A 43,037-nucleotide genomic window follows, 5' to 3' on the forward strand; every position below is an offset into this window, starting at 1 on the left:
AGCGGCAGCGCGTCGCCATGGGCCGCGCCATCGTGCGCAATCCCAAGGCGTTCCTATTCGACGAGCCGCTGTCCAACCTCGACGCAAAGCTGCGCGGGCAGGTGCGCGCCGAGATCAAGGCGCTGTCACAGGAGCTGAAGACCACCATGGTCTTCGTGACCCACGACCAGATCGAGGCCATGACCATGGCCGACCGGATCGTGGTGCTCCAGAGCGGCACCATCCTGCAATACGACACGCCGGAGACGGTTTACGAGCGGCCGGCCAACCAGTTCGTCGCCGGCTTCATTGGTTCGCCCGCCATGAACTTCTTCCCGGTCGAGTGGCGCGACGAGCGTGCGATCCTTTCGCAGGGTGCGACAGCGGTGCCGCTGGACGGCGAGACCGCAGGCCGCCTGCGTCAGCCCGGCAATGCCGTGCTCGGCATTCGCCCTGAGCATTTCGCCGTCGTGACCGACGCCGATGGCATCGCCATCAACGTCAAGCTGGTCGAGCCGCTGGGCTCGGATACGCTGCTCCACTTCGATCTCGCCAACGTCTCCGCCATCGCGCGGGTCGACCCGTCGCTGCGGCCGAAGATCGGCGATCGGCTCAGCCTCCGTCCGCAGCCGGGCAAGACGCATTTGTTCGATGCCGCCAACGGACAGGTTTTGCGGTGAGCGCGTCGGTCAACATCGGCAATCTCTCGGCGCTGGCGGACGTCGCGTCCAAAGCCAAGCCTGTGCACGTGATCTGTCTCGGGCTGTCGGCGCTTGACCTGGTCTGGCGCGTCGACCGGCCGTTCGCGGGCGGAAGCGAGAAGATCAAGGCCGTCGAGTACGGCACGCTCGGCGGCGGCATGGCCGCCAATGCGGGCGTTGCGGTGGCAAAGCTCGGCGCGTCCGTCGCGTTCTGGGGGCGGGCAGGGAATGACGCCGCGGGTCAGGAGATGAAATCGGCCTTCGCCGCTGAAGGTGTCGACGTCGAAAACTTTCGGCTGTTTCCGGAAGGGCGCTCCTCCGTTTCAGGCGTCATCGTCGACAGTTCCGGCGAACGGCAGATCGTCAATTTCCGCGGGCTTTTCCCGGAAGCCGCGGACTGGCTTCCACTCGACGCCGTCGCGCACGCTTCGTCCGTGCTGGTCGACCCGCGCTGGGTCGAGGGCGCCGCGACGCTGTTCCGGGAAGCGCGCTCGCGCGGCATTCCGACCGTGCTCGACGGCGACGTGGCGGATCCCGACGTGTTCGAGCGGCTGCTGCCGCTGACCGACCACGCCATCTTCTCCGAGCCTGCGCTCACGGCCTTTGCCGGATCTGCGAAGGACGAGTCCCTCGCAGCGCTGGCGCGTTTCGGCTGCCGCGTCGTCGCCGTGACGCGCGGCGAGGATGGCGTGAGCTGGTACGAGAGTGGCCACCTGCACAGGCAGGCCGCCTATGCCGTCGACGTCGTCGATACCACGGGCGCAGGCGACGTCTTCCACGGGGCCTATGCCCTGGCGATCGGCGCTGGTCTCAACGTGCGCGCCGCCATGGCGTTTTCGGCGGCCACGGCTGCCATGAAATGCCGCCACCCCGGCGGCCGCAACGGAATCCCCACCATCAACGAGTGTCTTGTATTTATGAGGACGAAGCCATGAGAACGATTGGAAAGAACCGCGGCCTGGCACGGCTTGCTGACGCGGATGGCCACTTTCGCATGGTCGCACTAGATCAGCGGCCCCCACTGTTCGATGCCATCGCCAAGGCAAAAGGCATCACGCGGGAGCAGGTCGAATATTCCGACGTCACGGCGGCCAAGCGCCTCCTCGTCGAGAACCTTGCCCCGCATTGCAGCTCGATGCTGTTCGACCCGAACTTCGCTGTGCCTGCCGCGATCGACCTGCTGCCGCCGCGCTGCGGACTGATCATGACGCTGGAGGAGCATCGCGTCGAGGAAACCGCGGGCGGCCGCAAGTCGCGCGCGATCACCAATTGGAGCGTGGAAAAGATCCGCGCCATGGGTGGCGACGCCGTCAAGGTCCTGGCCTGGTACCGGCCGGACGCCGATGCCGCGGTGAACGAGCACCAGAAGACGTTCGTGCGCGAGATCGGCGAGGACTGCGCCCGCCACGACATTCCCTATGTGCTCGAACTTCTGGTCTATCCGTTCCTCGGCAGCGCCAATCACACCGCCGACTACGTGGAATCGCCGGGCAAGCTTTCGGGTCTCGTCATCGACAGCGTGCGCGAGTTTGCCAAGCCCGAATACGGCGTCGATCTTCTCAAGCTGGAGAGCCCGCTTGCGGCCAACGGCCTGCCGGCCCGTGATGGCAGCGCGGAAGAAAAGGCTGCGCAGAAGGAGTTCGATGCGATCGGCGACATCTGCCGCGAGCGGAGCATTCCCTGGGTGTTGCTGTCGGGTGGCGCTGTGCCCGAAAAGTTCGAACGCGTGCTCGACTACTCCTATGCCGCGGGTGCGAGCGGCTTCCTGGCGGGCCGCACCATCTGGCTCGATGCCGTCCTGAAGAATTTCCCGGACCGCGCGGCGGTGTCGGCGAGCCTGCGCAAGGATGGCCTCAATGTGCTCGAACGGCTCAGCGAGTTGACTACGGCCAAGGGCACGCCCTGGAAGGCGCGCTATCCGGTGTTCACCGATATCAAACAGGAAGGTGACTTCGCGCGCGCCTACTGAGATTATGGCGGCTCCGCGCGGTCTCGCAGGATCTGCAACATGACTGACAGCTTCACCATCCGCTCGATCGAGGCATTCTGCTATCGCTATCCCTTGGCGACGCCGGTGGTGACGTCGTTCGGCAAAATGCTCAACCGTCCGGCCGTCTTCGTCCGCGCGGTCGACGAGGACGGTGTCGAGGGGTGGGGCGAAGCCTGGTCCAACTTTCCGGCATCGGGCGCGGAGCATCGCGCTCGGCTCGTCAATGAGGTACTTGCGCCCGGTCTCGTCGGGCGCAGGTTCGACGCGCCCGCTCAGGCGTTTGAGGCTCTTTCCAAAGGTACCGAAGTGCTCGCGCTTCAATGTGGCGAGCCCGGTCCGTTCGCACAGGCGATTTCGGGCATCGATCTGGCACTGTGGGATCTCTCGGCGCGTCGGCAGCGCCTGCCGTTGTGGCGGCTTCTCGGTGGGCAGTCGCGCAGGATCAAGGTCTATGCCAGCGGCATCAATCCGGGCGGCGCGACGCAGACGGCCGAAGCCGCGCTCAAGCGGGGCCATCGCGCGTTGAAGCTCAAGGTCGGCTTCGGCGCAGATACCGACCTCGCCAATCTGGCCGCGCTGCGCGGACTTGTCGGCGCCGGCATGCTCGCCGCCGATGCCAATCAGGGCTGGTCAATGGCGCAGGCGCTTCAGATGCTGCCGCGGCTTGCCGAATTCGATCTGCGCTGGTTGGAGGAGCCGATCCGCGCCGATCGGCAGCGCGAGGAATGGCGCAGTCTGCGCGCCATAGCGAAGATGCCGATTGCTGCTGGCGAAAACATTTCAAGCATCGAAGCCTTCAAGGAGGTTCTGTCCGAAAGCGTGCTTGGGGTGGTTCAGCCTGATATTGCGAAATGGGGCGGCCTCAGCCTCTGCGCCGGGCTAGCTCGCGACATCCTGGAGGCGGGCAAGACGTTTTGCCCGCACTATCTTGGCGGAGGTCTCGGCCTGCTCGCGTCCGCGCATCTTCTCGCCGGTATCGGAGGTGATGGCTGGCTGGAAGTCGATGCCAACGACAACCCGTTGCGCGATTTGTTTTGCGGCTCGATCATCAACGTGACGGAGGGTACCGTTACACTGGGCGAAGACCCCGGGCTCGGAATAGTGCCCGATCTTCCCTCTATCGAACGCTATCGCAGCATCTAGACGAGAGGGAAGAGACCCTGTTGGCTTCCGGCCGCAATGGGGTGATAGAAACCAAGGCAGGATCGCCGGTTCGGCTGAAGGCGACCGCGCCAATATTGCATTCTGTTCTCGCGAGGCGTTCAGCGCGGATGATAGCTGCGCCGGCGCTTGAGGACTCAACGCCGTCACGAGCCGCAGGACCATCATCGCTCATCACGAAGGATCGGGCGACGTAGTAGTTACGCTCAGCTCCGCTCCGAGCCGACCTTTGGCGACGATCAGCGCGCAGACGGCGGCCCGTACATCCCCATCACATGCCGCGATAATCCGGTCCGCCGCTAGCTCAAGGGCATCAGGCTCGAGCTGGCGAATTTGCGAGGAAGGTGCTCGCGCGCCATGACAGGACCGTCAAACATGGTGGCTACGATCAATCCCATCGACGCAGTCTGGACGTGGTCATTCGCTCTCTCCATGACATCAGGCCGAACCAGGCCGGTTGGTCATCGAGGTGTGAACGATCGGTTGCGATTCAAACGCACGATTTGCTCACCGCATTTCAACGGCCCGTGACCCGATGCGCTGCGACCACGATCGTGCGAATGCATAATGTCCGTGGCCCCTGAAACGACAGCACGCCCGTCGACGTCATATGATCCAGCGCAGTTCGCAGCGGAGCCTGGAAGATGATCGCGACGTTGGCAGGACAGATCGCCCTTATGCTGGCGCTGCTCGCGAGGCGCGCAACCGACATCATGAACTGCAATTTAATGGCGCCCCGGCCGCCGCGGCACTACCTCGTAATGCAGCGGGTGGCCGGTAGTAGGCGGCATCAACGCCGCACGTTCGAAACGGGCGGGCGTCGAGCATGACACCGCGCGCCGCCGAGCCTGCGCATCCGCACCGCGCGCCAAGGCGCAGCGGGGAACGTAGGACGATAGTCATGAACCGGATTCTCCTGATCGAGGACGACACCGAGACCGCCGAGGCGATCGTCGCCGAGCTCGCTGATCGCGGCTTCGAGGTGCAGTGGGCCGGCGACGGTGTCGACGGTCTCGGCCGGGCGCGTGCCTCGAGCCCCGATGCGATGATCGTCGATCGCATGCTGCCGGGGATGGATGGGCTGACTGTCATCGAGGCGTTACGTAAGGATCACGTCAGGACGCCCGTGCTGGTGTTGAGTGCGCTCGGCGCCGTGGATGACCGGGTGCGCGGGTTGCGCATGGGCGGAGACGACTATCTCACAAAGCCATTCGCGCTCGTCGAACTGGTCGCGCGCATCGAGGCGTTGCTGCGCCGACCGATCGATAGCCGTGAAACCATCTTGCATGCTGGGCCGCTCGAGCTCGACCTGATCGAGCGGACTGCGCGACGCGGCGAGCGCAGGCTCGATCTGCTGCCGCGCGAACTCCGTCTGCTCGAATACATGATGCGCCGGAACGATCAGCTGTTGACGCGCGCGATGCTGCTCGAGGAGGTCTGGAACTACAAATTCGTTCCCGCGACAACGAACCTGATCGACGTGCATATGGGTCGGCTTCGGCACAAGGTGGACGGTCCCGGAGAGACACCGCTGATCCACAACGTCCGAGGCTCCGGCTTCGTTCTGCGCTCGCGGCAATAGGGGCGGGTGATGCACCAGATCCGGTTGATCCGCTCCAGCACGTTCCTTTGGGCCCTGGCCGTGGCGGCCGCCTTCGCGCTGTTCGTGGTCGCGTTGTTTTCATACATCTACTGGCAGCTCGATGGTTATCTGGTCGCGCGATCCGATCGCATGATCACCACGCAGATCAGCTTCATCGCTGACCTCCCGCCCGCTCGGCGTATCAGCGCCATCGCGGATCACCTCGCGCAGGATTCGAGGGGCGTGCAGTACGCGGGACTGTTCGATGCCGCCGGCACCCGCCTTGCCGGCAACATCGATCGGGTACCGCGCGAGCTGGGACTAGATGGAGCGGCGCAGGGCGTGCGGCTCGATCTGTTCAAAAAGCCGGGGGGACATCCGCCGGTCGTCAGAGTGGTCGGCACGCGTCTGGATGGCGGCGATGTCCTGGTGATGGGACGGAACGTCGATGAGACGCACGAGATATCGAGCGTGGTCGGCCAGGCCTTGGCCCTGGGCTTGCTGCCGGCCTTAGGCCTCTGCCTGCTCGCCGGTGCGTGGCTGAGCTTGCGTGCCCAGAGACGCGTGGAGGAGGTCAACCAGCGGGTCCAGCGCATCGTGGCCGGCGAGCTGCGCGAGCGGCTCCCGGAGGGTGGAACGGACGACCCGTTTGCACGGCTGGCCAGGATCGTCAACGGCATGCTCGACGAGATGGAGATGATGATCAGTGCGCTCGCCGGCGTTGGCAACGACATTGCTCATGATCTCAGGACCCCGCTGACGCGCGTCCGCCTGGCGCTGGAGCGCGGGAGGACGCATGCGGCAACGCTGCAAGAGTTCCAGGACATTACGGACAAGGCCATCGGCGGCATCGACCAGTCGCTCTCAATCGTCACGGCCTTGCTGCGCCTGACCGAGATCGAGAACAGTCGCCGCATGGCAGGTTTTGGCGACGTCGCGCTCGACGAGATCCTGCGGGAAGTGTGCGACGTCTACGAGCCGATCGCCGAGGACAAGCGTGTCGGGCTCGGCGTCGTCAACGAGCGCAATGTGAAAGTATGGGGTGACCGGGACCTGCTGTTCGAGGCGGTCGCCAATCTCGTCGACAATGCCATCAAGTTCACGCCGTCGGGCGGACGGGTGGAGCTCACTCTGGAAGCTGAGGACGACACGGCGCTGGTGCGCGTGAGCGATACCGGACCCGGCATCAGCGAGCAGGAGCGCGAGGCGGTGCTGCTGCGGTTCTACCGCTCCGACAAGATGCGCCATACGCCGGGCGTCGGGTTGGGGCTGAGCCTGGTGGCTGCAATCGTCAAGCTGCATGGTTTCCGGCTGGTCATTGGCCCCGCTCCCGGCGGGCGGATCGAGATCCTTGCCTGGACCGGGAGGGCGGGCAAGCCCGTCACGCACCGGTCGCGGACGTTGCTGCACGCAGACGCGAGCCAGATGGAATGAGCCAAGTGACTCCCGATGCTTTCGAGATCAATCAGCTGGCCTGGACTATAGGAGTGACCAATGCAGACTAGCCATGACGTCGTGAGGCACGATCCAGTTGCCATGCCGGCCGTATCGGTGTCGACGCCGTTCCTCGCCGCCTATGCCGCGACCATCAGGCACTTCGACCTGCTCGAGCCGGGTCAGGAGCAGCAGCTGGCACGTCGCTGGCAGGAAACGCGGGACCGGCGCGCCACGGATGTCCTCGTCACCAGTCATCTTCGGCTCGCCGCCAAGCTGGCGCGAGGATACAAGGGATACGGCCTGCCTCTGGTCGATCTGATCGCGGAAGCGAATCTCGGCCTCGTGATCGCTGCGTCACGCTTCGAACCCGGCCGTGGCGCGCGATTCTCCAGCTATGCGATCTGGTGGATCAAGGCCACCATTCACGAATACATCCTGCGGTCCTGGTCCCTGGTCAAGATCGGGACGACAGCTGCGCAGAAGAAGCTGTTTTTCAAGCTTCGCGGCGAGATCAGGAAAGCCACCGGCAGCGTGATGGCAGGGCTCACGCCCGACGTCGCCGAATTGATCGCCGGGAAGCTCGAGGTGACGGCGCGCGAGGTGATCGAGATGGACGCGCGACTCAATGGTGACATGTCGCTGAACGCGCGCGTCGGGGACGAGGACAGTGGAACCGAGCTGGAAAGCCTCCTGGTTGATGGGGCACTCGACGCGGAGACGATGCTGGCCGATCACGAGCAGACGGAGCAGCGCAGCAAGGCCTTGCGGGTTGCGCTGGACGGGCTTGCGGCGCGGGACCGTCGTGTCTTCGAAGCGAGGCGGCTGACGGAATGTCCGATGACGCTCGATCAGCTCGCTAGGGAGCTGTCCATATCCAGCGAGCGCGTCCGGCAGATCGAGATCCGCACCTTCGCCAAGGTCAAGCGGGCCGTCATGCTCGCCGCGCGGGATATGCCGCGCGCCGCCGCGTGCAGCGACTGAATACGTTTTCATTTGAACGGAGGCCAGGCCGTCCTCACTTGTCGACGATCTCGCGTCATTTTGCTTCAGGCAGACCATCATGGGAATTGTTCGCTTCGCGCTGCGGCTTCCGCACACATTCTATGTGCTTGCGGCGCTGATCCTGTTCCTCGGCGTCATTGCGATCCGCGCGATGCCAACAGACATTTTTCCGGAGATCCGGATCCCCGTCGTCACGGTCATCTGGAGCTACACCGGCCTCTCGACGCCGGAGATGGAGCAGCGCGTCAGCACCTATAGCCAGTATTCGATCAGCGCAAATGTCAGCGGCATTAAGAATATCGAGGCGCAGACCCTCAACGGCCTATCGATCCAGAAGATCTACTTCCAGCCGGACGTCAATCTCGATCTCGCAATCTCGCAGATCGTCTCGGCGACCAACGCCATCCGCGCCCTGATGCCACCAGGCATCCAGCCGCCGATCATCGTGCAGTTCAATGCCTCGAGCGTGCCTGTGCTTCAGCTGAGCCTCGAATCGAACAGCCTGAACGAGCAGCAGCTCTACGATTTCGGCATCTATCGGGTGCGTCAGCAACTGGCTCCCGTTCCGGGCGTGACCTTGCCCACGCCTGCCGGCGGCAAATACCGCCAGATCATGGTCGACATCGATCCGAACAAGCTGCTATCGCGCGGATTGACGCCGCTCGACATCGTCAACGCGGTGAACACGCAGAATCTGACGTTGCCGACCGGCACGACCAAGATCGGCGATACCCAGTACACCGTTCGTACCAACGCAACGCCGGCGACGGTCCAGGACCTCAACATGATCCCGGTCAAGTTCGCGAACGGGGCAACGATCTTCCTGAAGGACGTCGCCCAGGTCCGCGACGGCGCCCAGGTCCAGCAGAACATCGTGCGCGAGGACGGCCACCGCGCCGTCCTGCTCAGCGTCATCAAGAACGGCAATGCGTCCACGCTCGCCGTGGTCAACGGCGTGAAGGCGGCCCTGGCGTCGATCCGCGCATCGGCGCCGGCGGGGCTGAAGATCAACGAGCTGTTCGACCAGTCAATCTTCGTCACCCACTCGGTTGATGGCGTGCTGCGCGAAGGCGCGATTGCGGCCGGCCTGACGGCGCTGATGATCCTGGTGTTCCTGGGATCTTGGCGATCGACGCTGGTCGTTCTGATCTCGATCCCGCTGGCGATGCTGTCCTCGCTGATCGTCCTGTATTTCCTCGGCGAGACCCTCAACACGATGACGCTCGGCGGCCTCGCTCTTGCGGTCGGTATCCTCGTCGACGATTCGACCGTGACGATCGAGAATACGCACCGGCTCTGGACCGAGGAAGGAAGGCCGCTACCGGAGGCGACTCTGCACGGCGCCGCCGAGATCGCGGTGCCGACGCTGGTCTCGACGCTCGCGATCAGTTGCGTGTTCATCTCGGTCGTGTTTCTGGAGGGCCCGGCCAAATATTTGTTTACGCCGCTTGGCCTTGCGGTGGTGTTCGCGATGCTGGCGTCCTACGGGCTATCGCGGACGCTGACGCCGATCACCATCGGCTTGCTGCTGAAGGGCGAGCGGCGTCATGGCGCGAGCGATCGCCCGTCGGGCATCTTCGCGCGTGCCTCCGCCGCGTTCGAGCGCGGGTTCGAGCGCCTGCGGGATGGCTATTCCGATCTGCTGCTGGAATTGCTGCGGCATCGGGTGATCATACCCGTAGTTGCCGTGCTGGTGCTCGCGCTCGGAGCCACCATGTTCGTCTATGTCGGCCGGGACTTCTATCCCGTGATCGATGGCGGCCAGATCCAGCTCCATGTTCGCGCGCCCGCGGGCACCCGGATCGAGCGTACGGAGGCGATCTTCCAAGCGGTCGAGGACAAGATCCGCGACGTCATTCCGGAGCACGATCGGGCGCTGATCGTCGACAATATCGGCCTGCCAGCGCGTGCCTACAACCTCGCTTTCACCGACGGCTCGACGATCGGGGTGAACGACGGCACCATCCTCGTGTCGCTGAAGGAAGGGCACAAGCCGACTGCGGACTACATCAGGAAGCTGCGGCAGGTGCTGCCGTCGGCATTCCCGGAGGATATCTTCTATTTCCAGCCGGCCGATATCGTCACGCAGATCCTCAACTTCGGTCTTCCGGCCCAGATCGATGTTCGTACGGTTGGTTACGGCAACAACAATCTGGCCGTCGCCAAGGAACTGCAGAAGAGTCTCGCCGCGATCCCCGGCGTCGTCGATGCGCATCTGCAGCAGGAGGTCGACGCTCCCGCATTCTATGCCGACATCGACCGGACGCGCGCGGCACAACTGGGCCTCAATGCCAGCACGGTGGCGACCAATATCAATGTCAGCCTCAGCTCGTCGGCGCAGGTCTCACCGAATTTCTGGACGGATCCGACATCGGGCATCCCCTATTACCTGGCGGTGCAGACGCCTGAATACAGGGCAAATTCGCTGAATGCCCTAGGCAACACGCCGGTGTCGGCCTCGCTCGCCGCAAGCGGGCAGACGGTGCCCGGCCTGCTCAGCAATGTCGCGACCTTCAAGCGAGGCACCGTTCCAACCAATTCGAACCAGGCCAATGTCCAGCCGGTCTACGACGTCTATGCGAGCGTGCAGGGCCGCGATCTCGGCAGCGTCGCGGCCGACATCGAGAAGGTGACGTCCACGCTGCAGAAGCAGCTCCAGCCCGGAAATTCGGCTCAGGTTCTGGGGCAGATCCAGAGCATGCATCAGTCGTTCCGCGATCTCGGACTCGGACTGCTGTTCGCGGCGATCCTCGTCTACCTTCTGATGGTCGTGAACTACCAAAACTTCGGCGATCCCTTCGTCGTCATCCTGGCGCTGCCGGCGACATTCTGCGGCATCGTGACGATGCTGTTTGTCACCGGGACGACGCTGAACGTGCCATCGCTGATGGGTGCGATCATGGCGATCGGTGTTGCCTCCGCAAATTCCATCCTGCTCGTGACGTTTGCGCGCGACGAGCAATTGAAGGGGCACTCCGCGTTCCAGGCGGCGTTGAGCGCGGGCCGGACGCGTATCCGGCCCGTGTTGATGACCGCGGCGGCGATGATCGTTGGCATGATTCCGATGGCGATCGGCGGGCCCGGCGAGGAGCAGAATGCCGCGCTCGCGCGGGCGGTCATCGGCGGCCTGCTGTTCGCAACCCCGACCACCTTGCTGATCGTGCCTTATCTGTTCGCGGTGCTGCGCAAGGGCAACGACGGCAAGCCTCGCCACGGCGTATTCGAGGAGCAACCGGAATGAGCGACGTTCGTGTACGGAACGATGACGAGGCGAGAGACCGCCCCGGGGCTGAAAGCCTCCGGATCGTTGAGCTGCCAGGTAAGCGCGCGCGATCCGGACGCCGTTACGGCGGCGCGCTGCTTGGCGGAGGCGTGCTCCTGCTGCTGGCAGGTGGCCTCGGCATTGGTGGCTGGCGGCATTATGAAGCGGCGAGTGATGTAGCCGCGGTGGCGGAACAGGCTCGAACCGACATTCCGGAGGTTCGGGTAGCGACTGTCCAGTCCAGCGGCGACTTCATGAAGGTGAGCTTGCCGGCGACGACGACCGCGTTCGAGGCGGCCAACATCTTCGCGCGGACCAGCGGCTATATCGAGAAGCGCTATGTCGACATTGGCGATCGGGTGAAAAAGGGCGATCTGCTCGTGGAGATCACTGCGCCCGAGCTGGACCAGCAGATCGCACAGGCGCAGGCGACGCTTGCCCAGGATCAGGCCGCGCTCCAGCAGGCGCAGGCGAGCCGGGAGCTCGCCGACGTCACCAATACGCGCGACAGCAATCTCGTCAAGCAAGGTTGGCTCACGGCACAGCAGGGCGACAACGATCGTCTCACCCTGCGCGCGCAGCAGGGGGCAGTGGGCGTCGCGCAGTCGAACATCACGGCGCAAGAGGCGCAGATTCGCGTCCTCCAGCAGGAGAAGTCCTATCAGCGTGTGGTGGCGCCGTTCGATGGCGTCGTCACGCAGCGCAACGTGGACAATGGCAGCCTGGTTCAGGCGGGGTCGACCTTCATGTTCACGCTGATGCATTCCAACGTGATCCGAACCCAGGTGTTCGTGCCGCAGGACGAGGCATTCGGCGTCGGCCCGGGCGTCGATGCGGACATTCGCGTCCCCGAGATTCCGGGGCGGACGTTTGCCGGCAAGGTCACACGGATCGCGACCGCGCTGCAGCCAGGGAGCCGGACACTGCTGACCGAGATCGACGTGCCCAATCCTGACGGCCTGCTCAGTCCTGGCATCTATTGCACGGTTGAATTATCGATCCCGCGCAGGACGCCATCCATGATGATCCCGTCCGATGCCCTCGTCTTCGATCAGAATGGCCTTCATGTCGCGGTCGTGCGGAATGGCACGGTTCATTTGCAGCAGGTCTCGATCGCTCGGGACTATGGCACCACGGTGGAAGTGCGCGACGGCGTACAGCCGGGCGACCAGGTCGTGCTCAATCCGGCGGTCAATCTGGCTGAGGGCGGCAAGGTCACTGTTCGCAAGATCAAAGTGGGTTAGGGATCGAACGATGATGCGGATCGCGCTCGCAACGATGATGGTTCTGCTGCTCGGCGGTTCTCCGGGCCTGGCTCAGGTCGCAACGACCGGAAGCACGGCCATGGATCTGCCGACGGTGCCGGGCGCAATCGTGATCTCGCCGCTGAACAGTCCGGGGCCGTTTTCCGCGACCACTGTGTCGGGTGCGCCGGATACGACGTTGGCGCCAGTCCCCCTCGCGTTGGACCCGACCACGCCGGGAACAGTGGTCGGCTGCGCTCCATCATCGTCATCGCCAACGCCGGTGCCGGCGACTCCGACCGTATCGCCCACGGGCGTTTCGACATCGGGCATCGCGGCGCCGATCCTGCCGGTTACGGGACAGAACGGCAGCTCCATCGGGACGATCGCCGCGGCTGCGCCTGAGGGAACGGGTGCGACGGTGGTTTGCAGTTCAACGCCGGGAGGGCAGGTGATGAGCGCTGCGTCTCTACCGCTGTCGATTCCGCAGGTCCCTGCAAGCCCGGCGCCTGGCACGATCCTCGCGGACACCAGCGGCGGTGGCGGGACGGGCATAGACCCGAATGCCGCTGTCGCGCCCAGCCCGAACAGCTCGGCTTGCGCGGAAGGCGTCTCGATGAATTTGGCCTCGCCCGCGACGGTGCTGCCGGCCAACGCCTCAGGCGCGGCGCCAACACCGGGTGTATCGCCGATCCTGCCGCCAGGATGCTGAGCCCATCATATTCCCGGGCGCAGCTTGCGGACTTGGCCATCCGGTGCGGACATCGTTGCAGCATCCCAAATTTCCAATCCACCATGACGGCCTTGTTGTCCCTGACCATGGTGCAGCCGGCCAGGCCTCGGGTCACGGCATGGCCGTGCATCGTCTTTCACGCTTCCACCTCCGCGGCGAAGGGCTCCGGTCCGCACAGGAAAACGTGCCGCTGATCGAGGCCGGGGACCAGCGCATGGATCATCGACGTGTCGAAACGCCCTGTGAGGTCGTGCGTGCTCAGAGGACGTCGGCGATGGAATGGCCCTGGAACTCGATGCCGAGGCCCTGCATACCGAGATCGGTGATCTCGCCTCCCATCGCCTTCAGGCTTTCCTCGCGGATCAGCGACATCAGGCCGCGCCGTAGCGCCAGGAACTCCGACGACATCATCATCGATTGCTGGCGCGGCCGCTCCAGAGGGATCCTGATCTCGGCCTTGATCGAGCCGGGGCGGGCGGTCATGCAATAGACCCGGTCAGACAGGAAGATCGCCTCGTCGATGTCGTGGGTGACAAACAGCACGGAGATCTTCAGCCGCTGCCACATGTTGGTGAGGATCTGTTGCATGATGATCCGGGTCTGCGCGTCGAGGGCCCCGAACGGCTCGTCAAGCAGCAGCACCTTGGGACCGGTGGCGAGCGCACGCACGATGCCGACGCGCTGCTTCATGCCGCCGGACAGCCGCTCTGGATAGTGGTTCTCGAACGCCTCCAGTCCGGCAAGCCCGAGCAACGTGCGCGCAGCGCGTTCGCGCTCGAACTTCGGCATGCCACCCATCTTCAGTCCGAACTCGACGTTTTCGCGCACCGTCTTCCAGGGAAACAGCGAATATTGTTGGAACACCATGCCGCGCTCGGCACTCGGGCCGGTCACCGCGCTGCCGTCGACCGTGACGACGCCGCTGGTCGGCTTGAGGAAGCCCGCCACCGCGTTGAGCAGCGTCGACTTGCCGCAACCCGACGGTCCGACGATCGAGACGAACTCACCGGGCTCGACATGGATGTGGGTATCGGTCACGGCTTCGACCGCGCCGTCGATGGTCTCGTAGCTCAGAGCGAAATTGCGGACCTCGATGTGGCCCTGTCTCGTATCAGGTGCGGCCTGGCTCATCGCGACCTCCATGGCATGACCAATTGTCCGGCGGCGCGGATCACCAGGCTCGAGCCAAGGCCGAGCACGCCGATCGCGATCATGCCGAGCGCGATGTCGGCATATTGGACCAGCGAGTACGCCTCCCAGGTGAAGTAGCCGATGCCGAACTGGCCCGAGATCATCTCGGCTGCGATCAGTGACACCCACGCGACGCCCATGCCCACGGTGAGGCCGGTGAAGATATGTGGCAGCGACGCAGGGAAGTAGACCTCGCGGAAGATCGCGGCCTCACGCGCCCCGAGGCATTTGGCGGCGCGCACGAGCACGGGATCGACCAATGTCATGCCGTGCAGGGTATTGACCAGGATCGGAAAGAACGAGCCGAGGAAGGTTATGAAGACGATGCTCTGCTCGTTGGTGGGCCACAACATGATCGCCATCGGCACCCAGGCGATCGCCGGGATCGGGCGCAGCACCTCCGCCACTGGGAAGACAACCTCGTGCACCAACTTGAAACGGCCCATGATAAGGCCGAGCGGGACGCCGACCACGGCCGCAAGCGAGAATCCGATGAAGATCCGTCGGCAGCTGAGCAGGATGTGCATCAGGAAATGCGGATCGTGGATCGCCTTGGTGAAGCTCGCATAGACAGCCAGCGGCGCCGGCACATTGGTGAACTTGACGAAGAAGACGACCCGGTAGGTCGTCAGCAGATGCCAGGCGATCAGGAACAGGATCAACGATGCCGTGCCGACCAGCAATGACCGCAGCCTGTCCTGGTTCAGCCTGAACCAGCGCAGGGTGCGGGCGGAGAAGGCCGGCCGGCGCGGCGGGATCGCGGCACCAGGCGCGGCGGATGCCGCGGCCTGGTCGGGCGATGTCATCAAAGCGGGACTGCTCAAGTCTTGCCTCCCGCCACGGCCAGCTTCACGGCGTCATCCAGTCCCATCACCTTGCCGCCGATCTTCGCGGCATACGCTTCGGCGTCCTTCTTCAGAAGGAACGGCGCGATCTCGCCATCGCCTGCGGCGAAAAACGCTTGATCGGCGAAAAGCTTGATGCCGCGCGCCGTATCGAAGACATAGGCGACGTTGATCTTCTTGCCCTTGGCCTTGAAGTCGGCGTAGGCGCCGAGCGTGCAGGAAGCACTTGCGAAGGCTGAGATGCCCTCGCCGTCGACCCAGACCTCGCCCGCCTTGCGCGGTTCGGTGATCGGCTTGTTGCAGAACTTGTCCTGTCCCGAGATCTCGTAGTTCGCGGTGCTGGCAAGGTCCTTGTCATAATCGAGCTTGAGCTCAGCATAGGCCTTGCGGATGTAGGAATCATCGACCCACTTGTTCGGATCAAACTCCTTCATGCGACCGAGGCTCTGCAGCACCTTGACGTCGGTGGACGCGGCGTCGATCAGGGCCGGCTTGAGCGTGGGGTCCGTCGTCATGTTGCCGCCGGGGCCGAGGAAGATGTAGACGACCTCCTTGTTGATCCCGGTCCATTCCTGGATCTTCTCGGCAGCCGCGATCGGATCCTGGCGCAGCCACTGGTTGGCGGCGATGATCGCCTTGACATAGGCGATGACGACCTCGGGATATTTCTCGGCGAAGTCGGTGCGGACGACGACGCCGTGGAAGGTCGGCAGGTTGGTCTCGACGCCGTCGAAGATCTTGCGCGCATAGCCGCGGAACGGCAGCAGCTCGGCGAACGGCACGAAATCGGCGTGAGCGTCGATCTTCTTTTCCTGCAGGCTGGTCGAGCCGACCTCCGGGGTCTGACTCACCAGCTGGAAGAAGTCCGATGGATAGCCATGGTCCTGCAGCGCCTTCAGGACCATGCCATGGGCGGCCGAGCCGAATGGGACGCTGACCAGCTTGCCCTTGAGATCGGAGAGCTCGTAGTAGGGCGAGTCCTTGTGAACGACGATGCCGTTGCCGGAGCCGGAGAGGCTGTAGGCGGCGACCGCGATCAGCCGGCTCTTGCTGTCGGGATTGTTCTCGAAGGTGAAGCCGTTCACGATCAGCGGATAGTCGCCCATCATGCCGAACTGCAGCTTGTTCGCCATCATCCCGTTGGTGATGGGCGGACCGGATGTGAAGTTCTGCCACTCGATCTCGAACTTGATGTTGGCGTACTTGCCGCCGGTGGGAAGGTACTTCTCCAGCAGGTGAAGCTGCCGCACGACGGTGCCGGCCGTTACCGTATTGGTCGTGGTGTCCTGGGTCCCGATCCCGATCGTGACGGTTTCTGCTGCGGCCGGATGGGCGGCGATCCAGGAAAGACAGGTGACGGACAATAAGAGCGCTTGACAGCGGCGGACCATTCTCATCCCCGTTCGGTTGGATGGCTGATGACGCCATGATGGTTGCCGCGTCCGCGATCGCAAATCCGGACTTCAGGCGCGGGTGGATTAGTTGCCGTCAAAAACCGGTTGCGTACTCCTTGGGCAATTTTGCTCATGACAGCCGCTTGCATGAGCAGGACCGTCAGTCGGCCGCCTGGCCACGCATCTCGTCCAGAATGTCGGGCCGGCAGACGACGATCTGCGAACGTCGGGTCTGGACGATGCGCTTCTCCTGCATCCGCTTCAGGCTGATCGTCACCCATTGCCGCGTGGCGCCGACCATGTGGGCGATGTCGGCGTGGGTAAAGGCGGCCGCGATGACTTTGCCGTCGGGGTCATCGACGCCGTAGAGATCGACCAGATGCAGCAGAAGATGGGCGAGGCGCTGTGTGATCGAGCGCGTCCCCAGCATCTGCGCCAGCGCTGAATAGCACTTGCCCTTGAAGCTCAATCCCTCGATCAGGCCGACCGCCAGGTTGGGAATTTCGGCGACCAAGCCGCGCAACTCCTTTCCCGGAAGCTGGAAGACGCTGGCATTGCTGGCGGCGACGCCGGACCATTGATGCACACCGGTATCGAACACCTCCGGGCCCCCGACGAAATTGCCGACATGCCAATAGGCGAGCGTGATCTCGCGCCCTTGCGGCGAGGTATAGAACACGCGGATGCGGCCACTCTCGATCAGGAAGATGCCGTCATGCTTGGCGCCCTGGCTGAACAGGGTCTGGCCCCGATTGAGCACCTTGCGGCGGCCCTGCTTGAGCACGAGCGCGCGCTCACGCAGGCTGAGCCGCTCGATCAGCGATGGCGGTCCACCGATGGACTGCTGGCTTTCGGTGAGGAGGAGCGACGACGTTGTCACGGCCCGCGCGGAAGTGAGGGACGAAGGCACGGCTTCCGCTGCTGATTTGGCCGCCTGCAGCAACATGTTCTGCCTCCGCATTGATCATACTGACCGAAAGCGGAGCAATGTTCGTGCCACCCTGCGTGGCGGGCGGCGGCTCAACCGGTTGCGAGTTCCCGAAGGTAGGAGTTCGGAAAGATGCCACGATCGTGCCCGTCGGAGAACGCGATATTGAAGCCGTAACCGAGCTGACCGACGGCGACGATGCCAATGCCCGGAAACTGCGCGGGAAAGCGGCCGTCGAAGCGCGCCCGCTGGCAATGCGCGCAACGGCACGACAGCCGCAGGCGCTCGGCGGAGACCACGGCGCAGTCTCCGTCCGCGGTCCGCAGCAGCAATGACGTCAGATCCGCGCTGATTTCGCCGTCGGCGATTTCCGCCGCGATCATGTTGCCTCCTGGTTGTGCCAAGGACCTCCGCACGATGCTACGGGGGCCGCTCGGGCTTTACCAGCAACTAATTGCCTCGATCGACATGGAGCGGGTATGCGGCCGCGCCGGCGAGTCCGCGCCCGGTCTGCCAGCGGATAAAGTTTGCAACTAATCCACCGGGCCTGCGCTTCCGAAATTGCGGGGCCCCGCCGATTCCGCGATATCGTCCGCACCAATGGCGCAACACGCGCGTTTGCGCGCCTTAGGAGACGACGATGAGCGCTTTTCAGACCGAGACGGTGTTGTCGGTCCGTCACTGGACCGATTCGCTGTTCAGCTTCACGGCCACGCGGAATCCCGGATTCCGATTCCAGAACGGACAATTCGCGATGATCGGCCTCGAGGTCGACGGCCGGCCGCTGATGCGTGCCTACAGTATGGCGAGCGCCAACCACGAGGACGAGCTGGAGTTCTTCAGCATCAAGGTCGCCGATGGACCGCTGACGTCGCGGCTGCAGAGGATCAAGCAGGGCGACCATATCCTGGTCGGGCGCAAGGCGACGGGCACACTGATCGCCGGCGACCTCATTCCGGGCAGGCGGCTGCTGCTGCTGTCGACCGGGACCGGCCTGGCGCCGTTCGCCAGCCTGATCAAGGACCCCGACATCTACGGCACCTATGAGACCATCGTGCTGGCCCATGGCTGCCGGCAGGTCTCGGAGCTCGCCTATGGCGAGCAACTCGTCGACGACCTGCAGCGTCACGAGTTCTTCGGGCCGCTGGTTCGTGATCGGTTGCTCTATTACCCCACCGTGACTCGCGAGCCGTTCCGCAACCGCGGCCGTATCACAGATCTGATCGCGACCGGGCAGATGTTCGCCGACATCGGCCATTCCGATCTCGATAGCGAGACCGACCGGGTCATGCTGTGCGGCAGTCCGGCCATGCTGGCCGAGCTCCAAGTCATGCTGGAGGAGCGGGGCTTCACCGAAGGCAATCACAGCACGCCGGGACATTTCGTGGTCGAGAAGGCGTTCGTCGAGCGCTGACCGCGCCGATTCGAGGAATTTCGTCCCCGCGACAACTAATTGCTATCGCCGGACGCTCAGCTGAACAACTCTGACCCGGACCGCCGGTCCGCCGGCCACGCAGGAGCATAAAATGGCAATGGATGAGATCGTCGACGGACTCTCGGAGGTGTCCTGCGACGTGCTGGTGATCGGCGGCGGCACGGCCGGCCCGATGGCCGCCCTGAAGGCCAAGATGAAGAATCCGAAGGCCAACGTCGTTCTGCTGGAGAAGGCCAACGTCAAGCGGTCGGGCGCGATCTCGATGGGCATGGACGGCCTGAACAACGCCGTCATTCCGGGCTACGCGACGCCGGAGCAATATACCAAGGAAATCACGATCGCCAATGACGGCATCGTCGATCAGAAGGCGGTCTACAAATACGCGCAGAGCTGCTACTCCATCATCGAGGAGCTCGACGGCTTCGGCATCCGCTTCCTCAAGAACGAGAACGGCGACTATGCCGTCAAGAAGGTCCACCACATCGGCACCTACGTCCTGCCGATGCCGAATGGCGAGACCGTCAAGAAGGCGCTCTATCGCCAGCTGAGGCGGGCACGCATCCTGATCTCCAACCGCTACATGGCGACGCGGCTGCTCAAATCAAGCGATGGCCGGATCGCCGGGGCGATCAGCGTCAACACCCGCACCGCCGAATTCCTGGTGATCAAGGCCAAGGCGGTCATTCTCTGCATGGGGGCGGCCGGCCGGCTCGGCCTGCCGACCTCGGGCTACATGTTCGGGACCTACGAGAATGCGGCGAATTCGGGCGACGGCTACGCCATGGCCTATCATGCCGGCGCGGCACTCGCCAACCTCGAATGCTTCCAGATCAATCCGCTGATCAAGGACTACAACGGCCCGGCCTGCGCCTATGTGGCCGGCCCCTACGGCGCCTACACCGCCAATAACGAGGATCGCCGCTTCATCGAATGCGACTACTGGTCTGGCCAGATGATGCTCGAATTCTACAACGAGCTGCTGTCCGGGAAGGGGCCGGTGTTCCTGCAGCTCAAGCACCTACACGACAAGACGATCGAGGAGATCGAGCAGACCCTGCACAAAGTCGAGCGGCCGACGCGAGGATTGTTCCAGGAGGGCCGCGGCGTCGATTACCGCAAGGAATCGATCGAAATGCACATCTCCGAGATCGGCTTCTGCTCCGGCCACAGCGCCTCCGGCGTCTTCGTCGACGACAACGCGCGCACCACCGTGCCCGGGCTCTACGCAGCCGGCGACATGGCGAGCGTCCCGCACAACTACATGCTGGGCGCGTTCACCAACGGCTCGTTTGCCGGGCTCGACGCCATGGACTTTGCCGATAACCACGATTTCGGCGACATCGATGCCGCGGAGGTCGCGCGCGAGCGCGAGCGCGTGCTGGCGCCGACCCGGCGTGAGGACGGCATTCCACCGAACCAAATCGAGTACAAGACGCGGCGGTTGGTGAACGACTATCTGCAACCGCCGAAAGTCACCCGCAAATACGAGCTCGGCATGCGCCGGCTCGCAGAGGTCCGGGACGACATGCAGGAGCGCATGATCGCGCGCAACGCGCATGAGCTCCTGCGCGCGCTCGAGGTGCAGTCGATCATGGATTGCGCCGACATGGCGACCCACGCCTCGCTGTTCCGCGAGGAGAGCCGCTGGGGGCTCTATCACTGGCGCACCGACTTCCCTGAGAAGGACGACGAGAACTGGTTCTGCCACACGCTTTTGAGCAAGCAGGATGGCAGAATGACCAGTGAAAAGCGGGCGGTTCAGCCCTACGTCGTGCCGATCGCGGACGACGAGAAGGACCTGTACGACAAGCAGCGCATCCGCGCCAGCGCCTGACCGACCAGAAGGAGAAGAGACATGCCTCTTGCGACTCACCAGACGTCGGTGCCCGTTGTCGTCGATGACGCCAAGTGCATCGCAGACAAGGGCTGCACAGTCTGTGTCGACGTCTGTCCACTCGACGTTCTCAGGATCAGCGACATGACCGGCAAGGCCTACATGGCCTATGACGAATGCTGGTACTGCATGCCCTGCGAGGCGGATTGCCCGACCGGCGCCGTCACCGTCAACATCCCCTATCTGTTGAGGTGATCATGACGAGTCCGTTCGAAGCCTACGACGATCTCGACGACGCCGACGAGCGGCTGCAGGCCGCCGATCCGGCGGAGCGCCGGGTCGCGATCATCGCACTCGGCCATTGCGGTGATCCCGCTGCGGTTGTGCATCTCGCCCGCATGATCGCCGATCCCGATGCCGGCGTGCGCCAGCAGGTCGCCATGGCGCTTGGCGAGTTCGACGGTCGGGAGGCAGCAGAAGCGCTGGTCCAACTGCTGGTCGATCCGGAACGGATCGTTGCCTCGGCGGCCGCCGACAGTCTCGCCGAGTTCAAGGATCCCGCCGCGGCCGACGCCATTCTGCCGCTGGTCAAGCATGGCCATGCCTTCGTCCGCATGGGGGCTCTGCGCGCGTTGAAGGAGCTGCGGCGCAAGGACACTCTGAAGCCGGCGCTGCAAGCGCTGCAGGACCCGGACGCGTCGGTGCGCGTACAGGCGATCGGCGTCATCGGCTTTCTCAAGCTCGAGGAGTCGATTCCGGCACTTACGGCCCTGATCGGGGATTCCGATCCGCATGTCCGTCGCGCGGCGGTCAGCGCGCTGGCGTTCTCGAACATGAAGATCGCCGCTGAGACCATCACGCGAGCCCTTAAGGACGTCGACTGGATGGTGCGCGAGATGGCGTCCGAAACGCTCGGCCTCAACGTCAACGGTTCGGTTGCGGCCGACGCCTTGATCGCGTGCCTGGCGGATGAATTCTGGCAGGTACGGCTCAAGGCGATCCGGAGCCTCGGTCGGATGAAGATCCCACATGCGGTCCGACCGATCGGTCATTGCATTACGCACGAGCAAGCCAATCTTCGGAAGGAGGCGGCCGCGGCGCTCGGCGAGATTTCTGCTCCCGACGGTGAGCCGTTCCTCGCGTTGGTCGCCAACGATCTCGATCCCGACGTGCGCAAGAACGCAAGATGGGCACTTCATCAGATTGCGGCTGGCAAGGCGAGAGCGCCGCGTTGAGGGAAATGCGACTCCTTCGGACGACTCATTCAATCAGCGCGCCAACGGCGTCGCCATAGAAGGCAGAGAAAGTTTGAAGCATGTTCGGACAGCTAGAATCCACCAGCGCCATTGTTTGCTAGCAAAGTCGCAGCAAGAGAGAGCGATCATATTTTCTCGACGGTAGCGCCGCCGCCAGAGCAGGGCATAGCTGCGGAATTGCTGCCTCAGATGCGGGCGTCTAACGGCGCGCTCCGCCGGATCGACCGCGCCAGAACGGGGCTCCGCCGTGATGCCCGCGATTAGAACGTGGATTCCTTTCCAGAGCCTTTGGCGATCGTCGTAGCTGCGCTGAGAGCTTGGCGGTCTGCTCAAACAGGCCTGTATCGTTGTGTTCCACCAAATCAATGGGGTGACAGGATTCCATCTCCGCCGAGGAGCGAGGTGATATACCCGCCCGAAGCCGCTGGCCTAACCGTATTGTCCACTTTCTCAGGCACGCTTCCCGACGTTGATGCCACATGTCAGTTCGGAGTGCCGCGCGCTATACATGGTCGAGATCGAAACGGACGTCTGCCATGCTGACGAGTCCCGCGCTGAGGGCGAGCCCCATTATGAGATCACGTGGCGAGTGGATCTCAAGCGATCGCCGGGAAAGTGCGATAAGTGTGGATGGTCGAAGGCCAAAAGCCCGGCCCTGGCGGCTAACTGGATAGTGTCGCCGACGGGATCTTCCGGAGGAGCGTTGGCCGTAGGCTTGGCGATGACCTCAACGTGTCCTTGCTGCAACGTATCTTTATGGTGGAAACGCACCTTATTCCTGAAATGATCAGGGCAACCCATTGATATCGCCGCAAAGGCGACCGCCGCTCCGACGTTCTAGGGTTGTTCTCATCCGCGATCTACATTGCCGTCTTTCGCACGGTCCGAAGCAATGCGCGTCCCGAGCCGGGCCTCCCGTTCCGCCGCGATTGCCGCACACACCATAACCATTGAGTATGGAACAATTCCATTTTGACTTGGACAGTTAAGCTCGTGCACCAGCAAAACAGGCTCGAGCGTATTTTCAATGGATCAGACAATGAAGCTGCGGGTTCTTGGGCTGGTAGGTCTGGGGCTGGCACTCTGCCTGCCTCAGTTGGCCTCGGGTGAGGAAGCGGTGCTGCACGTCAGCCCAGGCACGGGCGACATCTCCACGCTGGATCCGCACCGCGCCAGCGCCACACAAGACGTCGCTTTGGTCAGCTGGATTTATAACGGCCTGGTCCGTTTCAAACCTGGAAGCGCCGACCCAAAGGATCTGGAATCCGATCTCGCCGAGCGCTGGGAGGTCTCACCAGACGGCAAGATCTGGACCTTTTACCTGCGCAAGGACGTCAAATTCCACGGCGATTGGGGTTCGCTCAACGCCGATGATGTCGTTTATTCGTTGCAGCGTGCGATGGATCCCGGGCGGTCGACTTTTTCGTCGGATTTTGCGGCCGTTGACAACGTTGAGAAGCTCGACGATCTGACCGTCCGCATCACGCTGAAATATCCTGATATCAACTTTCTCGCTCGCGTTTCCAACTATCATGGTGGTAACATCGTCAGCCGGAGGGCAGTAGAGGAACTGGGCGACAAGTTCGGCTCACGGCCCATCGGAACCGGACCTTTTGCTTTCGTCGAGCAGGCGACGCAGCAATATGTCAAGCTTGCAGCCAATCCGAACTATTTCCGCGGCAAGCCGAAGATCGACGAAATCATGGCGCGCGTCATTCCTTCGGACAGCGCGCGCGAGCTGGCCCTTACCTCTGGAGAACTCGACCTGATTGCCGGCAAGCGCGAACAGCGGTGGGTCGACTCCGCCCATCGCCGCGCCGGTTTCAACGTCGATATCTTCCAGCCGGGCGAATACCGCCTCTTGCACATCAATCAGAGCATGCCGCCGCTCGACGACGTTCGCGTTCGTCGCGCCATCGCCGCTGCGATCAACGTCGATGACCTTGTGCGCTACGTCGGCAAGAATGTAGGCCCCAGGGGGTGCTCGGTGGTTCCGTCCGGTTATCTCGGCGAGGACTGTTCAGTGCACTACACGTTCGACCTCGCCAAAGCCAAGGCCTTGCTGGCCGAGGCCGGCCATCCGGACGGCGTCACGATCAAGGCAATCGTTTCGAATATCTCGGCGCAGCAGCCCATCATGGAGATCATCCAGGCGCAACTCGCCAAGGCCGGGATCAGGCTCGAAATGCAGGTCGTCGATCACCCGACCTATCAGGCCCAGATCCGCAAGGATCTCAGTGGTGTCGTGTTCTACGGCGCAGCGCGGTTTCCGATTGCCGATACCTATCTCAGCGAATTCTTCCATTCGCGAGCGATCGTCGGGACGCCGACAGCCGCCACGAACTTTTCCCATTGTGCGGTCGCGGACAGGGAGATCGAACAGGCCCGCACGGCGGCCGATCCCGAGACGCAGCTTGCGCTCTGGAAGGAGGCGCAGCGGAAGATCATGGACGCTGTGTGCGCGATTCCTCTGTTCGAGCTGCGCCAGGTCTGGGCCCATAGCGACCGGCTCAATTTTGGCTATGAGCTGAATGGCGCGCTCAACCTCGCGCCGCCGATCACCGAGTTAACGACGCTGAAAGCCCACTGAGAGTTCGTCCCAGTGCATGGGGAGCGGCCATGGAAGTTGTACGGGAGCTCGCGGCCTATGTCGCGGCGGCGGACGGGCAGGTCCTGACGGATGCGCAGCGCGATGCCGCGTGTCGGTGTGTGCTCGATCTCGTCGCAGCGGCAGCGGCCGGGATCGACGCCCCTGGTCCGCGTGCGGTCCGCAAGGCCGCCATCCTGACGATGGCCGGGGGAGCGCTGCCGATCTGGTTTTCCGGTCAGGCCCTGGGCCTCGCGGGTGCCATCTGGTGTAATACGGCGGCGGCCGCCGCGCTCGATCTCGATGATGGGCACCGCATCGCGCGCGGCCATCCCGGCGCTGCGGTGATCCCCGCGGCATTCGCCGCCGCCCAGGAACAGGGAGCCAGCACGGAGGAGCTCCTGCAGGCGATCGTCGTCGGCTACGAGGTCGGTGTCGCGGTCGGCGCTGCGCGACGCTTCTACGCCAATACGGGCATGTGGTCCGGCTACGGCGTCGTGGCGGCGCTCGGACTTCTCAGACATACCAGAGCCGGGCAACTGGCGCATGCCTTCGCCATAGCCGGTGTGGGCGCGCCCAACCAGCTCCATGCCGGCGCCGGTCCGGCCTTTCGTGCGCAGGAAGGCAGCGACGTCAAGGAAGGCATTCCCTGGTCCGGCGTGACGGCTGCAAATGCGCTTCTGCTCGCGGAGTCTGGGCATAGCGGCCCTCTCGCGCTCCTCAACGATCACAAGCACTTTCGGCTCGAGGGGCTCGTCGAGGGCCTTGGCCGGCAGAACTACATCACCCGGAATTATGTGAAGTTTCATGCGTGCTGCAGGCATGTGCATGGGCCGCTCGAGGCGCTGCTCGGCCTGCTCGCGCAGCACCGGTGCGATCCGCAGCGCATCGAGGCGATTGAGGTCGAGACCTATGGCGGTGCGCTCCGTATCGCCAACCGCCCGCGGCCGGAGGGCTTCACCGACATTCAGTTCTCTATTCCGTATTGCCTCGGCCTGGCTGCGGTCGATGGGCCGGACGCGCTGCTCCCGCTGACGGAAGCAGCGGTCGGCCGGCCCGATGTCGTGGCTGTCGCGGAAAGGGTCTCGGTGCGGCTCGATCCCGAGCTCGACGCGCGCTTCCCGGCCGAAACGCTCTCGCGCGTCAGGATACGTATCGATGGGCGGACTCTCGTCTCGCCGATCACGGCGCCGTCTGGCGAGGCCGACGCGCCTCCATCCTGGCTCGAGCTCGAGGACAAGCTCCGCAAGGCCACCCGCAACGTCGCGAACCCGAGCCAGCAGGACATGCTGCTCGATGCGCTTAACAAATTGCGCGACGGCGATCACGCGCCGCTGCAAGAGGTTTTCAGGACTCTAAGGCTCGGTCAGGCCTGAGAATCGCCCGCGAGACTGCTGCCGACGCTTCCCGGGCGCTCTCCAGAAATGCATCGACCAGACGTGCGTTCCGGCTATCGCGGATGCGGCAGATCTGGAAGTCGAGCTGAACCGCCGGCTTGAATTTGCGGACCGCGAGCTTTTGCCGCAAGCCGCCGACCATCAGCGGATGGACCAGCGAGACGCCGACGCCGGCGGCGACGAACTCGCAGACGGTGGGCGAGACGTTCGCGATCATCGCGATTTCGGGAGAAACGCCGTGTGCATCGAGCACCTGACCGATACGTCGGCTCGTGTGGCTCTCCGGGTCGAAAGAGACGAACCCTACGCCGTGAAGATCGTGCGGTGCGATCACCTTCTTCCGGGTCAGCGGATGGCCAAGCGGAAGGATGCAGACGATGGGGTGACCCAATAGCGGCTCGGCAACGATGTAGGGGTTGTCGATCGGGGCGATGATGAGGCCGACGTCGAGATTGCGGGTGGTGAGACCCTCGGCGATCCATTGCGAACTGCGCGACTGCACGGAGCAGAACACACCGGGCTGCTTGGCAAGAAAGCGTGAGGTCGCCTGCTGAATGAAGGAGCCGGAAAGCGCCGGCATGACGCCGATCACGAGGCCGCTCTGCTCGTCGCGGCGGATTGCCTCCACCGCGTTTTCGACCTGACGGACGCCGACGAATATCCGATCTATCTCTTCGTAGAGCCGCATGCCGCGGCGCGTAGGAAGGAGCCGCCCTTTGACCCGATCGAACAACCGAAGACCGGTATCGTCTTCGAGATGTGCGATCAGCTTGCTCATCGCCGGCTGAGAGATACCGATCATCTCCGCTGCCTGGCTTACGGTCCCATATTCGATGACGGCTTTGAAGGCCTCGATCTGCCGCAGGTTCAGGCGCCGCGTCATCGTATAATCCCGGGGAATAGATCACGAAAAAGATCGGCACCAGGGCATACAACATCCATGCCAAACGTCAAAGTTGTCGCGCATCACCCCATAACCTCGGAGAATAGGAGCGAAAGAAAAATGACTTTGACGAAATACGAGCCGCGCCCCTACGGTCATATTCTGACAGGGGCTCTTGATGCAACCGGACATTGTCGTGATTGGAGGAGGGACGGTCGGCGCTGCCGTTGCCTATGGGCTGGCGATGCGGCGGCAGAAAGTCCTGCTGCTCGACGGCGACGACGGCGATTTCCGCGCGGCGCGCGCGAATTTCGGACTGGTCTGGCTGCAGGGCAAAGGGCTCGATATGCCAGCGTACCAGGCGCTCACCAGATCGAGCACCGAACTCTGGCGCGGCTTTTCCGACGAGCTCGAGGCCGAAAGCGGGATTGAACTCTTCCTCGAGCAGAACGGCGGACTTGCCTTTTGCCTGGGCGAGGAGGGTCTGGAAAAACGCCGCCTCGACCTGTTGCGTCTGCACAACCAGCGGGGCGGAGGCGAGCCCGACTGGGAGATGCTCGACCGGGCTGCTCTGGAGCGTCTGTTGCCGGGAGTGGCGCTCGGTCCAAAGGTTGCGGGCGCCAGCTTCGGCCGACGGGACGGGCATGCAAATCCGCTGCGGCTGCTGGCGGCGCTGCATGTGGCGCTGCTGCGCCGGGGCGCCAATGTTCGCCATCGGGCGCGGGTCAATCGAATTGAGCCTGCGGGTGCGGATTTTCGCCTCGTCCTCAACGGCGAGACGTTGACGGCGCCGCGGATCGTCATTGCAGCTGGGCTTGGGTCCTCGGCGCTGGCGCGGCAGGTCGGCCTCGAAGTGCCGCTGCGACCGGAACGTGGACAGGTACTCGTCACTGAGCGCCTCGCGCGCTTCCTGCCGCTGCCGGCGAGCGGCCTGCGCCAGACGGACGAAGGCACGATCATGATCGGCGCGACCAAGGATGGCCACGATTTCGACGTCTCGACAACGACCGAGGCTGCCGCCAGCTTGAGCCGCAAGACGACCGAGATCATTCCGGCGTTGGCCGGCGTCAGACTCGTCCGGCACTGGGCAGGCCTCAGAATCATGACGCCCGACAGCTACCCGATTTACGCGGAATCACGATCCCATCCTGGCGCGTTCGTCGCGATCTGCCATTCAGGCGTGACGCTCGCGGCCGTCCATGCCAGCTTGCTGGCCGAAGCGATCGCTGAGGGCTCTCTGCCCGACACCTTTTCCCCCTTCCATCAGAGACGCTTTGATGTTCCGCAAGCTGCATAATCCAGGCTCGGCCACCGTCACGATCTACATCGACGGCTGCGCCGTCACGGCGGAAGCAGGCGAAAGCATCGCCGCCGTGATGCTGCGCCAGCCGACGGGCTGGAGCCGAACGACATCCATCTCGCAAAGCCCGCGCGCGCCCTATTGCATGATGGGCGTCTGTTTCGAGTGCCTGGTTGCCGTCGATGGCAAAGGCTCGCTGCAAGGATGTCTGACACCGGTTCGTGACGGCATGCGCGTCACCCGGCAGCAAGGCCGCCGGAGCCTATCCGCGTGACCGCACCCCATACCGATCTCCTGATCGTCGGCGCCGGTCCCGCGGGGATGGCTGCTGCCGTCACGGCTTGCAGCCACGGCCTTTCCGTGCGCGTGGTCGATGATCAGCCGGCGCCCGGCGGCCAGATCTGGCGTGCCATCGAAACCGTCGCATCGACACCGCGTTTGGCACGGCTCGGACAGGCCTACCGCGCAGGGGCCGATCGCGCTCGCGCCTTCCGGTCCTGCGGCGCCGTGTACGAGCCGCAGAGCGAGCTCTGGCAGATCGAACCTGGCTTCCGGGCTTTCCTGACACGGGACGGTCAGGCTCGCAGCGTGACAGCCGATGCGGTCATTCTCGCCACCGGTGCGCAGGAGCGGCCGGTGCCGTTTCCCGGCTGGACGTTGCCAGGCGTGCTGACGGTCGGAGCGGCACAGATCCTGCTCAAGACAGCCAGCACAGTGCCGGAAAGACCCGTGTGGATCGCCGGCTGCGGGCCACTGCCTTTGCTCTACATGACGCAACTTCTCGCCGCGGGCGGACAGATCGCCGGTTTCCTCGATACCACGCCGCGCGGGCGCGCCAGCGCCGCGCTGCGCCACCTGCCAGCGGGTCTGCGCCGGGCAGGCGAGCTCGCAAAGGGGCTCGCCTGGTCACTGGCACTGAGACGCGCCGGGATTCCGATCATCCGTCACGTGACGGACCTACGCGCTGAAGGCGACGGACGCGTTGAACGCCTGCGCTATCGCACCGAGGACGGCCGCGAAGGCGAGGTCACCGCCGAGGTGCTGCTGGTCCACGAGGGCTTGGTGCCGAGCATCCATGTGCCGCTGGCGCTGGGTTGCACGGTGGAATGGCATCCCGCTCAGCACTGCTACGTGCCGCTGCTGGATGGATGGGGTGAGACCTCGCAGGCCAACCTCTTTGTCGCTGGTGACGGAGCCGGCATCGGCGGGGCCGAAGCAGCCGAGCCACGTGGACGACTTGCCGCGTTGCGGGTCGCCACACGCCTCGGAAAGCTCGATGCTGTCCGCGCCGAGCGGGCCGCAAAGACGGAGCGCGCCGCGCTCGCCCGTGCGCTTGCCCTGCGGCCCTTCCTCGATACCCTCTACGGCCCGCGAGCGCAGGTTTTCGCGCCCGCCGACGAGACGCTGGTCTGCCGCTGTGAGGAGGTCACGGCCGGCGCGTTGCGCGCGCGTGCAGTCGAGGGGCGGCCCGGCCCCAATCAGCTCAAGGCCTTCACGCGCGCCGGCATGGGTCCCTGCCAGGGCCGACAATGCGGCTACACCATGGCTCATATCGTTGCCGCCGCGCAGAACCGGAAGGTGGAGGAGGTGGGCTTCTTCCGCATCCGGCCGCCGCTGAAGCCGGTCACACTCGGCGAACTGGCTTGTCTCGACCAGCGGGAGCCGGCGGCATGAATGCCGAAGCGTTCGACGCAGCCGTGATCGGCGGTGGACTGCACGGCTTGTCGGCAGCATTGCATCTGGCCCGTGCCAGACGACGGGTGGTGGTGATCGAGCGCCGCTGGACAGGGCGCCATGCCTCCGGCGCGACGGCGGCCGGCGTGCGCACACTCAATCGAGATGTCGCGGAGATCCCGATTTCGCTCGAGGCCATGGACAGCTGGCACGAGATCGAGAGACTGGTTGGAGACGACTGCGGATTTCATTCCACCGGCCAGCTCCTGGTCGCCGAGACCGAGGAGCACATGGCAGGCCTGCATCGGCGGGAAGCGCGCATGCGCCAGCTCGGCTATCGTCACGAGGAGATCATTGATGCCGCGGAGTTGCGACATCTCGTGCCCGCCCTGAGCCGGCATTGCGTGGGCGCTCTTATCGCCCGGTGCGACGGTGCTGCCGATCCGCACCGAACGATCCTCGCGTTCCGTCGCGCATGCGAGGCGCAGCGCGTCGTCATCGCGGAAGGCTGCGGCATCGAAGCGGTCTCCCATGAGCGCGGAATCTGGCTTCTCAGCTGCGGAGCTCACCGCTTCCAGGCTCCGATGGTCGTCAACGCGGCCGGCGCATGGGCTGGCCGGGTCGCGGCGCTGTTCGGCGATGACATCGCGCTCGGCGTGCGTGCTTCGATGATGATCGTGACGGAGCGTGTTGCGCCGCTGCTCGAACCCGTCGTCGGCGTTGTCGGCCGCGCGCTCTCCTTCAAGCAGTCGGACCAGGGCACGCTCGTGATCGGCGGCGGCCTGCAGGGCGCCGCCGATCTCGACCGCGAGCGTAGCACGGTGAGCTTCAACGAATTGGCGAAGGGGGCGCGCGCCGCGGCCGACCTCTTCCCGGCCGCCCGCGACGTGCGTATTGCCCGCTGCTGGACCGGGATCGAAGCGCAGACCTCCGATCGTCTGCCCGTGATCGGCGCCTCGCCCAAGGCACCCGGGCTTCTCCATGCTTTCGGGTTCTCGGGACACGGCTTTCAGCTCGTCCCGATCGTCGGCGCCATTCTCGCGGAGTTGGCCGTTCACGGGCGCACGAGGCGCAATATCGCAGTCTTCACGCCGCGGCGACTGATGGGGGAGGGGATTGCGGCATGATGCATTATCTCCTCAGGCGGCTGCTTCTCGTCATTCCGACACTGCTGATCATGCTGACCGCGGTTTTCGTGCTGGTCCGCCTCGTGCCGGGCGATACCGCCTCGGTGATTCTCGGTGATCAGGCGAGTGCGGCTTCGCTCGCCGCGCTCAGGGCGAGACTGGGGCTCGATCAGCCGATCTATGTCCAATATCTCACCTTCGTCGGCAAGGTGCTGACCGGCGATCTCGGCCAGTCGCTCAGCACCGGCCGCAGTGTGATCAGCGAGGTTCTTCAAGTCCTGCCCTCGACGATCCAGCTCACGGTTGCTGCGATTGCGATCGGGCTTTTTCTCGGCCTGCCGCTCGGCATCGTCGCGGCGCTCAACCGCAATGGTTGGATCGACTACGCCTCACGCGTCGTCTCGCTGGTCGGACTGTCCTTCCCGGCCTTCGTCTCCGGCATCCTCATGTTGATCGTCTTTGCAATCCAGCTCGGCTGGTTTCCGGTGCTCGGCAACACCAGCGGCTCCGGCGATCTCGTCGATGGGCTGCGCGCCCTCGTGCTGCCGGCGCTTAATCTCGGCATCATCATGACGGCTTATGTGGCGCGCGTGACGCGCGCAGCGATGCTCGGTGTGCTGACGGAGGACTACATTCGGACCGCGCGCGCCAAGGGGGTGCGGCCGCGCCAGTTGGTCATGACGCACGCGCTGCGGAACAGCCTGATCCCGATCATCACCGTCGTGGGACTCTATTTCGGCACCCTGATCGGTAACTCGGTTCTGACGGAGATCATCTTCAACCGTCCAGGCCTCGGCAAGCTGATCATCGGCGCATTGAATGCCCGTGACTATACCCTGCTGCAGGGACTGATGATCATCTTTGCCGTCTGCGTGATCATCGTGAACACGTTGACCGATCTAGCCTACGGGCTGGTCGATCCGAGGGTGGAATACACATGACCGCCGTCGTCACCGTCGAGATGCGGCCGGGCGGCCTGTGGCTTGCCCTCATGCAAAACAAGCTGGCATGGGTTGGGATCGTCCTGCTCGCGCTCATTGTTGTCATCGCGGTCTTCGGGCCGTGGCTTGCGCCTCACGATCCGCTCGAGCAGAACATCGTGGCGCGACTCGATCCGCCGTCGCCCGATTTCTGGCTCGGCACGGACTCCTATGGCCGCGATGTGCTGTCGCGGCTCATCTACGGCGCGCGGGTCTCGCTCGTCGTCGGCTTCGTTGCGATCCTGATCGCAATGGTGATCGGTACCGCGATCGGTGTGCTGGCCGGCTATGTCGGCGGCATGTTCGACCAGCTCGTCATGGGCGTGCTCGACGTGCTGCTTGCCTTCCCGACACTCCTGCTCGGGCTGATGATCGCCGCCATGCTCGGCGCGAGCCTGCACAACCTGATCATTGCAATCGCGGTGACCGAGATCGCGCCCTTCGCCCGCGTCGCCCGCGCGCCGACCATCACCTTGCGCCAGCGCGAGTTCGTCGAGGCGGGACGAGCGTATGGCTGCGGCCCGGTTCGCATCATGACGCACCACATCCTGCCGAACATGATCTCGGATGTGGTCGTGATGAGCTCGCTCTGGCTCGCTTCGGCAATTCGTACCGAAGCCTCGCTGTCCTTCATCGGGCTTGGCGTGCCGCCGCCGACCGCGACCTGGGGCAGCATGGTCCGCGAGGGCTTCGAGAACATCCTCGACGCCTGGTGGCTGGCCGTCTTCCCGAGCCTCGCCATCCTGGTGACGGTCCTTGCTTTGAATCTCCTTGGCGACGCTCTGCGCGACGCGTCCGACCCGAGGTCTCGCGCCCGATGAGCGCTCCGATCGTCTCGGTGTCGAACCTGAGCTGCTGCTTTCGCGTCGGCGGGACGTGGCGGCCCGTCGTGCGCAATCTCTCGCTCGAGATCGCGCCGAAGGAGACGCTTGCGATCGTCGGTGAGTCCGGCTCCGGCAAGAGCGTGACCGCACTCTCGATCATGCGGCTGATGCCGCCGGGTGCGAGCAGGATCGAAGGCTCGATCAAGCTGAACGGCGGGGAGCTGCTGACGCTGCCCGAGGCCAAGATGCGCGACATACGCGGCAACGAGATCGCAATGATCTTCCAGGAGCCGATGACCTCGCTCAACCCGGTGCTGACGATCGGTTTCCAGATCACCGAGACCCTGAGTCTGCATCGCGGCCTGTCGCGCACCGCGGCCGAGGCCGAGACGATCCGCTTGCTGGATCGGGTCCGCATACCCGCAGCGAAGGCGCGCTTCCACGAATATCCGCATCGCTTCTCGGGCGGCATGCGCCAGCGCGTGATGATCGCCATGGCGCTGGCCTGCCGGCCGAAGCTGCTGATTGCCGATGAGCCGACCACCGCGCTCGATGTGACCATCCAGGCGCAGATCCTCGAGCTCCTCAAGTCGCTGCAGGACGAGGAAGGCATGTCCGTCCTGTTCATCACCCACGACATGGGCGTGGTCGCCGAGATCGCCGACCGGACGGTCGTCATGTTCAACGGAGAGCAGGTCGAGGCCGGTCGGACCGAGGACATCTTCGCCGTTCCCCGGAAGCCTTACACGAAGGCGCTGCTCGCCGCAGTGCCGAAGCTCGGCTCGATGGCCGGCAAGGCTCGGCCAATGCGCTTCCCGATCGTCGACCGCACGACGGGCGGCTCAGACGCGCCGGGCGAGGTGCCGGACACCGTGAAGGCGACGGAGCGGCCGGTGCTGGAGGTCACAGGGCTGACGACACGCTTCGACATACGGGGTGGCGTGCTCTCGACGGTTCGCGGCCGCGTGCATGCGGTTGAGAATGTCTCTTTCAGGCTGAGTGCAGGTGAGACACTGGCGCTGGTCGGCGAATCCGGGTGCGGCAAGTCGACGATCGGCCGCTCGTTGATGCGGATGGTCCAGCCACTCTCCGGATCGGTACTGCTCGACAATATCGATCTGCTGAAGCTTGGCCACACCGAGCTCCGTGCGCAGCGCAAGGGCATGCAGATGATTTTCCAGGATCCCTTTGCCTCGCTCAATCCGCGCATGAACATCGGCACGGCCATCGCCGAGCCGCTGGTGATCAACAACATCGTCCGCCGCTCCGAGGCGCGCGGCAAGGTCATCGATCTGCTGAAACAGGTAGGCTTGTCTCCTGAGATGGCCTACCGCTTCCCGCACGAATTCTCTGGCGGACAGCGCCAGCGCATCTGCATCGCCCGGGCGCTCGCGCTCGAGCCCCGCGTCATTGTGGCGGACGAAGCGGTCTCTGCGCTCGACGTCTCGGTCAAGGCGCAGGTCGTCAACCTGATGTTCGACCTGCAGGCCCGGATGGGGCTCGGCTATCTCTTCATCTCGCACGACATGGCCGTGGTGGAGCGGGTCAGCCATCGGGTCGCGGTGATGTACCTCGGGGAGATCGTCGAGATCGGGCCACGCGACGCAGTGTTCCAGAACCCGCAGCACCCCTACACCAAACGCCTGCTGGCAGCCGTGCCGATCGCCGAACCGGCGCGGCGTCGATTGAAGCGTCGGGTCTCGGACGAGGAGCTCATGAGCCCGGTGCGATCGCCTGATTACGCCCCGCCGGCGCGGCAGTACCGGGAGGTCTCGCCTGATCATGTTGTGACGGTCTGGGGCGAGGAGTGGGAGGGCAGGGAATCCGGTTCCGCGTGAGACCGGCCGCCGTGCTGAAGCCAGCCTGCGCAACGGCATGTATTTTTCCACGATCTCTCGCGTGGCCTCGTCAATTCACTCGATGTGGTCAAACTCGGCGATTTCGTCGCGCAACCTGCGAAAATCATCCGCGGACAAGGGGTGACCATCGGGGCGCGCAGCGGAGCTTCTTTGGGCCGGATGCTGTCGACCATGGACATCCTCCGACGCAGCCTAGATAACGACCCCGTGCAGCGGGGATGAAGCGCGGGGCCTGACAACAAGCTCCTGGGCACGGCCTGGATCTTGAAGATAACGTGACGGCGCGCTTTCCATTCCTGACCTGTCGTACTCGGCTCCGTCTCATTCTTGCCGCACGATCTGAAATGAGAGCGCGTGAAGTCGAAGTCAGGGAATCAACCTGCCGATCGGCAACTCAAGGGGTCACGACGCCCGGCATCGCCGTGCAGGATCAGATCGTCAGGAGGAATGCGCATGCAAGCTCGCGAGCATGGGGCCGCCCCAGTGTCTAGTCACGAGACCGACGGTTTGCACCAAGCGCAATACGTGATTGGGCATACTGGTCGAGACGCCTTCATTGCCACCGAAGGACCGGACTAGCATCAAGCGAGACATGCTTCCGTACCCGGGACCGGGACACATCGCCTGGGCGCAAAGCTGACGCGGTGGTCCGCGTTATCCTAACGCGAGTCCTTCACTAGCCGGATAGTAGTTTCAGCCTACGATCGCTGCTTACGTCGGGCCAATCGTGGAGCCCACGCCCGTTCAATTCATTGTCCGCCCGAGATAACGGAACAAAACTTCCTTCCACGAGTCGGTCTCTTGCGTGTCAAGCAATACGACGTTGATCCGCTTGCGCAACGGGCTGTCGCGCCGCAATGCGATCGCGTAGTCCTGAGGCTCAAATGTCACCTCGCTGAGATCAGCTGTGAGTCCGCCTCGGCGGATCATCCATGCAAGAATAGGCCTGTCATAGACGAAGGCGTCGATCGAACCATTCTTTAGCGCGTCAAAGCCCTTTTGAGGTGAGATCACGGTCTTGTATCTTATCCGCATTCCCATAAGGGCTTCCTCGGTCGCCGTTCCTTGCACGACTCCCACGCGCACGCTGGAAAGATCAGCGGCGCTGTTCACCATGCCGTGCAGCCGCTTCGTGGTGAGCGTCGAGGTGATACCGGCCGTGAAAACTGCGATTGCAATTACTGAGACCACCATCCAAATGACGGCCACCACGCGTCCGGCCAAAGTCATTGGAATCACGCTGGCGTCAGCGCGCTGCGTCATCGCATTGGCGGACCAGAACACTCCCGAGCTGAGTCCGCGTATCATCCCGCCGCCGAATCCTTCGTTGCTGCGACGCTCGAATAGCCAGATGAGAACCCCGGCGAGAAGAGCCAGGCCGAGTAGGGCGCCGATGGCCTGCAGGAAACTGTAGGATGTGATTGAATGAAAAACGGGTAGCCAGCTCGCGATACGGTCGCTCTGTACGGCTACGCCGGTCCCGGTGTGAAAATAGGGAGTCGTGAAATCCACCTTCCGCTCTCGCTCGGCTGTCACCGTGATAGCAGCTACGGCGACATCATATCGGCCCTCGTTCAGCCCATCGATCAGCGACTGAACGGTGTCGGTCTCTTCAAAGCGATATTGCAATCCCAGCTGGTTGGAGACTCGATTCCAAAGATCGATGCTGATGCCCGTCCATTTGCCACTTTGGTCTTTCATCGCGAAGGGAGGCGCCTCCTTTGTTCCCACAACCAATACCTGGGGTAATCCCATCGTCTCAGCTGAACTTCCGACAGTCTGCAGCGGCAAAGCGGCCGCCAAGGCTATTGCGAAAAGCCCAGACTTGCACAGCCGGGGGATTGCAATGTGCCGATGCCGGCGCTGCCGATGATGAGAGTTCTTTGCCTCTGGCATCGGTGCGCGCCTGGCTAGTTTGCTGAGCTCCTCTGCCCGTCTGTGAAAATATCTCGGCGAGTGCATCCTTTCGATGTTCATGACAACGCTCCTAGCTGTCGTCCCTCCAGATTATAACAGCATGGCACGGCCACCAAAGGTTGCTATTCACGATTGGCAACACCGCCAGGCGGATACCGATTGGCCGATCTGAGACGGCCGTTTGTGATCGGGCGCTTCGGCGCCACGGTTGGGCACGGCTTTCGCGGTAGCGCGTGATCTTTGGCCGCGGTCGCACGGGTAAGGCCGAACAGGTGCCGCGCTGCTATCGAGCCATTCCACGAGTAGCGGTTCTATCGGAAGCGCAAGTGTCGCCACGCCTCTCCGCAGTTGGCAGCGTGATGCTTCTATACGGGATGCACGCGCGTTTTGCGGGAAGATTTTGCGTTCGGCCTCCCGCTAATCGCAGGTCACAGAGTCCTCAAATCGGTCGGACCCCGCCGAACGCGCGCAGCACAACAGCATCCAAAAAATCTCCCAGGGAGGATAGCTGCGCTGGCGCTTGGGCACTCAACGCCGTCAAGGTCCGCAGGACTATCATCGCTCATCACGAAGGATAGGGCGACGTAGCAGGTTACATCGGCCATTTGGGACTGAGGACGTCAGCCTTGCTTCTCGAAGCCTGACAGGTCTGCTTCGCCGTGCTTCACCACGAACTGAACACGTTCCCCTGCAAACCTGGTCTCGTGGTAGACGATCGGGCGCCTGTCGCGATCGATGTCGACGCTTTCGACAGCAAGGATCGGCGTCACGACTGATTGTCGCAGATGCCGGACCTCCTCCTCAGAAGGGTTGCGCGCAATCACGCGGGTCATCTCGCGGGTATAATCGTGAACGCCGTAACGCGCGAGTGTCTTCGTGATCGACATGGTCTCGCGATACAACTCACCGAAACCCTGAAACCGGCGGGCGGGAAGGTATGTGTCGCCAATGCTGATCGGGATGCCGTCCGCTTCGCCGATGACCCGAATAAAAATCGACATTTCCCCGTCGGCCATGGCCAGTGCCGAGCATGCCCGATCGTGAGCCTTGCGCTCGTTCACCTCCAGAAGCGTGCGGCTGGGCTCGCGACCCTGCAGGGCAACGTTGGTGCTGAAGCGCGTGCGCTCTCCGATCTCATAGTCGATCACGGCGGGGACCAGATAGGAGCCGCCCCCCTTGCGCTTGAAGACGATCCCGCGCTGGACGAGGCCGGCGATGGCTTGACGTGCTGTATGGCGGTTGACGCCGAAGCGCTCGGCCAACTCGTGCTCGGACGGCAATCGTCCCGCACCGTCGAAGCGGCCGCCCCGAATATCCTGCAGCAGCTTGTGCTCAAGCCGCTTCCACAGGGGGTCTTGAGAGTCTGCCGACGGTTTGGGTCGCATCCGCACGTTCGCTCGAATCAGAATGGAACAGGCCTTGTGGCCATGATTCCCCAACAGGACTGGCACTGCCACAAGACGCCTGCCGAATCTTTGACGGCATCAGCAGTTTTGAGTGTCATCCGCCTGTTGCAAAACCTGTCTAGACAGATTTTATCGCCAAGTCGAGAAGGACTTGAGCGCAGAGCGGAATATAAGGATGGCAGCGATCAGCCTTGACAGGCTATCGAAAAGGTATGGCGGCAATCCCGTGCTGGATGCCGTTTCTCTCGATATCCAGGACGGGGAGTTTCTCACGCTGCTCGGGCCGTCGGGCTGCGGAAAGTCCACGCTTCTGCGGGTCATCGCAGGTCTCGAGTCTCAGGATTCCGGTGGCGTCGCGATCGGCGGCGTTGCCGTCGACGGGCTGCGCCCGAAGCAGCGTGACGTCGCCATGGTCTTTCAGTCCTACGCGCTCTACCCGCACATGACGGTCGCGGCCAATATGGCGCTGCCGTTGAAGATGCGTCGGCTGACGCTGTTGCAGCGATTGCCGATCGTATGCCGTCTTCTCGCGAGAACGCGAGCCACGCTCCGTCAGATCGAGGAGGATGTGCGCCGAACGGCGGCCGCGCTCGAGATCGAGCATGTCCTTGACCGCAAGCCCGGTCAGCTCTCCGGCGGCCAACGTCAACGTGTCGCGGTCGGCCGTGCGATGGTGCGCCGTCCGTCGGTATTCCTGATGGATGAGCCGCTCTCCAATCTTGATGCCAAGTTGCGCGTCACCATGCGCGCGGAAATCAAGGAGCTGCATCGCAGGCTCGGCGTCACGTTTGTCTATGTCACGCACGACCAGGCCGAGGCTATGACACTCTCGGACCGCGTCGCCGTGATGCTCGACGGCAAGCTGCGGCAGGTCGGTCGACCCCTGGAGATCTACGCCGATCCGGCCGAGCGGCGCGTAGCCGAGTTCATCGGCTCGCCCAAGATCACCATGATCGAAGCTCGCGTCGGCGAGGGTGGGCAGGTTCATGTCGGCAGCCGTCTGCTTCCGATTGAGACGGCCCAGCCGCCGGGTAGCCTGATTGTTCTCGGCATCCGGCCGGAAGCCTTCACGCTCGTGGCTCCGGGCGCGGAAGGGGAGTTGTTGGCCGGACGGGTGCGGCTCGTCGAACATCTGGGCTCCGATCTCTACATCCATCTCGAAGGAGCGGGACAGGCCGAACCTGTGATCGCGCGGCTCGATGCGGCGCAAGCGCCACATATCGGCATCGGCGAGCAGATCCATCTGGCGGTGCACGCCGAACGGATGTTGCTGTTTGCATCGGACGGACGGCGCATTCGCGCTGCTACCGACCGCCGACCTGTCGCCGTCGTCAGCGGCTTGAGGGCCGCGGCCAGAGCCGAGTATGCGCGATGAGTGCGGTGAACGCTCCTTCATACGACGCGTCCTCGCGCCAGCCAGACGGTATACGACAGGTGAGGGCGCTCCCGAGGCGCAGGCCCGGCGAGGTGTTTGCAGCCGTCGCGCTCGCCGGTCCCGCGATGGCGCTGCTGCTCGTGCTCTTCATTCTGCCGGTGGTTGCGATCGTTGCCGTCGCGGTGACTGACTGGCAGTTCGGCACCAGGAGCTTGAACTTTATCGGCCTGGCGAATTTTAGGGCGATCTTCGCGGACGACATCTTTCTCGCTTCGCTGCGCAACACGGCCATCTATGTATCAATCGTGATGCCGGGCACCGTCCTCGGCGGCCTTGCCATCGCGCTGCTGATCGAGAGCGGTGATAGCCTGCGCGGCTTCTATCGCGCCATCCACTTTCTGCCATTCATGGCCACGCTTGCGGCCATGGCGACCGTTTGGGAGGCGCTCCTGCATCCCACCATCGGCCTCGTCAACAACACGTTCGCGGCGGTCGGCTTGCCTACCGCCAACTGGCTGCGCGACGAGACGACGGTGCTGCCGGTGCTCGCCGTCATCGGTATCTGGCAGAATCTCGGCTTTGCCATGGTGCTGTTCCTCGCGGGCCTCAAGAGCATTCCGCAGGACCTCTATGACGCAGCCGACATCGACGGCGCCGACCAGTGGCTCGACCGGTTGATCACCGTGACCCTGCCGATGCTGGGTCCGATCGCCATGTTCGTCGTCGTTGTGGTGGCGCTCAGAGCCTTCGAAGCCTTCGATACCGTGCAGATCCTGACCCAGGGCGGCCCAGGCCATGCCTCCGAGCTGCTGCTCCATACCCTCTATCGGGAGAGCTTCGAATTCCTGCGAGCCGGCTATGGAGCCGCCATCACCGTCGTCTTTCTCGTCATCGCGATAACCCTTACGCTGATCCAGGCCCGTCTCATCGACAAGAGGGTACACTATCAATGAGCCGGGCCGATCATCGACTGTCGTGGCCGGTAGCGATGGCGCGTCATGCGTTGCTGCTTGCCGGCAGCGGGCTGATGCTCCTGCCATTCGTCTGGATGATCAGCCTGTCGCTGAAGCCTCCGGAAGAGATATTCCGAAGCTCCTTCTCGCTCCTGCCCCAGCACTGGTATGTGATCGAGAACTACGCGAAGGCACTGACGGCGGCGGCGCTGCCGCGCTACATGGCGAATGGCGTCCTCGTCTGCGCTTCGATCCTGGCGCTGCAGATCCTGATCTGCGCTCCCTGCGCCTATGCGCTCGCCAAGCTGGAATTCGCCGGTCGCGATCTCCTGTTCCGCCTCGTCCTGGTCGGCCTGCTCATCCCCCATCAGGTGCTGGCGGTGCCCCTCTTCATCCTCGGCTACCGCGTCGGCCTCCTCAACAGCTATGCCGCGCTGATCTTCCCCTTTGTCGTCTCCCCCTTCGGCATCTTCCTGTTCCGGCAGTTCTTCAGATCGATTCCCGATGAGATCGTCCATGCGGCGAGACTGGATGGTCTCTCCGAGCTCGCGATCGTCTGGCGCATCATGCTGCCGATGGCGATGCCGACCATCGTCGCCTTCTCGATCCTCTCCGTTGTCGCGCATTGGAACGACCTGTTCTGGCCCCTGATTGCGGTAAAGTCGCCGAAGCTGATGCCGCCGGCGCTCGGCGTCGTCATCTTCCGCGGCGGCGAGGCCAGCACCGAGTATGGCCCGCTGATGGCCGGAGCGGTGCTTGTGATCCTGCCGCTCGTGCTTGCCTTCATCGTCGTCCAGCGGTGGTTTATCGAAGGGCTGACCTCGACTTCCCTGAAATAACGATCTGGCGGACGTGCGATGCGGACCTGTTTGGCGACCTTTGTTGTTTGCGGACTGATCGGATGGGCGACGAGCCTTGCCCACGCCACCAATCTACAGGTGCTCTATGCCTTCGACCGGACGACGGCTCAGGCGCATCAGGAGATCAAGGAGCGCTTTGAAAAGGAAAATCCTGATATCACCGTCGAGTTTCTCACCGCTGCGCAGAACTACGAAGACGCCTCGCAGAGCATCATCCGAAGTGCCATGATCGGCGACCTTCCGGACGTGACATTTCAGGGACTCAATCTGCTACGCAGTCTGGTCGACCGCGACATCGCCGTTCCGCTCGATCCCTTCATCGTGCACGACGGAGGCGCGGGCAAGCTCGGCTACGATGCGGCCATGCTGCGGGCTGGAGGATTGAACGGCAAGACCTTTGGCATTCCCTTCGCGGTTTCGACGCCTCTCCTCTATCTGAATGCCGATCTGGTCAGAGCGGCCGGTATCGACATCAACGCCTTCCCGACGCGTTGGCAGGATATCGTCGCACTCGGCAAGAAGATCGACGATCCCGGGCGGAACATCGTCGGCTTCTATTTCCAGTGGGACATCACCGGCAACTGGATGTTCCAGAGCCTGCTGTTCGCCAATGGCGGAAGCATGATGTCGCCGGATGAGAAGGCTATCGCCTTCGATCAGCCGCCAGGGAAGGCCGCGCTCGAAACGCTGGAGCTTTTCGCGAAGGCGAAGATGCCGAACCTGCCGACGAGCCAGTCGCGATCGGCATTCATGGCCGGCAGGATCGGCATCTTCGCCGACTCCAGCTCCAATCTTGGCACGGCGATACGACAGGTCGGCAAATCCTTCGAGCTGCGCACCTTGCGCTTTCCGCTTGGTGTGGCGGATGGACGGCTGCCGGCCGGGGGCAATCTCGCGGTCATGTTGACCAGGGATCTGCAGAAACAGGCCGCGGCGTGGAAATATATCAGGTTTGCCACGGGCCCGGTCGGCCAGACCATCATGGCCCGACATACCGGCTATCTGCCGAGCAACAGCATCGCGATCAACACGCCCGAACTGCTCGGCGATTTCTACAAGGCCAATGCCAATTTTCAGGCCAACATCGCCCAGGTTCCGATCCTGACGGGGTGGTACGCCTTTCCGGGGCCGAACGCGGTCAAGATCATCGACGTGATCAAAGGGCATACCGAGGCCGTGGTCACCGGCAAGAAGACCGCCGACGAGACGATGCCTGCTTTGACCGCCGATGTTCGCAAGCTACTGGAGTGATCGGGATGACGCAGGGCCACCTCAATCTGCAAAGCGAAAGCCCCTATGACGGGCTCGCCAATCGCTACGATCGCGCGCGGCCGGATTATCCGCCTGCCGCGCTTGCAATCTTATCGGCGCAAGCGGGTGACCTCGTGGCAGACGTCGGCGCCGGCACCGGCCTCTTCAGCCGCCAATTGGCGCAAACGCTTTCTAAAGCCCGCGTCATCGGCGTCGAGCCCAGCGCGGATATGCGACGTGCAGCAGAAGCGGCCTCGCGCGATATCCCGAACCTGTCCTTCGTCGCTGGAGCCGCTGAAAACCTGCCATTCCCGGACCGCAGTCTCGCGCTCGTGACGGCAGCGACAGCGGCGCACTGGTTTGACCGGCCGGTGTTCTATGAGCAGGCGTTCCGATGCCTGCGCGAAGATGGCCAACTCGCGATCGTGCAGAATGTGCGGCGCTGGTGGGACAGTCCCTTTCTGGCCGCCTATGAGGAATTGCACGAAGACACGGTGCAAGGCTATCGGCGCAACACCTTTCCGGCTGGCAGCGGCCGCTACGCGACGTTGGATGTTGCGGACGAATTGCGGCGACTTGCACCCGCAAGCGACGTGCAGGAACACGCTTTCGGCTGGCGGATGCCCATGGAACGCGACGTGTTCATTACCTTCAGTTTGTTCGTCCACCA

Annotated in this window: 36 protein-coding genes (1 of these 36 only partly in view); 27 read left to right on the forward strand and 9 right to left on the reverse strand. The window is 63.6% G+C overall.

Annotated features, from left to right (window positions below):
• From ugpC to BRAS3843_RS26635, 9 genes are all read left to right on the forward strand, one after another.
• Window positions 1-659, forward strand: the 3' portion of a protein-coding gene (gene ugpC, locus BRAS3843_RS26590) for a sn-glycerol-3-phosphate ABC transporter ATP-binding protein UgpC (RefSeq protein ID WP_008972205.1). It extends 412 nt beyond the left edge of the window; 659 of the gene's 1,071 nt are visible here — the last part of the coding sequence; its start codon lies beyond the left edge, outside the window; its stop codon occupies window positions 657-659.
• A complete protein-coding gene (locus BRAS3843_RS26595; RefSeq protein ID WP_008972206.1) occupies window positions 656-1,615 on the forward strand; it encodes a sugar kinase in 960 nt (319 codons plus the stop codon). The genes ugpC and BRAS3843_RS26595 overlap by 4 nt, the downstream gene beginning before the upstream one ends.
• On the forward strand, window positions 1,612-2,649 hold the full coding sequence (locus BRAS3843_RS26600) for a tagatose 1,6-diphosphate aldolase (RefSeq protein ID WP_008972207.1): 1,038 nt from the start codon (window positions 1,612-1,614) through the stop codon (window positions 2,647-2,649). The genes BRAS3843_RS26595 and BRAS3843_RS26600 overlap by 4 nt, the downstream gene beginning before the upstream one ends.
• A 39-nt stretch (window positions 2,650-2,688) precedes the next feature.
• Window positions 2,689-3,813: a mandelate racemase/muconate lactonizing enzyme family protein gene (locus BRAS3843_RS26605; protein ID WP_008972208.1), complete on the forward strand. Its 1,125-nt coding sequence runs from the start codon at window positions 2,689-2,691 to the stop codon at window positions 3,811-3,813.
• A gap of 919 nt (window positions 3,814-4,732) precedes the next feature.
• Window positions 4,733-5,413 carry a response regulator transcription factor gene (locus BRAS3843_RS26615; protein ID WP_008972211.1) on the forward strand — a complete coding sequence of 227 codons (681 nt, stop codon included), beginning with the start codon at window positions 4,733-4,735 and terminating at the stop codon, window positions 5,411-5,413.
• Between the two features lie 150 nt (window positions 5,414-5,563).
• Complete coding sequence (locus tag BRAS3843_RS26620; protein WP_244425477.1) at window positions 5,564-6,847, forward strand: HAMP domain-containing histidine kinase; 1,284 nt, start codon at window positions 5,564-5,566, stop codon at window positions 6,845-6,847.
• 60 nt (window positions 6,848-6,907) lie between these two features.
• Window positions 6,908-7,831 (forward strand): RNA polymerase sigma factor RpoH, encoded by a 924-nt coding sequence (gene rpoH / locus BRAS3843_RS26625; protein WP_008972213.1) that lies wholly within the window; start codon window positions 6,908-6,910, stop codon window positions 7,829-7,831.
• Window positions 7,832-7,910: 79 nt separating this feature from the next.
• A complete protein-coding gene (locus BRAS3843_RS26630) occupies window positions 7,911-11,093 on the forward strand; it encodes an efflux RND transporter permease subunit (protein WP_008972214.1) in 3,183 nt (1,060 codons plus the stop codon).
• Window positions 11,090-12,358 carry an efflux RND transporter periplasmic adaptor subunit gene (locus BRAS3843_RS26635; protein WP_008972215.1) on the forward strand — a complete coding sequence of 423 codons (1,269 nt, stop codon included), beginning with the start codon at window positions 11,090-11,092 and terminating at the stop codon, window positions 12,356-12,358. Before BRAS3843_RS26630 ends, BRAS3843_RS26635 begins: the two co-directional genes overlap by 4 nt.
• Before the next feature lie 72 nt (window positions 12,359-12,430).
• On the opposite strand, the gene BRAS3843_RS26640 is transcribed toward BRAS3843_RS26635, so the two are convergent.
• From BRAS3843_RS26640 to BRAS3843_RS26665, 6 genes are all read right to left on the reverse strand, one after another.
• Complete coding sequence (locus tag BRAS3843_RS26640; RefSeq protein ID WP_008972216.1) at window positions 12,431-13,012, reverse strand: hypothetical protein; 582 nt, start codon at window positions 13,010-13,012, stop codon at window positions 12,431-12,433.
• A 337-nt stretch (window positions 13,013-13,349) separates the two neighbouring features.
• The gene (locus BRAS3843_RS26645; protein WP_035982862.1) at window positions 13,350-14,222 is read right to left on the reverse strand and encodes an ABC transporter ATP-binding protein; all 873 of its coding nucleotides are present in this window, start codon (window positions 14,220-14,222) and stop codon (window positions 13,350-13,352) included.
• Entirely contained in the window at window positions 14,219-15,106 is an 888-nt protein-coding gene (locus tag BRAS3843_RS26650) for an ABC transporter permease (protein WP_035982848.1), read from the reverse strand. The genes BRAS3843_RS26645 and BRAS3843_RS26650 overlap by 4 nt, the downstream gene beginning before the upstream one ends.
• Window positions 15,103-16,518 (reverse strand): ABC transporter substrate-binding protein, encoded by a 1,416-nt coding sequence (locus BRAS3843_RS26655; protein WP_008972219.1) that lies wholly within the window; start codon window positions 16,516-16,518, stop codon window positions 15,103-15,105. Before BRAS3843_RS26655 ends, BRAS3843_RS26650 begins: the two co-directional genes overlap by 4 nt.
• Window positions 16,519-16,681: 163 nt before the next feature.
• Window positions 16,682-17,467: a Crp/Fnr family transcriptional regulator gene (locus BRAS3843_RS26660; protein ID WP_008972220.1), complete on the reverse strand. Its 786-nt coding sequence runs from the start codon at window positions 17,465-17,467 to the stop codon at window positions 16,682-16,684.
• Between the two features lie 74 nt (window positions 17,468-17,541).
• Window positions 17,542-17,832, reverse strand: coding sequence for a gamma-butyrobetaine hydroxylase-like domain-containing protein (locus BRAS3843_RS26665; protein ID WP_008972221.1), 291 nt, complete (start codon window positions 17,830-17,832; stop codon window positions 17,542-17,544).
• A 257-nt stretch (window positions 17,833-18,089) separates the two neighbouring features.
• On the opposite strand from BRAS3843_RS26665, the gene BRAS3843_RS26670 reads away from it, so the two are divergent.
• The 6 genes from BRAS3843_RS26670 to BRAS3843_RS26695 all read left to right on the forward strand — a co-directional run bounded on the left by BRAS3843_RS26670 (window position 18,090) and on the right by BRAS3843_RS26695 (window position 25,937).
• On the forward strand, window positions 18,090-18,863 hold the full coding sequence (locus BRAS3843_RS26670; protein ID WP_008972222.1) for a ferredoxin--NADP reductase: 774 nt from the start codon (window positions 18,090-18,092) through the stop codon (window positions 18,861-18,863).
• 112 nt (window positions 18,864-18,975) lie between these two features.
• Window positions 18,976-20,718 carry a fumarate reductase/succinate dehydrogenase flavoprotein subunit gene (locus BRAS3843_RS26675; RefSeq protein WP_008972223.1) on the forward strand — a complete coding sequence of 581 codons (1,743 nt, stop codon included), beginning with the start codon at window positions 18,976-18,978 and terminating at the stop codon, window positions 20,716-20,718.
• Between the two features lie 21 nt (window positions 20,719-20,739).
• The gene (locus BRAS3843_RS26680; protein WP_008972224.1) at window positions 20,740-20,973 is read left to right on the forward strand and encodes a ferredoxin family protein; all 234 of its coding nucleotides are present in this window, start codon (window positions 20,740-20,742) and stop codon (window positions 20,971-20,973) included.
• A 2-nt stretch (window positions 20,974-20,975) separates the two neighbouring features.
• Window positions 20,976-21,953, forward strand: a complete 978-nt coding sequence (locus tag BRAS3843_RS26685; protein WP_035982850.1) for a HEAT repeat domain-containing protein — start codon at window positions 20,976-20,978, stop codon at window positions 21,951-21,953.
• A 1,060-nt stretch (window positions 21,954-23,013) separates the two neighbouring features.
• Window positions 23,014-24,564, forward strand: a complete 1,551-nt coding sequence (locus BRAS3843_RS26690; protein WP_008972229.1) for an ABC transporter substrate-binding protein — start codon at window positions 23,014-23,016, stop codon at window positions 24,562-24,564.
• Between the two features lie 29 nt (window positions 24,565-24,593).
• Window positions 24,594-25,937, forward strand: coding sequence for an MmgE/PrpD family protein (locus tag BRAS3843_RS26695; RefSeq protein ID WP_008972230.1), 1,344 nt, complete (start codon window positions 24,594-24,596; stop codon window positions 25,935-25,937).
• Here BRAS3843_RS26695 and BRAS3843_RS26700 read toward each other — a convergent pair.
• On the reverse strand, window positions 25,909-26,841 hold the full coding sequence (locus BRAS3843_RS26700) for a LysR substrate-binding domain-containing protein (protein WP_008972231.1): 933 nt from the start codon (window positions 26,839-26,841) through the stop codon (window positions 25,909-25,911). The two genes, BRAS3843_RS26695 and BRAS3843_RS26700, sit on opposite strands and share 29 nt — an antisense overlap.
• A 178-nt stretch (window positions 26,842-27,019) precedes the next feature.
• Between BRAS3843_RS26700 and BRAS3843_RS26705 the strand changes: the two genes are divergently transcribed.
• The 7 genes from BRAS3843_RS26705 to BRAS3843_RS26735 are packed head-to-tail and all read left to right on the forward strand — an operon-like array spanning window position 27,020 to window position 34,584.
• Entirely contained in the window at window positions 27,020-28,138 is a 1,119-nt protein-coding gene (locus tag BRAS3843_RS26705; protein WP_008972232.1) for an FAD-dependent oxidoreductase, read from the forward strand.
• The gene (locus tag BRAS3843_RS26710; RefSeq protein WP_008972233.1) at window positions 28,119-28,415 is read left to right on the forward strand and encodes a (2Fe-2S)-binding protein; all 297 of its coding nucleotides are present in this window, start codon (window positions 28,119-28,121) and stop codon (window positions 28,413-28,415) included. The genes BRAS3843_RS26705 and BRAS3843_RS26710 overlap by 20 nt, the downstream gene beginning before the upstream one ends.
• On the forward strand, window positions 28,412-29,815 hold the full coding sequence (locus tag BRAS3843_RS26715; protein WP_008972234.1) for an NAD(P)/FAD-dependent oxidoreductase: 1,404 nt from the start codon (window positions 28,412-28,414) through the stop codon (window positions 29,813-29,815). The genes BRAS3843_RS26710 and BRAS3843_RS26715 overlap by 4 nt, the downstream gene beginning before the upstream one ends.
• Window positions 29,812-30,942 (forward strand): FAD-dependent oxidoreductase, encoded by a 1,131-nt coding sequence (locus BRAS3843_RS26720; protein WP_008972235.1) that lies wholly within the window; start codon window positions 29,812-29,814, stop codon window positions 30,940-30,942. The genes BRAS3843_RS26715 and BRAS3843_RS26720 overlap by 4 nt, the downstream gene beginning before the upstream one ends.
• Window positions 30,939-31,883, forward strand: a complete 945-nt coding sequence (locus BRAS3843_RS26725) for an ABC transporter permease (RefSeq protein ID WP_008972236.1) — start codon at window positions 30,939-30,941, stop codon at window positions 31,881-31,883. Before BRAS3843_RS26720 ends, BRAS3843_RS26725 begins: the two co-directional genes overlap by 4 nt.
• A complete protein-coding gene (locus tag BRAS3843_RS26730; RefSeq protein ID WP_008972237.1) occupies window positions 31,880-32,743 on the forward strand; it encodes an ABC transporter permease in 864 nt (287 codons plus the stop codon). Before BRAS3843_RS26725 ends, BRAS3843_RS26730 begins: the two co-directional genes overlap by 4 nt.
• The gene (locus BRAS3843_RS26735; RefSeq protein WP_008972238.1) at window positions 32,740-34,584 is read left to right on the forward strand and encodes an ABC transporter ATP-binding protein; all 1,845 of its coding nucleotides are present in this window, start codon (window positions 32,740-32,742) and stop codon (window positions 34,582-34,584) included. Before BRAS3843_RS26730 ends, BRAS3843_RS26735 begins: the two co-directional genes overlap by 4 nt.
• 765 nt (window positions 34,585-35,349) lie before the next feature.
• On the opposite strand, the gene BRAS3843_RS26740 is transcribed toward BRAS3843_RS26735, so the two are convergent.
• Together BRAS3843_RS26740 and phnF are read right to left on the reverse strand one after the other, a co-directional pair.
• Window positions 35,350-36,582 (reverse strand): transporter substrate-binding domain-containing protein, encoded by a 1,233-nt coding sequence (locus tag BRAS3843_RS26740; protein ID WP_244425478.1) that lies wholly within the window; start codon window positions 36,580-36,582, stop codon window positions 35,350-35,352.
• Between the two features lie 560 nt (window positions 36,583-37,142).
• The gene (gene phnF, locus BRAS3843_RS26745; protein ID WP_008972241.1) at window positions 37,143-37,907 is read right to left on the reverse strand and encodes a phosphonate metabolism transcriptional regulator PhnF; all 765 of its coding nucleotides are present in this window, start codon (window positions 37,905-37,907) and stop codon (window positions 37,143-37,145) included.
• A 196-nt stretch (window positions 37,908-38,103) separates the two neighbouring features.
• Between phnF and BRAS3843_RS26750 the strand changes: the two genes are divergently transcribed.
• From BRAS3843_RS26750 to BRAS3843_RS39045, 5 genes are all read left to right on the forward strand, one after another.
• Complete coding sequence (locus BRAS3843_RS26750; RefSeq protein ID WP_008972242.1) at window positions 38,104-39,303, forward strand: ABC transporter ATP-binding protein; 1,200 nt, start codon at window positions 38,104-38,106, stop codon at window positions 39,301-39,303.
• A 92-nt stretch (window positions 39,304-39,395) separates the two neighbouring features.
• Window positions 39,396-40,256 (forward strand): sugar ABC transporter permease, encoded by an 861-nt coding sequence (locus BRAS3843_RS26755; RefSeq protein WP_035982853.1) that lies wholly within the window; start codon window positions 39,396-39,398, stop codon window positions 40,254-40,256.
• On the forward strand, window positions 40,253-41,095 hold the full coding sequence (locus tag BRAS3843_RS26760; RefSeq protein WP_008972244.1) for a carbohydrate ABC transporter permease: 843 nt from the start codon (window positions 40,253-40,255) through the stop codon (window positions 41,093-41,095). The genes BRAS3843_RS26755 and BRAS3843_RS26760 overlap by 4 nt, the downstream gene beginning before the upstream one ends.
• 18 nt (window positions 41,096-41,113) lie before the next feature.
• A complete protein-coding gene (locus tag BRAS3843_RS26765; RefSeq protein ID WP_008972245.1) occupies window positions 41,114-42,367 on the forward strand; it encodes an ABC transporter substrate-binding protein in 1,254 nt (417 codons plus the stop codon).
• A gap of 134 nt (window positions 42,368-42,501) precedes the next feature.
• Window positions 42,502-43,037 (forward strand): class I SAM-dependent methyltransferase (locus BRAS3843_RS39045; RefSeq protein WP_175361156.1); only part of this gene is annotated, 536 nt, incomplete at its 3' end.

Origin of the sequence: Bradyrhizobium sp. STM 3843 (genome assembly GCF_000239815.1) — a bacterium.
In the GTDB taxonomy this organism is placed as follows: domain Bacteria; phylum Pseudomonadota; class Alphaproteobacteria; order Rhizobiales; family Xanthobacteraceae; genus Bradyrhizobium.

Coding starts and splice junctions, on each gene's coding strand:
- BRAS3843_RS26600 (WP_008972207.1), top strand. CDS start 1,612: ATGAGAACGATTGGAAAGAACCGCGGCCTGGCACGGCTTGCTGACGCG.
- BRAS3843_RS26605 (WP_008972208.1), top strand. CDS start 2,689: ATGACTGACAGCTTCACCATCCGCTCGATCGAGGCATTCTGCTATCGC.
- BRAS3843_RS26615 (WP_008972211.1), top strand. CDS start 4,733: ATGAACCGGATTCTCCTGATCGAGGACGACACCGAGACCGCCGAGGCG.
- BRAS3843_RS26620 (WP_244425477.1), top strand. CDS start 5,564: ATGATCACCACGCAGATCAGCTTCATCGCTGACCTCCCGCCCGCTCGG.
- rpoH (WP_008972213.1), top strand. CDS start 6,908: ATGCAGACTAGCCATGACGTCGTGAGGCACGATCCAGTTGCCATGCCG.
- BRAS3843_RS26630 (WP_008972214.1), top strand. CDS start 7,911: ATGGGAATTGTTCGCTTCGCGCTGCGGCTTCCGCACACATTCTATGTG.
- BRAS3843_RS26635 (WP_008972215.1), top strand. CDS start 11,090: ATGAGCGACGTTCGTGTACGGAACGATGACGAGGCGAGAGACCGCCCC.
- BRAS3843_RS26645 (WP_035982862.1), bottom strand. CDS start 14,222: ATGAGCCAGGCCGCACCTGATACGAGACAGGGCCACATCGAGGTCCGC.
- BRAS3843_RS26655 (WP_008972219.1), bottom strand. CDS start 16,518: ATGGTCCGCCGCTGTCAAGCGCTCTTATTGTCCGTCACCTGTCTTTCC.
- BRAS3843_RS26660 (WP_008972220.1), bottom strand. CDS start 17,467: ATGTTGCTGCAGGCGGCCAAATCAGCAGCGGAAGCCGTGCCTTCGTCC.
- BRAS3843_RS26665 (WP_008972221.1), bottom strand. CDS start 17,832: ATGATCGCGGCGGAAATCGCCGACGGCGAAATCAGCGCGGATCTGACG.
- BRAS3843_RS26670 (WP_008972222.1), top strand. CDS start 18,090: ATGAGCGCTTTTCAGACCGAGACGGTGTTGTCGGTCCGTCACTGGACC.
- BRAS3843_RS26675 (WP_008972223.1), top strand. CDS start 18,976: ATGGCAATGGATGAGATCGTCGACGGACTCTCGGAGGTGTCCTGCGAC.
- BRAS3843_RS26680 (WP_008972224.1), top strand. CDS start 20,740: ATGCCTCTTGCGACTCACCAGACGTCGGTGCCCGTTGTCGTCGATGAC.
- BRAS3843_RS26685 (WP_035982850.1), top strand. CDS start 20,976: ATGACGAGTCCGTTCGAAGCCTACGACGATCTCGACGACGCCGACGAG.
- BRAS3843_RS26690 (WP_008972229.1), top strand. CDS start 23,014: ATGAAGCTGCGGGTTCTTGGGCTGGTAGGTCTGGGGCTGGCACTCTGC.
- BRAS3843_RS26695 (WP_008972230.1), top strand. CDS start 24,594: ATGGAAGTTGTACGGGAGCTCGCGGCCTATGTCGCGGCGGCGGACGGG.
- BRAS3843_RS26700 (WP_008972231.1), bottom strand. CDS start 26,841: ATGACGCGGCGCCTGAACCTGCGGCAGATCGAGGCCTTCAAAGCCGTC.
- BRAS3843_RS26705 (WP_008972232.1), top strand. CDS start 27,020: ATGCAACCGGACATTGTCGTGATTGGAGGAGGGACGGTCGGCGCTGCC.
- BRAS3843_RS26710 (WP_008972233.1), top strand. CDS start 28,119: ATGTTCCGCAAGCTGCATAATCCAGGCTCGGCCACCGTCACGATCTAC.
- BRAS3843_RS26720 (WP_008972235.1), top strand. CDS start 29,812: ATGAATGCCGAAGCGTTCGACGCAGCCGTGATCGGCGGTGGACTGCAC.
- BRAS3843_RS26725 (WP_008972236.1), top strand. CDS start 30,939: ATGATGCATTATCTCCTCAGGCGGCTGCTTCTCGTCATTCCGACACTG.
- BRAS3843_RS26730 (WP_008972237.1), top strand. CDS start 31,880: ATGACCGCCGTCGTCACCGTCGAGATGCGGCCGGGCGGCCTGTGGCTT.
- BRAS3843_RS26735 (WP_008972238.1), top strand. CDS start 32,740: ATGAGCGCTCCGATCGTCTCGGTGTCGAACCTGAGCTGCTGCTTTCGC.
- BRAS3843_RS26740 (WP_244425478.1), bottom strand. CDS start 36,582: ATGAACATCGAAAGGATGCACTCGCCGAGATATTTTCACAGACGGGCA.
- phnF (WP_008972241.1), bottom strand. CDS start 37,907: ATGCGACCCAAACCGTCGGCAGACTCTCAAGACCCCCTGTGGAAGCGG.
- BRAS3843_RS26750 (WP_008972242.1), top strand. CDS start 38,104: ATGGCAGCGATCAGCCTTGACAGGCTATCGAAAAGGTATGGCGGCAAT.
- BRAS3843_RS26760 (WP_008972244.1), top strand. CDS start 40,253: ATGAGCCGGGCCGATCATCGACTGTCGTGGCCGGTAGCGATGGCGCGT.
- BRAS3843_RS26765 (WP_008972245.1), top strand. CDS start 41,114: ATGCGGACCTGTTTGGCGACCTTTGTTGTTTGCGGACTGATCGGATGG.